The sequence below is a fragment of the Paenibacillus alginolyticus DSM 5050 = NBRC 15375 genome, from assembly GCF_000422905.1.
Lineage (GTDB): Bacteria > Bacillota > Bacilli > Paenibacillales > NBRC-103111 > Paenibacillus_E > Paenibacillus_E alginolyticus.
Genome location: NZ_AUGY01000001.1, coordinates 172,719 through 230,389, shown reverse-complemented (window position 1 = coordinate 230,389; position 57,671 = coordinate 172,719). Strand labels below are relative to the sequence as shown.

Annotated in this window: 53 protein-coding genes and 2 pseudogenes (2 of these 55 cut by a window edge); 12 read left to right on the top strand and 43 right to left on the bottom strand. The window is 43.3% G+C overall.

The window, feature by feature from the left end; translation table 11 throughout:
* From merT to G519_RS0101205, 6 genes are all read right to left on the bottom strand, one after another.
* Positions 1-195, bottom strand: the 5' portion of a protein-coding gene (gene merT, locus G519_RS49805) for a mercuric transport protein MerT (RefSeq protein ID WP_036631741.1). Its footprint begins 108 nt before the window's first position; the window shows 195 of its 303 coding nt (coding positions 1-195); the start codon lies at positions 193-195; its stop codon lies beyond the left edge, outside the window.
* A gap of 9 nt (positions 196-204) precedes the next feature.
* Positions 205-453, bottom strand: a complete 249-nt coding sequence (locus G519_RS41260) for a hypothetical protein (RefSeq protein ID WP_036631739.1) — start codon at positions 451-453, stop codon at positions 205-207.
* 34 nt (positions 454-487) lie between these two features.
* Positions 488-883, bottom strand: a complete 396-nt coding sequence (merR, locus tag G519_RS0101220; RefSeq protein WP_029193125.1) for an Hg(II)-responsive transcriptional regulator — start codon at positions 881-883, stop codon at positions 488-490.
* Positions 884-940: 57 nt separating this feature from the next.
* Complete coding sequence (locus G519_RS41255) at positions 941-1,225, bottom strand: VTT domain-containing protein (RefSeq protein ID WP_029193124.1); 285 nt, start codon at positions 1,223-1,225, stop codon at positions 941-943.
* A gap of 132 nt (positions 1,226-1,357) precedes the next feature.
* A complete protein-coding gene (locus G519_RS0101210) occupies positions 1,358-2,038 on the bottom strand; it encodes a Crp/Fnr family transcriptional regulator (RefSeq protein ID WP_029193123.1) in 681 nt (226 codons plus the stop codon).
* Positions 2,007-2,267, bottom strand: coding sequence for a glutaredoxin domain-containing protein (locus G519_RS0101205; RefSeq protein ID WP_029193122.1), 261 nt, complete (start codon positions 2,265-2,267; stop codon positions 2,007-2,009). The genes G519_RS0101210 and G519_RS0101205 overlap by 32 nt, the downstream gene beginning before the upstream one ends.
* Before the next feature lie 183 nt (positions 2,268-2,450).
* Between G519_RS0101205 and G519_RS0101200 the strand changes: the two genes are divergently transcribed.
* From G519_RS0101200 to G519_RS0101190, 3 genes are all read left to right on the top strand, one after another.
* Positions 2,451-3,668 (top strand): IS256 family transposase, encoded by a 1,218-nt coding sequence (locus G519_RS0101200; RefSeq protein WP_029193121.1) that lies wholly within the window; start codon positions 2,451-2,453, stop codon positions 3,666-3,668.
* A gap of 259 nt (positions 3,669-3,927) precedes the next feature.
* Entirely contained in the window at positions 3,928-4,263 is a 336-nt protein-coding gene (locus G519_RS41250; RefSeq protein WP_051252983.1) for a transposase, read from the top strand.
* Positions 4,209-5,078: an IS3 family transposase gene (locus G519_RS0101190; RefSeq protein ID WP_084159957.1), complete on the top strand. Its 870-nt coding sequence runs from the start codon at positions 4,209-4,211 to the stop codon at positions 5,076-5,078. Before G519_RS41250 ends, G519_RS0101190 begins: the two co-directional genes overlap by 55 nt.
* A gap of 388 nt (positions 5,079-5,466) precedes the next feature.
* Here the strand turns inward: G519_RS0101190 and G519_RS0101185 are convergent, their stop codons facing one another.
* The 10 genes and pseudogenes from G519_RS0101185 to G519_RS0101140 form a co-directional block, all read right to left on the bottom strand.
* A complete protein-coding gene (locus G519_RS0101185) occupies positions 5,467-8,622 on the bottom strand; it encodes an SIR2 family protein (protein ID WP_029193119.1) in 3,156 nt (1,051 codons plus the stop codon).
* Positions 8,623-9,027: 405 nt separating this feature from the next.
* Positions 9,028-9,651, bottom strand: coding sequence for a hypothetical protein (locus G519_RS0101175; RefSeq protein ID WP_029193118.1), 624 nt, complete (start codon positions 9,649-9,651; stop codon positions 9,028-9,030).
* Positions 9,652-9,750: 99 nt separating this feature from the next.
* A pseudogene (locus G519_RS48615) lies at positions 9,751-9,909 on the bottom strand (DUF255 domain-containing protein); the annotation flags it as partial.
* 185 nt (positions 9,910-10,094) lie between these two features.
* Complete coding sequence (locus tag G519_RS0101165) at positions 10,095-10,427, bottom strand: hypothetical protein (RefSeq protein WP_029193117.1); 333 nt, start codon at positions 10,425-10,427, stop codon at positions 10,095-10,097.
* Between the two features lie 133 nt (positions 10,428-10,560).
* Complete coding sequence (locus G519_RS0101160; RefSeq protein ID WP_029193116.1) at positions 10,561-11,538, bottom strand: alpha/beta hydrolase; 978 nt, start codon at positions 11,536-11,538, stop codon at positions 10,561-10,563.
* Complete coding sequence (locus G519_RS0101155; protein ID WP_036631735.1) at positions 11,535-12,164, bottom strand: TetR/AcrR family transcriptional regulator; 630 nt, start codon at positions 12,162-12,164, stop codon at positions 11,535-11,537. The genes G519_RS0101160 and G519_RS0101155 overlap by 4 nt, the downstream gene beginning before the upstream one ends.
* Before the next feature lie 325 nt (positions 12,165-12,489).
* Positions 12,490-12,714, bottom strand: coding sequence for a DUF255 domain-containing protein (locus G519_RS49800; RefSeq protein WP_127528002.1), 225 nt, complete (start codon positions 12,712-12,714; stop codon positions 12,490-12,492).
* Between the two features lie 3 nt (positions 12,715-12,717).
* On the bottom strand, positions 12,718-13,362 hold the full coding sequence (locus tag G519_RS0101150) for a formylglycine-generating enzyme family protein (protein WP_174806662.1): 645 nt from the start codon (positions 13,360-13,362) through the stop codon (positions 12,718-12,720).
* A 62-nt stretch (positions 13,363-13,424) separates the two neighbouring features.
* Positions 13,425-13,790, bottom strand: a complete 366-nt coding sequence (locus G519_RS0101145) for a DUF4180 domain-containing protein (RefSeq protein WP_029193113.1) — start codon at positions 13,788-13,790, stop codon at positions 13,425-13,427.
* Positions 13,791-13,809: 19 nt separating this feature from the next.
* On the bottom strand, positions 13,810-14,463 hold the full coding sequence (locus G519_RS0101140; protein ID WP_029193112.1) for a TetR/AcrR family transcriptional regulator: 654 nt from the start codon (positions 14,461-14,463) through the stop codon (positions 13,810-13,812).
* A gap of 185 nt (positions 14,464-14,648) precedes the next feature.
* On the opposite strand from G519_RS0101140, the gene G519_RS0101135 reads away from it, so the two are divergent.
* Entirely contained in the window at positions 14,649-15,536 is an 888-nt protein-coding gene (locus tag G519_RS0101135; RefSeq protein WP_029193111.1) for a fructose bisphosphate aldolase, read from the top strand.
* 134 nt (positions 15,537-15,670) lie between these two features.
* Here the strand turns inward: G519_RS0101135 and G519_RS0101130 are convergent, their stop codons facing one another.
* The 6 genes and pseudogenes from G519_RS0101130 to G519_RS0101105 all read right to left on the bottom strand — a co-directional run bounded on the left by G519_RS0101130 (position 15,671) and on the right by G519_RS0101105 (position 19,635).
* Complete coding sequence (locus G519_RS0101130) at positions 15,671-16,030, bottom strand: GIY-YIG nuclease family protein (protein ID WP_029193110.1); 360 nt, start codon at positions 16,028-16,030, stop codon at positions 15,671-15,673.
* A gap of 40 nt (positions 16,031-16,070) precedes the next feature.
* Entirely contained in the window at positions 16,071-17,030 is a 960-nt protein-coding gene (locus tag G519_RS0101125; protein ID WP_051252982.1) for a vWA domain-containing protein, read from the bottom strand.
* A 134-nt stretch (positions 17,031-17,164) separates the two neighbouring features.
* A complete protein-coding gene (locus G519_RS0101120) occupies positions 17,165-18,151 on the bottom strand; it encodes an AAA family ATPase (RefSeq protein WP_029193108.1) in 987 nt (328 codons plus the stop codon).
* A 23-nt stretch (positions 18,152-18,174) separates the two neighbouring features.
* On the bottom strand, positions 18,175-18,654 hold the full coding sequence (locus tag G519_RS0101115) for a DUF6530 family protein (RefSeq protein ID WP_029193107.1): 480 nt from the start codon (positions 18,652-18,654) through the stop codon (positions 18,175-18,177).
* A 289-nt stretch (positions 18,655-18,943) separates the two neighbouring features.
* Positions 18,944-19,114: pseudogene (locus tag G519_RS41245) on the bottom strand (rhodanese-like domain-containing protein); the annotation flags it as partial.
* 23 nt (positions 19,115-19,137) lie between these two features.
* Positions 19,138-19,635, bottom strand: coding sequence for a DinB family protein (locus G519_RS0101105; protein ID WP_029193106.1), 498 nt, complete (start codon positions 19,633-19,635; stop codon positions 19,138-19,140).
* Positions 19,636-19,899: 264 nt separating this feature from the next.
* On the opposite strand from G519_RS0101105, the gene G519_RS0101100 reads away from it, so the two are divergent.
* A complete protein-coding gene (locus tag G519_RS0101100) occupies positions 19,900-20,328 on the top strand; it encodes a VOC family protein (RefSeq protein WP_029193105.1) in 429 nt (142 codons plus the stop codon).
* Positions 20,329-20,421: 93 nt separating this feature from the next.
* Here the strand turns inward: G519_RS0101100 and cls are convergent, their stop codons facing one another.
* From cls to glgB, 5 genes are all read right to left on the bottom strand, one after another.
* The gene (gene cls / locus G519_RS0101095; RefSeq protein ID WP_029193104.1) at positions 20,422-21,879 is read right to left on the bottom strand and encodes a cardiolipin synthase; all 1,458 of its coding nucleotides are present in this window, start codon (positions 21,877-21,879) and stop codon (positions 20,422-20,424) included.
* A gap of 192 nt (positions 21,880-22,071) precedes the next feature.
* Complete coding sequence (gene glgA / locus G519_RS0101090) at positions 22,072-23,505, bottom strand: glycogen synthase GlgA (protein WP_029193103.1); 1,434 nt, start codon at positions 23,503-23,505, stop codon at positions 22,072-22,074.
* Between the two features lie 21 nt (positions 23,506-23,526).
* Positions 23,527-24,636 (bottom strand): glucose-1-phosphate adenylyltransferase subunit GlgD, encoded by a 1,110-nt coding sequence (gene glgD / locus G519_RS0101085; RefSeq protein ID WP_029193102.1) that lies wholly within the window; start codon positions 24,634-24,636, stop codon positions 23,527-23,529.
* Positions 24,637-24,642: 6 nt separating this feature from the next.
* A complete protein-coding gene (locus G519_RS0101080; RefSeq protein ID WP_029193101.1) occupies positions 24,643-25,791 on the bottom strand; it encodes a glucose-1-phosphate adenylyltransferase in 1,149 nt (382 codons plus the stop codon).
* On the bottom strand, positions 25,734-27,740 hold the full coding sequence (glgB, locus tag G519_RS41240; RefSeq protein ID WP_064743381.1) for a 1,4-alpha-glucan branching protein GlgB: 2,007 nt from the start codon (positions 27,738-27,740) through the stop codon (positions 25,734-25,736). Before glgB ends, G519_RS0101080 begins: the two co-directional genes overlap by 58 nt.
* Before the next feature lie 182 nt (positions 27,741-27,922).
* Here glgB and G519_RS0101070 point away from each other — a divergent pair, with 182 nt between their 5' ends.
* Genes G519_RS0101070 through G519_RS0101060 form a run of 3 tightly spaced genes read left to right on the top strand, consistent with a single transcriptional unit; the run spans position 27,923 to position 30,690 of the window.
* Positions 27,923-29,053 (top strand): peptidylprolyl isomerase, encoded by a 1,131-nt coding sequence (locus G519_RS0101070; protein WP_029193100.1) that lies wholly within the window; start codon positions 27,923-27,925, stop codon positions 29,051-29,053.
* A gap of 54 nt (positions 29,054-29,107) precedes the next feature.
* Positions 29,108-29,974 carry a class I SAM-dependent methyltransferase gene (locus G519_RS0101065; RefSeq protein WP_029193099.1) on the top strand — a complete coding sequence of 289 codons (867 nt, stop codon included), beginning with the start codon at positions 29,108-29,110 and terminating at the stop codon, positions 29,972-29,974.
* 2 nt (positions 29,975-29,976) lie between these two features.
* Positions 29,977-30,690 carry an RluA family pseudouridine synthase gene (locus G519_RS0101060; RefSeq protein ID WP_029193098.1) on the top strand — a complete coding sequence of 238 codons (714 nt, stop codon included), beginning with the start codon at positions 29,977-29,979 and terminating at the stop codon, positions 30,688-30,690.
* A 26-nt stretch (positions 30,691-30,716) separates the two neighbouring features.
* Here G519_RS0101060 and G519_RS0101055 read toward each other — a convergent pair whose 3' ends face one another.
* Positions 30,717-31,121, bottom strand: a complete 405-nt coding sequence (locus G519_RS0101055) for a MarR family winged helix-turn-helix transcriptional regulator (RefSeq protein WP_029193097.1) — start codon at positions 31,119-31,121, stop codon at positions 30,717-30,719.
* A 472-nt stretch (positions 31,122-31,593) separates the two neighbouring features.
* Between G519_RS0101055 and G519_RS51220 the strand changes: the two genes are divergently transcribed.
* Entirely contained in the window at positions 31,594-31,761 is a 168-nt protein-coding gene (locus G519_RS51220) for a hypothetical protein (RefSeq protein ID WP_154669521.1), read from the top strand.
* On the opposite strand, the gene gyrA is transcribed toward G519_RS51220, so the two are convergent.
* From gyrA to leuC, 15 genes are all read right to left on the bottom strand, one after another.
* The gene (gene gyrA, locus G519_RS0101045; RefSeq protein WP_029193096.1) at positions 31,752-34,193 is read right to left on the bottom strand and encodes a DNA gyrase subunit A; all 2,442 of its coding nucleotides are present in this window, start codon (positions 34,191-34,193) and stop codon (positions 31,752-31,754) included. The genes G519_RS51220 and gyrA overlap by 10 nt on opposite strands.
* A gap of 24 nt (positions 34,194-34,217) precedes the next feature.
* The gene (gene parE, locus G519_RS0101040) at positions 34,218-36,185 is read right to left on the bottom strand and encodes a DNA topoisomerase IV subunit B (RefSeq protein WP_029193095.1); all 1,968 of its coding nucleotides are present in this window, start codon (positions 36,183-36,185) and stop codon (positions 34,218-34,220) included.
* A gap of 28 nt (positions 36,186-36,213) precedes the next feature.
* Entirely contained in the window at positions 36,214-37,206 is a 993-nt protein-coding gene (locus G519_RS0101035) for an ABC transporter permease (protein ID WP_029193094.1), read from the bottom strand.
* Between the two features lie 15 nt (positions 37,207-37,221).
* Positions 37,222-38,184 (bottom strand): ABC transporter ATP-binding protein, encoded by a 963-nt coding sequence (locus tag G519_RS0101030; protein WP_029193093.1) that lies wholly within the window; start codon positions 38,182-38,184, stop codon positions 37,222-37,224.
* 14 nt (positions 38,185-38,198) lie between these two features.
* A complete protein-coding gene (locus tag G519_RS0101025) occupies positions 38,199-39,017 on the bottom strand; it encodes a GDSL-type esterase/lipase family protein (RefSeq protein WP_029193092.1) in 819 nt (272 codons plus the stop codon).
* A gap of 232 nt (positions 39,018-39,249) precedes the next feature.
* Positions 39,250-41,097 (bottom strand): ABC transporter ATP-binding protein, encoded by a 1,848-nt coding sequence (locus tag G519_RS0101020; protein WP_029193091.1) that lies wholly within the window; start codon positions 41,095-41,097, stop codon positions 39,250-39,252.
* Positions 41,094-42,935 (bottom strand): ABC transporter ATP-binding protein, encoded by a 1,842-nt coding sequence (locus G519_RS41235; RefSeq protein ID WP_084159955.1) that lies wholly within the window; start codon positions 42,933-42,935, stop codon positions 41,094-41,096. Before G519_RS41235 ends, G519_RS0101020 begins: the two co-directional genes overlap by 4 nt.
* Before the next feature lie 270 nt (positions 42,936-43,205).
* On the bottom strand, positions 43,206-46,910 hold the full coding sequence (locus G519_RS0101010) for a dynamin family protein (RefSeq protein ID WP_029193090.1): 3,705 nt from the start codon (positions 46,908-46,910) through the stop codon (positions 43,206-43,208).
* A gap of 170 nt (positions 46,911-47,080) precedes the next feature.
* Complete coding sequence (locus G519_RS0101005; protein ID WP_029193089.1) at positions 47,081-47,356, bottom strand: hypothetical protein; 276 nt, start codon at positions 47,354-47,356, stop codon at positions 47,081-47,083.
* Positions 47,357-47,382: 26 nt separating this feature from the next.
* Positions 47,383-48,054, bottom strand: coding sequence for an endonuclease III (gene nth / locus G519_RS0101000; RefSeq protein WP_029193088.1), 672 nt, complete (start codon positions 48,052-48,054; stop codon positions 47,383-47,385).
* 194 nt (positions 48,055-48,248) lie between these two features.
* On the bottom strand, positions 48,249-50,963 hold the full coding sequence (locus G519_RS0100995) for an S-layer homology domain-containing protein (RefSeq protein WP_029193087.1): 2,715 nt from the start codon (positions 50,961-50,963) through the stop codon (positions 48,249-48,251).
* Positions 50,964-50,992: 29 nt separating this feature from the next.
* The gene (locus tag G519_RS0100990; protein WP_036631728.1) at positions 50,993-51,571 is read right to left on the bottom strand and encodes a GerMN domain-containing protein; all 579 of its coding nucleotides are present in this window, start codon (positions 51,569-51,571) and stop codon (positions 50,993-50,995) included.
* 69 nt (positions 51,572-51,640) lie between these two features.
* Positions 51,641-53,080, bottom strand: a complete 1,440-nt coding sequence (locus G519_RS0100985) for an N-acetylmuramoyl-L-alanine amidase family protein (RefSeq protein WP_084159954.1) — start codon at positions 53,078-53,080, stop codon at positions 51,641-51,643.
* A 290-nt stretch (positions 53,081-53,370) separates the two neighbouring features.
* A complete protein-coding gene (gene leuD / locus G519_RS0100980) occupies positions 53,371-53,976 on the bottom strand; it encodes a 3-isopropylmalate dehydratase small subunit (protein ID WP_029193084.1) in 606 nt (201 codons plus the stop codon).
* A gap of 69 nt (positions 53,977-54,045) precedes the next feature.
* Entirely contained in the window at positions 54,046-55,467 is a 1,422-nt protein-coding gene (leuC, locus tag G519_RS0100975; RefSeq protein ID WP_029193083.1) for a 3-isopropylmalate dehydratase large subunit, read from the bottom strand.
* Positions 55,468-55,667: 200 nt separating this feature from the next.
* On the opposite strand from leuC, the gene G519_RS49790 reads away from it, so the two are divergent.
* The 3 genes from G519_RS49790 to G519_RS0100960 form a co-directional block, all read left to right on the top strand.
* Positions 55,668-55,814 (top strand): lmo0937 family membrane protein, encoded by a 147-nt coding sequence (locus tag G519_RS49790; RefSeq protein ID WP_127527785.1) that lies wholly within the window; start codon positions 55,668-55,670, stop codon positions 55,812-55,814.
* Between the two features lie 228 nt (positions 55,815-56,042).
* Entirely contained in the window at positions 56,043-56,936 is an 894-nt protein-coding gene (locus G519_RS0100965) for a LysR family transcriptional regulator (protein WP_029193082.1), read from the top strand.
* Between the two features lie 21 nt (positions 56,937-56,957).
* Positions 56,958-57,671, top strand: the 5' portion of a protein-coding gene (locus tag G519_RS0100960) for a helix-turn-helix transcriptional regulator (protein WP_029193081.1). Its footprint extends 255 nt past the window's final position; 714 of the gene's 969 nt are visible here — the first part of the coding sequence; its start codon is at positions 56,958-56,960; the stop codon falls past the right edge of the window.

The window sequence follows — 57,671 nt, the reverse complement described above, 5'->3', positions numbered from 1 at the left end:
CACATAATAAAAAGAGATCCCCAAAAGAGCGACAGTAATAATCATTAGCACTGTTTGGTACTTTGTAGCGAAAATCGCGAGTGTTCCAGCAAACCCTGTTAATCCAACGGGGATCAAAATTAAGGGACCCAAGCAACAACCTGACATCACAAAAGCGCTAAAAACAGTGGCCAAACTCGACATTTTTTCTCTCATGAATGTACCTCATTTTTGCTTGGGAATACTGCAACAATTGATAGCAGCACTAGCTGCATTGGTTTTTTCTTGTTTCCCTATTCGTTTAAACATCATGTACATAGAAAAGGCAAAGAAGATTCCAAAAATAATCCCAACGGTGGCTTGATGAACTGTCATATAAGCCCCAAATGTTGTGCCAGCAAGCAAAGGAATAATCAATACAAGATGACACGGACAAGTAAACAATGCTAAAATACCCCATCCTAACTTTTTCATGCTTCACAGCCCCTCTTTCTGCTTGAACATAGCCTTAATGAATTAATGTTTCGATAATTGGGCAGTCATGAATCGCTTTTTCGTCAGGACAACACCCTTTTAAATTAGATAACATCATTTCGATTCGTTGAAGATCTTTGATTTTTTGCTGAACGTCCTGCAGCTTTTCAACAACAAAGTCATACATATCTGCGCATCTAACATCGTCTTTATCCACAACGCCAAGCAATTTATCAATTTCGGAGAGTGTGAAACCAAGTTCCTGCATGCGCTTAATAAACATTAATCTGTCCTTCGTATCTTCGGGATAAAGTCGATAACCCGCATCACTTCTTAAAGGCTCTGGTATCAAACCTTTTCGCTCATAATATCGCAATGTTTCTTTATTAACGTTACATAGTTTGGAAATGTCTCCAGAACGATATTTCATTTCATCACCTCATTTACAAGTATAAACCCTGTACCTAGGTACAGGGTCAAGTATAATTTATTTGACTAAGTCGATGCCCTTCTGCTGCAGTTGCTTTTCAAGCTTGCCCCATTTCTCCTTCCACCTTATCCGAACAAATTTTTTGCCGAGAAGTCGGGCTAACCAAAAAGATAACACCGCGCCCATCGTCGCGCCAAAAATCGTATAGACCGTTCCCCAGACTGGACCAAATGCCAATCCGCCGCTAATGAAAGAATTGACGCGGGAAACAAAATCAAAGGCCGCACCGTGTAAATGAGGATGAACAGTACGGGTGCAGCCCAGCCGAATGATAACATCCAAGCCCTTATGCCTTCAGGACTCAGATTTAAAACCTTATGATTAGACCACAATAGACCTCCCATTACGATGATGAGCAATATTGATTTGATTAGCCATGATCGTTGTTTCATCCCGACCTCCCGTTATCGCCGACTATAACTCCAATAATTCATTTGCTTTGTTCAAGTCGATATAGATCGTCATTCGGCCGGTTTTAATCACCTCTTGATTCACAAGTTCATGCAAGGCTACGGTTACGGTTTCACGTGTTGAACCAATCATGTTCCCGATTTCCTGATGAGTTAGTGACATATCGATCTTGTGGTAATGACCTTCTGGGACACCAAACTTTTGGCCGAGTTTAACAAGCAGATGAAGTGCTTTTTTACGTACATCGCCGAGTGCCATTTGTTCCAATTGGGCATCGCGTTCTTTCAATAGAGCACTTAATTCCTTCATCATTTTGACTGCCAAATACGGACGGTCGATTAGAAACTGTTCAAAACTCTCTTTTCCAAGCGAGCAAAGTATCGTATCCTCAATCGTTTCAATATAAGTATCTCGTGTGCCTAGCGAGAAAGAATCCATTTCCCCGAACACATTCCCAGCCCCCAAAATACTGACGATAAACTGCTTGCCGTCCGAATTGATCTTGTATAATTTCAGTTTGCCTTCCTTTAAAAAATACAACCCTTCCCGGAACGTTTCCGGTGTTTGAATGAGATTCCCTTTTTTTAATTGGTTCATCGGCGCCATTCGTTCGATCTCCATCAGATCCTCCATCGGTAGCGCGTCTAACATACTAATTTGGCTTAGATACCACAACTTGTCCATATATGTCCTCCAGTGCTTTGTCGATTTTTAAACGGTTAAACGAATGAAACACCTGATGCCCGATTACGATCAACGGAGTGGCAATTCCCCCGAGGCGCAACATTTCCTCAAACCGTTCTTTATCATAGGTGACATCGATTTTATCGATATCTATCTGCTTTTGCTCGAAATATTTCATCACAATCTTACATTCACCGCAATTTTCTCTCCAGTAGACCTTAACGCCCATATTCATTCATCCTTTGGCTTGATCTTCATTCCGGCCACAATACCAAACCATTAATCTGCCATCGATACCGGATATCTGAACACTTTCTTTTGTTATATCACGACGACAACTTCTTCATCTGTGAGAGCGTAAATAATTCTGTGTAAATGGTAATACTTCCAAGTAAAAGTCAGATGACCATTTATGAACGAAGCCTATGAAAAGGTAGTGAAGGAATTAGCGAAGGATTGTCGGTCTGTGGAAGACATCCAGACGAAACTGCGAGACTTATTTAAGGATACGATCCAACAAGTCTTTGAAGCAGAAATCGATGATCATCTCGGGTATAAGAAGCACAGTAACACGGGAGATGGAATGGGAAACAGTCGCAATGGTTACTCGAAGAAAACGGTCAAAACAAAATTCGGGCCAACAGAACTCGATGTTCCTCGTGATCCCAAGGGTGAATTCGAGCCGCAGATTATTAAGAAATATGAGACGACCTCCAACAGTATTGAAGATCAGATTGTTGCCCTGTATGCCAAGGGCATGACAACACGGGATATTGAAAGTCACATGAACGATTTATACGGGATTGAAGTTTCCCCCACCCTGGTCAGTAAAGTCACGGATAAGATTATGCCGCTTGTCAGCGAATGGCAGAGCCGTACCCTGGATTCTGTCTACCCGATTGTGTTTTTGGACGCCATTCATTTTAAAGTGCGTCAGGACAGTCGGATCATCAGTAAAGCGGCATACAGTGTACTAGGCATTAACCTGAGTGGGCATAAGGATATATTAGGGATATGGATTGGTGAGAATGAGAGCGCAAGTTTCTGGCTGAACGTATGTACAGAGCTCAAAAACCGAGGCGTTTCGGATATCCTGATCGCCTGCAAGGATGGATTGTCCGGTTTCTCTGAGGCGGCGGCCAGCGTATTTCCGAAAACACAGATCCAATCTTGTGTGATCCACCAGATTCGAAATACGCTCAAGTATGTAGCGAAGAAGGATCAGGCAGCGATCATGGCCGACTTAAAGCCCGTGTATCAAGCGTTAACCTTAGAAGAAGCGGAGTTGGCTTTCCTGATCTTCAAAGAAAATTGGGAGAAAAAGTACCCGATTGTTATCCGCTCCTGGCAGAACAACTGGGACGAACTCACCTCCTATTTTCGTTATCCCGCGGAGATTCGCAAGATCGTGTACACAACCAACACCATTGAAGGGTATCATCGACAGCTGCGTAAAGTCACCAAGACCAAAACGGCTTATCCAACGGATGATGCACTCCGAAAAATCATCTATTTAGCAACCGTTGAGGTGATGAAAAAGTGGGGTCACTCCGTGCTAAATTGGAACCTGTGCCTTACCCAATTAGCCATTCTGTTCCCCGAACGTGTTCCGCTGGATTTGCCTCTCTAACCGTAAGGTTGAGCCGGCTTGACATGGAGCCTCTACGGGCATGATTCCTTGCGATAAGCGATGCCTCGTTAACTCGCATCGCCAGGCCATTTAGCTTATCATGCCCGCCCCTCCATATAAAGCCTTTGACGTTTGCTTTAGGAAAAACCATTTACACAAAAGTTTGTACACTCCCAACTTTTTATTAAATGGACCTCCCACAAATCTCTTTACACAAGGTTAAGACCAAGTCATACTCTTGTGCAAAGGGGTTGTTTCTTTGAAGCGAAGAAAGTACGACAAGGCTTTTAAAGTGGAAGCTGTCTTACAGGTGCTCGAGGAACGAAGAAAGGTCTCCCATGTGGCAAAATCGCTGGGCATCATTCCGACGATGTTGAGTCGGTGGGTGTACGAATACGAGCAGTATGGCGACAAAGCCTTTACAGGCAATGGCGTTCCTGTGCCTAACACCGAACTGGAGATCCAGCGACTGCAAAAACGTGTGGACGAGCTGCAACTCGAAAATGAAATCCTAAAAAAGTTTCAGGAATACTCGAAGCGGTGGGAGAAGTCAAATACACCTTCATCCGGAAAAACACCAAGAAGTACTCCGTAAAACGGTTATGCGATCTGCTTAAGGTCAGCCGGCAAGCTTACTACGACTGGTTAAAACGTGGCAAAAGCAACCGCGCAATCGACAGCGAAATTCTCATCGAGGATATCCACAAGATTTATGCCGAGTTTAAAGGGCGTTACGGCAGTCCCCGCATCGCGTTGGAACTGTGCCGCCGTGGTAAGTTCACGAGTAAAAACCGAGTGGCACGGCATATGCAGCAAGTTGGGCTGGCGGCCCTGCCCTGGCGAAAAAAGAAAGTGATGTCCCGCAAGCCCTCCGCTGAAGGTATCGCTGAAAACCTGGTCAAACGGGTTTTTGATACCAAGACCAAGCACATCTTATGGGTCGGTGACATTACCTACATTCCCTTGCAGACCGGTGGTTTTCTGTATTTGGCGGTATGGATCGATGTATTCTCAAGAAAAGTCGTGGGATGGGCCATGCAAACCCGAATGACCGATCAGTTGGTGATCGACGCATTTAAGCAGGCGATACACAAGGAACATCCTCCTGTCGGTCTCATGATTCATACCGACCGTGGTTCGCAATATACCAGCAGGCGGTTTCAGGCCATTGTTAAAAGCTATGGAGCGATGATCAGCATGTCCAGACGGGGCAATCCTTATGACAATGCAGTCATGGAGTCTTTTTATAAGACATTAAAACGCGAACTCATGCATGATACAAAGTTTGGCAACGCAGAGGAAGCGAAACGGGCTATTTTCGAATATATCGAAATGTTTTATAACACCAAACGCATGCACTCCGCTCTCGGTTATAAAACGCCTGTGGAGTACGAGCTACAGTCCAAATGAGCTTTTCGTCTTAACTATGTGTCAAGGAAATTGGGGGAAGTCCAAAACGGCAGCAGCGTTTAGGCTTTGCAAATGATTTTAGGACATACCTGGCTCGACATGACACGCAAGTATGTCCGGCTACTTCAAGATGATCTCAATGTATCACGGAGGTTCGGATGTCTCCCCATACGTTTAGGCATATGATCCAAGCTATGAAAATACTTCTGTGCTATACCACCTCCGAAAAGAATCGCATACAATATGAGCTTTACTACTGTATGAAGATAATCTCCCGGAGTGATTGTTAGGTCTATTTCGATATTGCCCAAGCATATTACGCTCTTCAATGAAAATAGTAAATCAAGTTTCCCTTATGCGGAAATTCAACTATTTGAAATATCCAATATTACATGAAGTTACGATAATCATATACAACACCATCAAATTGCGACAGTAGCCACCCGATTTTCGCGATATCATTAGAAGACTGCAAAGTACAGGGGAGCTTTGAATATAATTCAAAGCTGTTCCAATTCATTTTAGATAAACCTAATATTTCTGTAGCAATTTGTCCAATGTCCCCATTACCAAAATGCCGAGTGATCTTTAATGGAACGGGTATACTTTTTCCGCCTTGGAAATACCGGAATTTCGGATTTCTAACTGAAGGCGCTATACCATGTGTAAATAAATATGCAGTATCATTATTAATTGGGAAGCAGCACCCTCTTCTTACAGGGAAATCGTCAATATTAAAAGTAGAATTTACTTCAAAAAATCTCGCACTATCTTCATAGGAAATTTCCACCAGGTCTATATCGGTAATTCCTACATAATGTAAACTTTCTACAATACCCTTTATCTCTGGCTTTTTAAACGGAGTACGCTTGTGTATGACAACACGCTTCGGAAGTTCACTAAATGATTTATAGAATAACTCCTTTATATTAAGTCCGAGTTGATAAGCTTCATTTTCCGACAAATAAGGATTCTTCTTTTTATCAAAAGTTACATCATTTATCTTAGAGAGTTTATATTTAAGCCCCTGTCCATCTGATGAATAAATGTGACTACAACCAATAACCATTTGCTGCTTACTATTTGAATAATGATCAATACTATATCCTATTCCTGCAAAAGCTGTATCATTTCTTAAATTAGTTAATATCCAAGGAGTTCGAAGTGTCTTTACATATATTGCAAGTGATAGAGACCACGCTATCTGACAATCTAATGCACTATCAATCGTTTTTTGCCGTATGAACTGTGTGGATATGTTTTTCTGAACAGCAAATGCTTTTACAAAATCATGTAAATCGAAGTGAGTGTTACCATCATTAAACGATGTGAAATATTCAAAATCTTGGGGTACATAGATGACAATAACATCTATATTCTGTTGGCTATTTAATTGATCAATTTTTTGGGTTATTTTCTTCCCGAACGCTAAGGCCGCTTCTTTGAAATCATGATCTGAATCCACTTTGACATCTACCCACGAAGAACTCCCTACAGCCGGGATATTTAATGTTACTCCATAAATGGAAAAAAAATTAGGATAAGTGATCAAATAATCTAGATTGTGTTTCGTTTCATGACGTTGATTTAACGAGTTTAAAAATCTATAGAACTCTTCTGAATGTTTTCCAGGACAAACAACACCTATATTAATATAAGGTTTAAACACTTCATTGTTCATAAAATAATCATATGGTTGGTTCTGCACTAACCCCCTCATTGGATGAAAGTCCCTGACCATTCTTTTCTGAAATGGATTGTAAAAAAGAAGTTGTGGGTCCGGATACTCCATACCCTTATGTAATATTTGTTTTGGATTAACGTGTTCGGGTAATTGGATAGAGTCCGATTGACTTCCACCGCTCTTAATCCCAATATAAAGATTATTGGAACTGATTGAAAAATCAAAATTACTTCCCGAACCAATTGGGTACTCTGCCTTTATCGCCTTTCCCCCAAAAATTTGCCTTTTCCAAATATCAAGGTAATTCCAATAATTCGGATTTGGTTTCTTACCGTTAATAAATATATTAAATGTCCTGGTAAATTCTTTATAGTCTTCCTTAGCAAGTTTAATGTCATCTGGAAGTATACAAGAAGGAATCATTGAGATGTATGAATATTTTTGATCAAAAAACAATGATAACTCTATTCCTTTATATGCTTCTATCCTTCTATTATTAATGAAACTACTATACTTTTGATTTCTGTCCCAAATTTTATTCTTGTAATTACATTCGAAGCCACTTTTTGAAGCCAAAATAATTGTAAGCGTTCTTAATATTAGATCTTTAAATGCTGAGTTACTCATTAAGCTATCGCGAGTTAGTGGAGTATGCACGATTTCAGTTAATAACCTTGTTCCACAAACATAAGATATATTCTCTTTAGTTCCAAATGCATAAATCATATTATTGAAAGGGACTGCGACTATGTCATGGTTAATTAGTTCTTTGCACACGTTCCACGACGTTTCTTCTTTCTCATACTTAAGTTTAAACTGAAAGCACGACTTTGGCAGGGTGAACGGCAATAAATTGCTCTTAACAATTTTGTTATAGCTCGCTATATTGCAATCAAAAGCTTTTGTATTGTGATTCCCAACTGAGGCCTTTGATTTTAATTGCTTAATCACATTAAGGTAATTAGTATCATTTTCAAAACAAGCTACTGCAACATGCAACATAGTCTTGTCAAATCCATCTGTTGGAACATAATATGCTTCTCTACCAGTACTATTTATTGATTCTATAAACATCCGTACCGATTCATTTATTTCATGACCATAACCACACCAATAAATCCTACCCGCACCTTTTTCAATATATGCTTCTTTCAAAGCTTCCATCAGGGATTTGTCTCTTCCACTGTATCCAATTACTAACAAATTTCTAGTTGCGAGTTCATTCTTCAATGCTTTTTTGAAAATATTACTCTGTGTATCTAGTTCAGTTGATGTATTTTTTAAATCCCCGTATTTATAGTCCCCGTGGAGAGAAATACAGAGTAACTCTTTTGCGTTGGAACTTCTAAAAATTCTATCTTGTGATTCTAATGTAATTTCTATTGGAGTGAGGTTATTCAAATAAGCAGCTTTAACCATCAAACCATCAAAATTTGTCGTCCAGACACTTCTAACCATTCCGCTTTCAGCGAGTAGACCTATTAGATTATAACCTAAACTTGGATTTTTCCCTTCAGAAAGTTTCTGGAAATATCTGCGCCTATCACCGGGAATTCTATAAGCAGTTTCAGCGTAATAGGAATATTCCGAATCATCATTTATTCTTGGGAAAGTTCCTTGACTATCTAACCATTTCTGTATTGCATCTCGAACACTGTCGATTTTGATATTCTTATATTGCTCAATCAGATGCGGGTTTTGCGACAAGAAAATATCTTTTTTCCATTCCCAAATGCAATCTGAAGCTGACTGCACCCCTGACTCGATTGATGCCCCAGCTCCAAGAAGCATCGAATGCTCAATGTCTTTATTCTGTTTAATCGATCGTATAAATTCATCGTATTTAAGGATATAGTTCATACTTACTCTCCCAATCACTAAACGGAAGTAATAACCTGGTTCGCATTCTATTTAGGTTAATGTTTATAGCATTACTAGATTTCGACAATCACAGTCATATTCCTTTTTTTGTATCTATCAAGTAGCAAATTGACTCAACTACTTTGTCTCGTAGAGATGTTTCCCGGAACCGGTCAAAATAATAAAACCCTCCAGATATTCTGAAGAGTTTTGTTTGTAAGTATGGTGCGGTCGAGAGGACTCGACCCTCCACGTCATTGCTGACACAGGAACCTGAATTCAGCGAGTCTGCCAATTCTGTCACGATCACCGATGCATATGCCCGCTGCCCCGACTTAATTCTCTAAATATAATTGCTAAATAAAAAGATTTGAAAGTCTTTCTATATAGTAAAGGGTCTGCCTGTCATTCATTTGGACCTGCCCTCCGTAAATTTTGTTGCTCTGATTCTCGGTAAGTATGCCTGTTCGCTGACTTCAGATTTTTCCTCATCTCGTTCAGTTTGGCACGCCATTCTGGCTTCATTTGATCAGCGAACTCATTGGATGTCCTGTCTGTAACGACTAAATAATCTGCGCTCGCTTCACGCCGCGGCGACCTTTCCTTTCTCTTCGCCTTCACTTCGAGCTTTTTCATCCTGTCTTCCTTGGCTTTCATACGACTGCACAAACCGCATCGTCTGCCGTTCAAGAAATTGTTCAGATTAATCGCTGTCCCATGCCCATTGGGGCAAGCCACTTTTATCGGCGTTTTTTCGTTGATATATATGGTATTTTGAACCCGGTATGCTTCCCTGGCAAAAATGATTTTCACTTCTTCCAAGGCGTATTTCTTACTTCTGGAACAAATACTGCACCTGCGCCCTGAATCAAAGTTGCTTAAGTTCGTTATCCATTCATGGCTGCAGGGACACAACACGATCAAATTGCTTTTTGCATTTTTGTATTTTGTAGAAAGCAGCCTATACCCTTCCTTTTCAAATCTATGCCGCACCTCATCGTAAGTGAGCTTGTACCTGATTAAAATCATATGTACCCCTTCCGGGGCCTAGCGCAGCCTGACGTTTTCTACGTTTGTAATCGTGACACCAATGACATGTAAAACTATCACCTTTTTTAGCCGAAGCTAGGAATAACCTATAGACAGAAATACTGGCTTGCTTTCCCTTGCGGCTTTTGAGAAAGCTTCTTCTCCCCATGCATACCAGTCGACTGGGTTATATGCATGTTGGAGAAGATACGGGGATTTTTCATTTATCAAACGATTTTCTTTCATATTTTCTTTCATTTTCACAAGAAACACCCTTCCAATTGGTATTATTTGATAAATTAATTATACCCTGAATCCGTGAAAAAATGTTGAAAGCAGTCTTTTCAAGCGCCCTCGCAAAGATTTTATGGTAATGAAGGGAGCGACGGATTGCAGAACAAAAATAAATACAAATGCAATCGGACCTACCCCTATGGGAAGCCTCATCTTACCTTGAAGAAGGTTGCTCCCCTGAGAGTTAAGCCGACCTGATTTACATAGGCTTGCTCCATCAACCGGTTCAATCCTCCAATGTAAAACTGTATAAACAGCCCCCGATTAAACGTCCTCAGCAGTCCTTCAAGCTGAGCCTCTGCAACGATTTGATCTACTCCGTCCCATTGCTCTTCCATAAATGAGTTTAAATATTCCCATACCTTTGGATAATAACGCCATTGCTTGTAAAGACGCTTAATGTCAAAAAACTGAAAATCCTGAGGAATCATTACGAGCAAGGCCTTCAATTTGTCCATTCTGTTCAATGTTTGATCATTCAAATAGCCTGCTCCCGTGATTTGATTTCAACAAATGATGAAATTACGCTAAGCGAATTACTACATCATTTTGTCAAGTGACAGCAGAAAAGCCGGTTTTTCCCTACTATAAGGAACACCGGCTTTCATGTCGTTTCTACTCTTTTCCTATATACTTATCCATAAAATGATCTACTCTTTGGAAATATTCAGTGGGGTAATGATTGATGGCATCGATATGCTCGGTATTATGCGGGTACCATGCTTCTGCATATGGGTCATCTTTTAATGACTCAAAAATTGCTTCTGTATTTTTATAACTAATTTGCTGATCTCCAGTTCCATGAATCAGCATAACTGGCTTGTCTTTCATCTTCTTTACTGCATCCATAGGAGATACGGAATCAAAATCAACCTTTAAGACCCATTTACCCACCCATATCGATGTATAACTAAATGGAAACGCAGGTAAACCTGAAAAGAAAGGCAAGCCCTCTCTCAGAAATAGACCAGCATTACGAAAAGGACTATCCGCAATTACGGCTTTGATATCAGCACTTTCACTTGCGGCTAGCAAAGAAGTAGCAGCACCCATTGAAAAGCCGATAACTCCAATGTTATCACCCGTATGGTCTCTGGATTTTAGATAGCTTACAGCTCCTAGCAAATCGTATTTTTCATTGAGGCCCAGTGTAATCAAGTCACCATCGGATTTACCTTGCGAGCTGAGGTCAAATGCCAATACATTGTAGCCTTTCGGAACGAAATGCTCTACTAACTTTGGGGTCCGCCCTTTGACTAAACGATTGCTCGTATATCCATGTACGACAATAATCGTCTTATTACTTGCTTTACCAGAAAGACCACTTGCAGGAAAGAAGGAACCTCTAATCGTATTATCATTTTTCAAACTCTTGAACTCGACCTCTTCGTAGGGAGTTTTATCGATATTCAATTCGTAGCTGACATTAGTGTCTCTAGGATGGTGCAACAAGGTGTCTATTACTTTATAAGATATAAAAAATACAAGAGCCATCACAAGCAAAAGCACGATCCCTAGGCTCAATAAGATCTTCCGCCATTTTTTCAAACGAGTGTTAGATGTTAGATTTGGTTGTAATGATGTTTGACTCATTCAAATTCCTCCTGTTTTTCTTGATGTTGTATGGGTGCGAACAAATATAAGGCATGCCCCTTCAAGCTTTCCCACTCGGGGTGATGAATAATACTTTCTCCTAGAGTTAAACCTACTCCGTTTAAGAAAGAGATGTAGGCACGAGAGATCATTGCCGGAGAAAAGTTTTTGTTGAATTCTCCCATTAACTGTCCCTTGGCATAGACGCATTCGATAGTATCTGTCATTACTTTTGTACTTTCAAGGACCATCTGTGTAAGTTCAGGAAATCTTATCCGTTGTCCTAAGACATATTGAACAAGCCGCAATTCATTTGTATAGCAATAGATATGATTGAATTGTTCTTCTACCATGTTTTTAATTAATACGCCTGGCGTTCCCTCTTCTTTTAGACAAGCAAGCGATTTCACCTGAATATCAGCAAGCGGCTCAAGGACAGCGGCGTTGAATAAAGCTTCTTTGTTAGGGAAATATTGAAATATGGTTCCAGGAGACACTCCCACACTCTGCGCAATGAGAGCCGTTGTGGTATTAGAATATCCACTTTCCGCGAACAGGACAACAGCTTCTTTTAGGATACGACTTCGCCGCTTCAGTCTTTTTTCTTCATTGATTGGTCTTGCCAAATGTATTCCCACTCTCTGTAGATTTAATTATTATTAATTAAATAATCAATCATTTAATTAATAATATATCTCTAATTACTAATTATAGCAAGAGTAAATTCATCTTACTCATGAGTAGGATGAAACTTCATAAATAAAAAAAGTCAGAGCGCTGCCCAACATGCGCTCCGACTTTTTTTTATATTACTCTGTACGAGTACACGCTCTGACTTCTTTAAGTATTTCAGCAGATTTCCCAAAGGTATTAATGTATAAAGTACGCAGCAGTTTCAGCTTCATACTATAATCTGGAAATACTTAATAATTGATTCACACTAACATACCTTTAAGGGAACCAATCTACCGGATTGTACGTATGTTGCAGCAAATACGGCGACTTTTCCATGGCTAACAACAAAAAAGAAAAACCCAAGTCCGTTGAACATAAGCTTTGATTATGAGCTTGACACCCCATCTCAGCTGTTTTGATTGCCGATTTTGGCAGACCTTGGGTGGGGAACAATCTCCTGACCTCATCGCTGCCTTCGCTGCGCTCTCCTGCATTCGTCACCACTTATATAGACCTGGCAACTCGAAATCCAAGGTCATCAATGGCAAATATCGGGTGACTGCGCCGACGACAAGAAGCCCCGCAACCCCTGGCCTCTTCAGCCCAGCTGCCGCCGCGAAAAATTCGGTATGAGCCGTATACGTTCGGATCGTATAAATCCCAGCACCACTCCCAAACATTACCTAACATATCATACAGCCCCCACGCATTCGGCTCTTTTCTTCCTACTTCATGGGTCGTACCTGCTGAATTTTCATTATACCAGGCAATCTTGTCAAGCTCTCCGTATCTATATCCAGTAGTTCCTGCTTTACATGCGTACTGCCATTCCGCTTCGGAAGGGAGGCGATAGCCATCGGATTCCCAATCACAGAGGATAGTTTCACCATCATGACTTATCGAATAACATTCCTTTAAACCAGCCTTCTGAGAAAGTAGATTACAAAAAGAAATCGCATCATTCCATGACATATTCACAACCGGATTTTGATCTCCGTCATATGAAATAGATGATTTTTGTGAAATGGCATAATAAAGTTCCTTAGTGACAGGGTACCGGGCAAGAAGAAATGGTTGTATGTCAACCTTCCATTTCGATGTTGTTCGATCGTCCCTTAAATCGATTTCTCCACCAGGAATTTTTACCATCGGATAATCAACAAGACGCTGTAATTCATTTGTCACCCCATCTTCCTCCTAGTCTATCTGTGTTAAGCTCTGCTCAATTTATCAATAGCTTCTTCTTCATTTGACAAGAAAAAGATATCTTTCCCTTTGTTACACTCAAAGATGAAATCCTTCAAACTTTCACTTGAAAACTCAGAAAAATCACCAACTATGGCAACTTTCACATGATAATTTATAAATTTTTGTAATATTTCACCCGCAAGCCGTGTTTTTAAATCGAAAAAATCCTCAATTAATGCCGATCGATTTATAATTATACGATCACAGTCTGCTTCATATCGTACGGTTGCCATTAGATCTAATGCCGACTGAACATCGGTTATCAATATTTCGTTGCTTTCAACAACAGCAATTTCTATATCGTTCATTTTGATTGTAATTATTTTCATATTGTCCTCCATCCATCATTCAACCTTTAACTAATCTTCTGACATAATCCTCACAGATATATCGATTATCCTCATTATTCAGTGGAGAGATATTCGCTACTCTAAAGAAGCTCAGTCCAACCACCATCGCCAGCAGGCCGTAAGCGGCACTCTTGGGATCGTCCACCTTCATTTGTCCTGACATGTTGCCGTAATCAAAGATCCTCGCAATGCCGTGAAGATCTCCCATATAGCTCTTGGATACTACATCTTGTAAATTGCTATCCAATACAGCTTTGGAAAAAAACTGAAGAAAAAGCTTGGCTTGGTCTTCATGCGGGATAAACATCTTCTCAATCCCATCAAGTTCGGATACATTGAGCGTCTTTTGCCCATCATCGCTATATGGCGGGAGGATGTGCTTCAGCGTGACATCGATCATTTCCTTTGCTGCCATTGTTTTCTGAATTTCTGACTGGATTTTTAAACCGTAATAGGCTAAGAACGATTTGAAAGCTTCCACGATCAAGTTATCTTTATTCTTAAAATAATAAGTGACAACTCCCTTTGAACAGTCCGCATACTCAGCGACCTTATCCAGAGTCATGCCATCAATCCCGTGTCTGCTGATACAAATTAGTGTGGCATTAATTACGTCTGCTCGACGCTTTGGCTCCATTCCTACTTTAGGCATGTTTCTCCTCCTCATTCCTCTGAGTTTTTTTATACCGTACAGTCGGAATAAATAAAATATATATATTATCTCTTATTATGTCAACTCGAAAAGGACAACCTAGAATGTTTCTATGCAAATAAAAGTGCTATAATTATTATGATTCAAGATGTCATTCAGTCCACGAAAGGGAAGGAGAAATACTCATGAATACCACGCAATTCGATCGTATCCGTACGGGAAAGGGCTTTATAGCAGCCTTGGATCAAAGCGGCGGAAGTACGCCTAATGCTCTGCTGCAGTATGGCATTAAGCAAGATAGCTATTCAAATGAAGAAGAGATGTATGCATTGGTGCATGAGATGAGAACGCGTATTATTAAGAGTTTCGCGTTTGATTCCCAGTACATTTTGGGTGCGATTTTATTTGAGAACACAATGGATCGTTCCATTGACGGGCAATTTACAGCCGATTATCTTTGGGAGAAGAAAGGCATTGTGCCTTTTCTAAAAGTCGATAAAGGGCTTGCCGACCTTGAAAACGGTGTTCAGCTCATGAAGCCCTTTTCCGGTTTAAACGACCTTCTGAAGCGTGCGGCTGAGCGAAACATCTTCGGGACGAAAATGCGCTCGCTTATTAAGGAAGCCAATCTTGCCGGAATCAAACAAGTCGTTGAGCAACAGTTTGCCATCGGTAACCAAATCGCCCAGATGGGGCTGGTTCCGATTATCGAACCGGAAGTAGATATCCACAGCGCAGATAAGGAAACATCGGAGAAACTATTAAAAGATGAGATTTTCGATCAATTATCCAAACTTGGCAAAGACGTAAAAGTTATGTTAAAACTATCCATACCGACGGAAAACAATTTCTACAGCGATTTAATGAAGGATCCGCATGTTGTACGGGTTGTGGCTTTATCAGGCGGCTACACGCAAGCGGAAGCAAACGACAAGCTGGCACATAATCATGGATTGATCGCTAGTTTCTCGCGTGCCTTATCGCAGGGACTAACCGCCGAGCAAACAGACGATGATTTCAACACAATGCTGTCCAAAACCATTCGTGACATTTATGAAGCCTCCATCACATAAGGGAGTTCACTTGACCATTCAAGCGAATCCAACTAAAAAACGACTCCGAACTTTTTGAAAGCTCGGGGTCGTTGCTTATTTTTCCACACGTTCTTATTGTTCATCGAATGTCACACGACCACTTTACTGTTCATTTATGATGATGGCGCCCTATTATATCCTCTGTCTCCGTATGGCTGCAGTTTCTCCACCCACCGCTTTTCCAATTGCTTAAGTTCCCAGCGCACGTCGGTGACTCCGTCAGCTTCCTTTTCCTCTAGCACCTCATAGGTGAAAGTTTCTGCCCCTAATTCCTTCCAATCTTTTTGCAATTGGGCATTTGCGAATCTTCCCATGTCCAATTGCATTTGTATGGTCATCCATTTGTTTTTCAGATTGGGAAAGCTATCCACGTAAATTTTACCATTGGCCTTGTTTGTTATTTGTATGGCACCCATGTAGGTCTTAATCTGTTTAAATTCCTCCTGAAGCTCCCTACGCTTGTTCTTGTCCATGCTTTTTACTCCTTTCTAGTCTTATAAATAATGACAATAATCACAAATACCGAGCGATAATCTTAACCAACTTTGCAGGCAGCTCGGTTAGATTTGTAATATCCAAAAATTTCTCATTCCCATAGATTTGATTAATCACATCCTTGTCCTGGCCTATTGCCGCTGCAAGAAATGTAATTCCTTTCCGTTCATATTCGGCTATGGTCTGTTGCATATCTTTGATTGCATAATTGCCGGTATAATCGTCCATGGCTTTGGGTTGCCCATCACTGATGCTGATCAATAATTTTGTTTGCACAGGTGAACCCGCTAATCGGTCCGCCATAATTCTAAGAGCCATCCCATCACGATTATTACTTCTGGCACGAATCCCCATAAGTCTGAATCGATCATTGGCATCTGTTCGATCAAAATCGGTATAGGCATAAATCGACATTTGCTCCAGTTTGGAAGCGTCTGCTGTATCCCCATAGATGAATATGGGAATATGACAAATTTGACAAAATTCATAGACGGCAATCACTGCTCGCTTTGCAGCTTCTAATCTCCCAAAAGCTGCCATGGATGCTGACTCATCAATCCTCAGGCCGACCACAAGGGAAGGGGATTCTGTTGGAGGACGTTTCTTGGCAAAATACCTAAAATCCTGATAAGCAACACTATCCGCATGAAATTTGCTGCCATAAAATTGATTCCGCGCAAATTCAGAAGTTGTCTCATGTTCCAACAATGGTAGTGTCTTTCTGGCAATTTCGCGCACGACAGGCATGACTACCTTGCTGAGACTAAGATATTCCTGCTCAGATTCAACACTGTAATCAGGACGGTGAACAATGAGCTTAACCCTTTTATGAATAGAATCGGACACAACCTCCCTTGCGTCGCGATTCAGCTTTTTACGGAAATCTCGGTCTTTTTGTTTCGCTTCGTCTGACATTGTTTCAGGATTTGCCCTATGATATTTAGGAGTTCCCTCCTCACCCATGTCCGAGCTTTCCATATCGGTAGAATCATCCGAAACGTCAGAAGTACTTTCGTCACTATCCGCAGATTTTTTTAATGCGATCCCTTGTTCATCATCCTTCTTATCGTGGTCAAAATCAGTATCGTCGATATTTCCGGATGTTCTTATCTCTACTTCATCAAAAATTCTTTTTTTTTTAATTCAATCTCAATTTGATCTAAACTCGCTAACAAACCATTGTTTTTCAGTGATTCTTCCAATAGTTTAATCTCTTCGGAATCAGTTGTTATCTTGTAGATGACTTTATGATAAAGGGATTCTTTTGCTGAAGCACCTTCGGCAACCGCATCCGCCCAATAGAAATATGAACGCATACCCGCTACGCCTTTAATTGCATTAGCACGGGCAGTTTTGTCCAAGATAATAATGATATCTGCTAAAATATCCAATACCTTTTCATCCCTATACCCGGTTTTGGACATTGCCCGTTCTATCATGATTTCTTTGGTTGGCAGGTCCATCTTTTCCGTATGCTGAACTCTGTCACGCAATGCTTCATTTAGCGGTCTGGTCCCTGCATAACTCCGGTTTGTTGTAATGACCGCTATGAAATCCGGGTGTCGGCGTATGATTTCTGTGGGAAGGTTAATGCTCCCATCCAGCTCTAAGGCAGAGTTGAGTGCCATTAGCACCGCGGCATCCCGAATAACGGTTGGTTCTTGGATCTCTAGAAGATAACCATTTTGATAGGCTCTGACGATTTCGGAGGGGTAAAATCGATACTCAACCACCTCGTCCTTGGTATTTTGCTCCGCAGGCTCCATATTTTCTAATCGATCAGATGAAATTACCGGCAAAATAGCGCCAATAACGTCCGATTTATCCATATCGGCAAAGCAAGTCACTTTCACATAAGGCAGTCCGAATTCAGCGGACAATGCTTTGGCAAGTTGCGTTTTACCGGAACCGGCGTCACCCTCTAACAGAATATTGGCGATTTTCATTTCCCCGCGATGCCAGTTCCGCTTTATTTCTTTGCAAATACGCAGTTCTTCATCACTTACTTTATGAGATAACGGCTTTTTCCAAATAAGTCCTTTCTCTATATCCGTCAGTTGTCTTGTTGGTGACAATTTAAATTCTTCCTGATTTTTCATACCTTTCACCTTTCCAAAATTGGTTAATACCCCATTTCTTTCAGTAGACTGGATAAGACGCGAAGGCGTTCTCCAATCATTTCACCATCATCACTAAGAGCCTGAGCAAACAGCTTGATATCATTATCAATCATGGGATTTTCTGCACACACGGATACACTCATTGCATCCCCTTGCAGCCCAATGCGGTCAATCATCGTGTTTTCAGGGTCATACATTTTCGGGAAACGATAGGCATCCTGAAAATATAAGCTGCTTCTGCAAATCAATACGGCAAGGTCAAGGACACGGTGCATAGGCAGCTCCTCCGACTGTCTCGACCATTTTTCCCCGGTGTATCTCCAAACTTTTGCCGAGATTTCGACTTTTCCCCTGTCATTCCACTGTGCCAATCCCAGGGATAGACCTTTTGCATCCGTATTCCCGGCGTAACGGCCGTCAACCTGCTCATAATTTTCTGAAACGATAACAGGTTTATGTTTTAAAGTAGTTGGTATTTTCATTTTTTCCACACTCTCCATTTTCCATTTACTAAATTACTAATTTACTAAATTACTGAATCGATAAATTTATATTAACCTGCTCTTTATCATCTGTCAATCCAGTTATTCAACCAAAACTTGCTCATGCGAAAAAAGGTACAATTAACGCCAAATGAACGGGAGGAATCTCCTATTAGATTTCGCTCCGTATCGAAACAAAATAGAGGCTGCTCGCTAGGTTATTAACCTTTTGAGTCAGCCTCTTTCAATGTCTATATATTGTATTTCACAAAACCGTATCCATTATCAGCTATTCAACATCAAAACCCGCATCTTTCCAAGCCGCTGTTCCACCATCGATATAAGCCACGTCTTGAAAGCCCATTTGCTTCAGCAAATAGGTACCCAGAGAAGCTTGTCCACCAGCGCCGCATGTAACTAAAATCGGGCGGTTCCTATCGGAAAGCCGCTCATCACGCAGACGCTCAAATCCGCTTCTACATGTTAGGCGGGGTAGCCTCCGCCAGGCGGCGGCCAAACTCCATTCATTCGGCGGAGCAAAACGATTTCTCCCAAGTGATAGGAATTGTGAGAGGCAATGTTGCGTAAAATTCCCGCTTTCGTCTCAGTCGGAAACTTTTCAAGAGTTTCATCTAGCTGTGATGTTCGAGCAAACTCACAAGCTCTTTCAACTCCTTGCAGAAAAGATTTAACAATCGTCTCCCATTCCTTTTCACTCTCCGGACGTTCCGCAGTAGGCCAACTATCCATGACGCTAGAAGGCAATTCAGGCTTGCCTCCCTCAAGGTAGGTCAACAAAAATTCCTGCCAGAAGCTCATATGCTTCAATAACTGATATATGGTGTATGGCGCACCCGTGGCGCGAGTGCCTGAAAGCTCAGCCGTAATATCTCGCAGTGCTCTAGTTATCGGAATATGTCCTCGTTCTCCGACCAATGATTTTACAAGTGCTTCACCAAACGCTCGATTGGATTCATTCATAGGTATAGCTGTCATCTTCACCCCCCTCCATTATTTTATATGCCCTTGAATTGATGGCTTAAAATTAAATAGTGTGAAATATAATTTATTTTTATCCCAAATTTACGTAATATGTCAAGTTGATTCGATTCTGTCGGAAAGTGCACGTAACATCGCAAATTCATATAACTTTTATATTTGTTCCTATGATGGTATATTGGTTTTGGAACAGTTAAATGATACAATTTGGAAATGATAGACATTTAAACCTGAGGAGTGAAATTAATGGCTATTGATGTATACCTTAATTTTAATGGAAACACTCGTGAAGTCATTGAGTTTTACGCAGAAGTATTTGGACTGGACAAGCCACAAATCATGACCTTTGGAGATACACCACCAGACCCATCCTATCCACTTCCTGAGGAAGCCAAAAATTTAGTCATGCATGCACGCCTTAGCATTTCTGGAAGTACGGTTATGTTCTCCGATGTTTTCCCAGGAATGCCTTACGTTGCTGGTAACAACATTAGCCTTTCCTTAGTTAGCAAAGATATCGATGAAGTGAAATCAGCTTTTCATAAGTTGAAAGAAGGCGGCAAAGTAGGCATGGAGCTTCAAGAAACTTTCTGGAGCAAATGCTACGGCAACCTAGAAGATAAATTCGGCATTCAATGGCAGTTTAACTACGACAATGGTGAAACCGTTTATTAATTAATCTTTTCACCATACAAAAAGGATATTCAATCTTTCTTTCTCAAGAAGGGATTGAATATCCTTTTTTTTTTGCATAAACTATATCTTCAATTACAATATGGGAGAAACCAATTTTGATATGGACTCCAGAAACCGAATCCTTAAGGATCGCTTATCATATTCCTCCAACGTCAACTCCATACAGCCCTCCATATCCTTCCAGAACGTGTTTTCCAGCTTCTTCGCCGTCTCTGCATGATACATCAAAGCGTTTGTCTCGAAATTTAAGCGTAGGCTGCGAATATCGAAGTTAGCCGTCCCAACAGAAGCAACCTGCCCATCGACGATGATCGTTTTCGCATGAAGAAAACCTTGATCATATAAATAGCATTTCACTCCAGCTCGCAGCAATTCACCTACATAATACAAGGAAGCCCAATGAACAAACATATGATCTGCTTTCTCAGGGATCATGATTCTAACGTCAATGCCCGATAGAGCGGCAATGCGCAGCGCATTCAACATACTCTCTTCAGGGATAAAATAAGGAGTCTGCAGGAGGATTCTGCTCTTGGCCATGTGAATCATTTTTAGGAATGTAAACACGAAATGCGGCCATGCTTCATTAGGTCCACTTGCCACAATCTGCATGGGCACGTGTTCCAGGCTATTGGCTTCCACTATAGTATCGGGAAAATACTCAGCCGCGACTTCCATTTGCTGCACGGATGCTAAGTTCCAGTCCAGAATAAATCTCGACTGCAAAGCGCGAACGACGCTTCCAGTCAAACGAAGGTGCGTATCCCGCCAGTACCCAAATCGCGGATCTAAACCCAGATATTCATTACCGACATTGAATCCACCCATGTACCCGATCTGACCATCAATGATAACTAATTTACGATGATTGCGATAATTTACCCGATAGTTCAGGAACGGAATACGCGATGGAAAAAATGCAGCTTTTTGCCCGCCAGCCTTTAGGAAATCTCGAAAAAAGGACTCCTTCAAGGACCTTGAGCCAATATCGTCATATAAGAATTTAACGTGGACCCCCTGCTCCGCTTTCCTCGTCAGAGCTTCCATGATCTTGTGACCCAGCGAATCATTCTTAACGATGTAATACTGCAGATGTATATGGTTTTCCGCAGCTTCAATTTTCATCAGTAAATCACTGAATTTAGCCACACCGTCTGTGAAAATATGTACACCATTATCTTGCGTGAGGAATGCATCATTCGTTGCGACATTCAGATAAATCAAATCTCGATACTGACTTACCATCGGATCAATATAGGGCAGCGTCCCGTCAATCAGCTGTTCCCTCTGCTCTGAAATGACGGTTTGCACTCTTTCCAGCATACGGCGATTCCATTTATACAGCTTTCTGCGGCTCAAATTTTGTCCAAGCATCACATAGAGCAGGAAGCCGAGAATCGGAATGAATAAGAGCACCATGAGCCATGACCATGTTGCCGCCACGTTTCGACGTTCTAAGAACACAACCGTTATGGCAAGTAAAATATTGATCACAAAAACGACAGTTAGTACATGTGATAACCAGTCCATAACACCACTCCAAACCATTTATATCCACTCTTCACTATTATACCTGAATTTCGACAAATTAGGAAAAGACCCCCTATTCACATCGTGAATAAGAGGTCATTTACAAGCTGCCATTTATGCTATTTTCTTAATTAGGCACAGTTTTCAAACAAGACAGAAGAAAACTGGAAGCAAAGTGCTTCCAGTCTCCTTTTAATCGTTAACCATCACTTTATAAAGTGCGATATACTGCTGTGCTGACTTTTTCCAGCTGAAATCGCCTTTTTTCATATTTTGCTGAATTTTCAGCCATGCCTCTCTATCATTCTTGTAGAAAAATACAGCACGTCGAATGATATGCAGCATGTCATGCGCGTTATAATTGCTGAATGAGAATCCGGTTCCCTCACCCGTGAACTCATTGTAAGGCTGAACGGTATCTTTCAGACCGCCAGTTTCTCTGACAATGGGTACAGAGCGATAACGAAGTGCTATCAACTGTCCAATCCCGCATGGCTCAAACTGTGACGGCATCAAAAATAAGTCAGATGCAGCATAGATTTGATGTGCTAAAGATTCATCGAAGTAGATTTGAGCAGACACCTTATCTGGATGCGTTTGAGCCGCATGCCGGAGCATTTGCTCATAGCTGTATTCACCTGTTCCGAGAACGACGAGTTGGATGTCTAATGCTAGGATTTCCGAAATGACATGTTGGATGAGATCAAGCCCTTTTTGCTGTACCAAGCGCGTGACCAGTGCAATCATCGGTACATCACCGTTCACAGGCAATCCCAAGCGCTCCTGAAGTGCCAGCTTATTCTGCTGCTTCTTCGGTAAAGAATCTCGATAATTCACAACGAGATGTGGATCGGTCATTGGATCGAACACATCATAATCAATGCCATTCACGATGCCTGTTAACTGATCTTTGCGATGACGCAGCAGGCTGTCCAAAAATTCACCATAAAAAGGAGTTTGAATTTCCTCGGCATAGGTTTGACTCACGGTTGTGATCTGATCCGAATAAAGGAGTCCGCCTTTGAGGAAGCTTGCGCCACCATGCAACTCAAGCGCAGTTCCTGTGAAATGATCGTCAGATAAACCGAACAAATCTTTTAATAGAGATTGATCAAATACACCTTGGTATTTCAAATTATGAACGGTAGCCATCGTCTTCATCTCGCTGTAGAAAGGGAGATGTTGATAATGTGCCTTCAGCAGCACAGGAATCATACCGGTTTGCCAATCATGGCAATGAATCACATCCGGCTGGAAATCAAGCAACGGGAGCGCCTCAATAACCCCTCTGCAGAAGAACCCAAAGCGCTCCGCCTCGTCACCATACCCATAAATGCCTGGACGCTTGAAATAAAATTCATTATCCACGAAATAGAAGGTGACTCCTTCATGCTGAAGCATCTCTATCCCGATGTATTGCTTTCTCCAACCGATGTACACATCAAATGTAATTACCTTTGTCATGGCTTTCCGATAAGCAGCTGGGATATCGCCATACTTAGGTAAAATAACTCGCACATCCAGTCCTTGACGAGTAAGCTCCTTAGGTAACGAGCCAATTACGTCAGCTAGACCGCCTGTTTTAATAAAAGGTACAGCCTCAGATGCTGCAAATAGTACTTTCATCTTCCTACTCCTTTTATTGATCTAGATCACTTTCGTTTTCGCAGCAATGAATGGTGCTTTATTATCTCCCGTTAAGACACGTCCACGACTAATGAAGACATCCTTATCGAGGATTGCGTTCTCAATGATAACATTCTCTTCAATCTCACAGTTTTGGAGAATGATGCTGTTCTTCACGTATGCGCCTTTCCGGATTTTCACACCGCGGAACAGGATACTATTTTCCACTTTACCTTCGATGATGCAGCCGTTTGCGATGAGTGCATTTTTGGCTGCTGCCGTATCCAAGTACTTCGCAGGCGGTTCATCCTTAACCTTCGTGTAAATCAGGTTTTTCTGAAAGAAAAGCTCTCTCCAGATCGCCGGATTAAGCAGCTGCATACTGTGCTTGTAGTAGCCTTGAATCGAGTTCACAATCCCTACATGGCCTTCGAATTTGTAGCCATACACACTGAGCTTATCGATATTTTTCATAATGCCATCACGAACCAAATGATCGTAACCTTGCGCTAAGCAAGATTCAACCATATCCAGCAGCAGCGCTTTGCTCATGATGTACATTTCCATTGAAATGTTGTTTGTACGCAATCTTCCTGTGTGATCCTCCATGAGTGTCACTTGCCCGCTGTCCTTGACCGCTAGCCGACGGAATTTCCCTTGAATATCCTCATCAGTTTGCTTATAGATAACCGTAATATCGGCTTGCGTATCTTCATGATAGCGCACAGCGTCACGCAGATCGAGGTTGCATACCATGTGGCTTCGCGAAATAATGACAAGCTCTTCTTTACCACGGTAGAAATAATCTCTATGGCTGTAGAATTGGTATAGATCACCACGTGAAATACCTGTTGGTTCATTGAGCACAGACGGGAGAACGAACAAGCCGCCCCGCTTCCGGTCCAAATCCCATTCTTTCCCCGAACCCAGATGATCCATGAGAGAACGATATTTATGTTGAGTGAATACAGCAACGTTATCAATGCCTGAATTCACCATATTGGACAATGTAAAATCAATTAATCGATAACGGCCGCCGAAGGGCACGGATGCTGGGCAACGAAAGTAGGTCAGTTCTTCCAAATCATCCGGTTCATTCACTAAATTAATGACACCCATTACATGTTTCACTCGACATCATCCCTTCTGATTGGCATTCGCTGATATCCGTTCATTGCCACCAATAAGTACAATTTCCCCTTTGCCATCTACCACAGCACCGTCTTCAACAACCGTATTTTCGCCGATAATCGCTTTGTTAATCGTTACGTTATTACCAATTTTGGCATTAGGCATAATGACGGAGTCACGAATTTGGCTTCCTTCGCCAACCTGTACACCGAAGAACAAAACGGAATGGTCGACATCCCCGAATATCGCGCAGCCTTCATTAACGAGTGAACGTTTAATATTCGCAGTTGGCGCCACATACTGAGCAGGCTGGTAAGGATTCTGGGAGTATACCCGCCAGTCCTTATCATTTAAATTAAGCTCATTATTGTCATCCAGCAGGTCCATGTTCGCTTCCCAAAGACTATCGATCGTACCTACATCTTTCCAGTAGCCTTCAAATGGATAAGCGAACATTCTCGCCTCATCTTTCAGCATCATTGGAATAATATCTTTCCCAAAATCTTTGCTGGAGTTAGGATTTTCCTCATCTTCGATCAGATAAGATTTCAGTACGCTCCAATTAAAAATATAAATACCCATCGAAGCCAAGTTGCTGTTCGCTTCTTTCGGTTTTTCTGCAAATTCAGTGATTTCTTGTTTGTCATTAACGCTCATGATGCCGAATCGGTTCGTTTCCTCCCATTTTACTTCAATGACAGCAATCGTTGCGTCGGCTTTCTTTTCTTTGTGGTAAGACAGCATTAGATCATAGTCCATTTTATAAATGTGATCACCCGAGATGACCAAAACATATTCGGGATCATATTGCTCAATAAAGCCAATATTGCGATAAATGGCATTCGCTGTTCCTTTATACCAATCCCCGCCTTTTTGCTCCATGAACGGCGGCAAGACCGTCACACCGCCATATTTGCGGTCAAGGTCCCACGAGCTTCCAATCCCAATGTACGTGTTGAGTACGAGAGGTTGATACTGGGTTAGAACACCAACGGTGTCAATCCCTGAATTCGTACAATTGCTGAGGGTAAAATCAATGATACGATACTTCCCGCCAAAATGAACGGCTGGCTTGGCTAAATTGTTCGTCAGAACGCCTAATCTTCGTCCTTCTCCTCCAGCAAGGAGCATGGCAACACATTCTTTACTGCGCATATCTGATTTCCCCCTTCAACTTCGTCAATCACAGTTTGGAATTCACTCACACATTTTATATAAACAGCCGCAAGCGGCGGAATACACAACGCTAAACTATTAGGGAGCCCGTGCCATGAACGCTTTTCACTAGATATTGGCTCTGAGTTGCCTTGACCAGAACCGCCGAACTCGGGTGCATCGCTGTTAAAAACGACTTCGTACACACCATGCCGTGGAACGCCTATCCGGTAATCCGGGTGAACCACTGGGGTGAAATTACATACGAGAATCAAATCATCCTCAGGCAATTTCCCTTTGCGCATAAAAGTCACAACGCTCTGGCTCTCATCATGAGGGTTGATCCACTGGAACCCATCCTGATGATGATCCAGCTGCCACAACGCCGGTTGGTCCAAATAAAATTGATTAAGCGCCTTGACATAATGATGCATTTGACTATGTTTTTTGTATCCTTCAAGCAAAAACCAATCGAGTTCTTCGAGATCCTTCCATTCGTCGAATTGACCGAATTCACTGCCCATAAACAGCAGCTTTTTACCAGGGTGCCCCGTCATATATCCATAAAGAACACGTAGATTAGCAAATTTCTGCCAATAATCACCTGGCATCTTATGAAGAAGCGAACGTTTGCCATGTACCACTTCATCGTGTGAAAGCGGCAGAACGTAATTTTCACTAAAGGCATACATGAATGAAAATGTGATCAGCTTGTGATGATACTTGCGATTGATAGGATCTAATTTCATATATCGCAGCATATCGTTCATCCAACCCATGTTCCACTTATAATTAAATCCGAGTCCTCCATCGTGGACTGGCGCAGTAACAAGCGGCCAATCGGAAGAATCCTCAGCCATCATCAAAGCATCAGGATAGAAGGAGAAGACGACTTGATTCAGCTTGCGCAGGAAGGCTATCGCTTCGGAATTATCATCCCCACCCCATTGATTCTTGATGGGATCCTCATTCCATCTGCCAAAATTTAAATGTAACATGGAAGCTACAGCATCCACTCTTATTCCATCAATATGATACATGTCCATCCAAAATACAGCATTTGAGATTAAAAAGGTTTGAACCTCGGGACGGCCAAAATCGAAAGTCAGTGTACCCCATTCCAGCTTCTCGGCTTTGCGGGGGTCCTCATATTCATACAGCGGCTTTCCATCAAACTGCCGGAGTCCATGACTGTCCTTGCAGAAATGGCCAGGAACCCAATCCATAATGACCCCAATACCCTTCTGATGACACCGGTCAACGAAATGCATGAATTCCTTCGGGGTACCATGGCGGCTAGTTACGGAGAAATAGCCTGTTGCCTGATAGCCCCAAGAACGATCAAACGGATGTTCTGCGAGCGGCATTAATTCAATGTGCGTATACCCCATCTCAACGGCGTAATCGACTAACTCTTCAGCAAGCTGATCATAGGTATACAAGTCTTCACTAAGTCGGTCCTTTTTGCGCCACGTACCCAGATGAACCTCATAAATGGATAGCGGCTTATTGTAAGCGGGGCTTTCCTTTTTCTGCTGCTGCCATGCCTGATCCTTCCATTCGTAACCTTCTAGATCAACGACACGCGATGCGGTACCCGGACGTAATTCCGAGTAAAAGGCATACGGGTCTGCCTTCAACAAAATCTGGCCCGTCACGCTATGAACTTCAAACTTGTAATAATCGCCTTCACTTGCTTCTGGAACGAACAATAGCCATAAGCCAAGCGTACTAAACTTCTCCATACGATGAGTACCAGATTGCCAACTGTTGAAATCACCAAGCAAGTTAACCTGTTTGGCATGAGGTGCCCATAAGGCAAAACGAACTCCCTCTTGCCCTTTTGTTTTACTTACATGCGCCCCTAAGATGCGATAACTGTGGTAAAGGGATCCTTCATGAAGCAGAAACAAATCTTCTGGGCTAGGTTTACTAACATTTGCCCCCACGTTATCCCTCCTTAAATCAACCTGATTTCGTCAAAACTGGATTTTACTTATAATCGGCCTTACGTTACAAATACAACAAACAGGTAAAGAATCCTTCATTTTTACATTAAAAAAAAAAGGAAATTACTTAACCCTCGGTGAATTGTTTGAGAGACATTATATCGAGAGGTGGAACACTAATTATGAAAGATAAAGTAAAGGGTCTTATCGTTGGTTTAACGATCGGTTCCGTATTAAGCGGGACCGCAGCATTTGCAGCAAACAGTCAAATTGAAGTAGCATTCCGAAGTCTTAAGTATATGTTTGATGGTGTTGAGAAAGCACCTTCCGATGCGAAAGGATTTATTTATGAAGGCTCTACCTATGTACCCCTTAGATTTGTAAGTGAAGCACTTGGGAAGAAGGTTGAGTGGGACGAAGAGAATGGAACCATTTGGATCGGCAACAATCCTAATCATGTGGTTGCAACTTACAAAGGCGGAACTGTGACCAAGGGTGAATTTGATACCTTCTTTGCGTTACAAGCGCTCTTCAATGGAGGTCATGCTGCCTCTAAAGATGACCCTGCCTACCAAAAAAGCATGATCACACAGCTCATTCAAAACCGAATTCTTTTCGGTAAAGCATCAGAGGCCGACCAGAACGCTGCCAAAGACGGTGCTGCTAAACAAATCGCTGCTTGGAAAAGCCAATTTGGCGAAGCAAAGTTCCTAGACGATTTGAAAAAGGTAAATACGACAGTTACTGACCTTCAGTACTTTCTAGTGGGCAGCATCGGAGCACAAAATTATATCAAGTCCAGCATTACTGATGCCCAATTAAAAGCAAAATATGATGAAACACTTAAAGCAGATAAAAATGCTTATACGATTGCTTCCGTGCGTCACATTTTAATTGGATTAAATGACCCATCGAGCTCTGATAACAAAGTTCTTCGTACCAAAGAGGAAGCGCTCAACCGGGCAAAAGAAGTTCAGCAAAAGCTTAAGAATGGTGAAGATTTCGCCAAACTGGCCAAAGAATTCTCAGATGACCCAGGCTCCAAAGACGCTGGCGGTCTTTATGCGGATGCCGATGTAAGTCAGTGGGTACCTGAATTTAAGAAAGCAGCTATCGAGCAAACGATCGGAACGATCGGTGATCCCATTGCGACAGATTTCGGCTATCACGTTATTAAAGTAGAAGCCAGATCCGTTAAATCTTTTGATTCTGTAAAAGAGCAGCTGAAAGCTTCGCTTGAGCAACAGCAATTTCAACAATTTGCAGAAAAAGAACTGCCTAGTTTGATTGAAAAGATCGATTTAGGTCAATAAATGGTGTACAATGAATGTTTGTTAAAGTATACAAGTTGAAGGATGGAATGCAGCATGTTTTATGCAAAAGACTGGGTTGATTATGAGCTCCTCGATACTGGCGGCGGCGAAAAGCTCGAGCGTTGGGGCACGATCGTCCTAAGAAGACCAGACCCGCAAATCATTTGGCCGCTACAAAAAGAAACGCCGGCTTGGCGTCAAGCTGATGCCCATTATCACCGCAGCTCCAGTGGCGGCGGACAATGGGAGCAGCGCGCAGAGCTTCCTGAACGCTGGACGATTAACTATGACCAGAAGTTGTCCTTCTATATTAAGCCAACCAGCTTCAAGCATACGGGCTTATTCCCTGAGCAAGCAGTCAACTGGAAATGGATGATGGACAAAATCCAAGGGGCCGGACGTCCAATCAAGGTACTAAATCTGTTTGCTTATACGGGTGGTGCCACACTGGCTTGCGCTTACGCAGGTGCCGAAGTTTGCCATGTAGATGCCTCCAAAGGCGTTGTTCAATGGGCTAAGGAAAATCTGCATCTGAGCGGACTAGGCAGCCGTCCTGTTCGATTTATCACGGATGACGTATTCAAATTCGTACAAAGAGAACAGCGCCGCGGAAGCAAATACGATGCGATTATCATGGATCCTCCTTCTTACGGACGCGGACCGAATGGTGAGACTTGGAAATTGGAAGATGACCTCTTCCCTTTCATTGAGACCTGCCAATCGATTCTGACAGACAATCCGTTGTTCCTGTTGATCAACTCTTATACAACGGGTATCTCGGCAACTGTGCTTCAGAACATTTTAAGCATGGCGATGAAAGCTAAACATGGCGGCACGATCTCCAGTGGCGAAATCGGCCTGCCGATCACACACTCCGGCTTGATGCTTCCTTGCGGCATTCTGGGACGCTGGGAGGCGTAACAGTGGCAGCATCTAGAGATGGCTCGGGAGCATCACAAATTCCGATACTGTTCGAAGACAACCACATTCTTGTGGTTGAGAAGCCCGTCAACATGCCTACGCAGGAAGACGATTCCCGTGATCCTGATCTGCTGAACGTGTTGAAGGCAGATTTGAAGCACCGTCATAACAAACCCGGCAATGTTTACCTCGGGCTTGTACACCGGCTTGATCGTCCTGTTGGCGGCGTGATGGTTTTCGCCAAAACGTCAAAAGCCGCGTCCCGATTATCTGACGCGGTAAGAACGAGGCAGCTCGACAAGACGTATGTCGCTGTCGTGCATGGCAAGCCGCCACAGCCGTCCGCTACGCTGCGCCACTTTCTTTGGAAGGACACACGGACGAATACCGTCAGCGTGGTCAGAGAAGGCCAGCAGGACGCCAAGGAGGCTGTGCTGGACTATAAGCTGCTCGGCAGCCAAGACGGGCTCAGCTTGATCCAGATCAAGCTGCACACCGGGCGGCCGCATCAAATCCGCGTGCAGCTGGCAGCCATCGGCTGCACGCTCTACGGCGACCAGCGCTATGGCAGCGCGGTCAACAAGCCCGGCCAGCAGCTGGCGCTGTGGGCCACGGCTCTTGCCTTTGAGCATCCAACGCTCAAAGAGACGCTGCGCTTTCGGTCGCTGCCGCCTGTGCAGCGGCCCTGGAGCGAATTTACACTCCCAGAGTTGTAAATTCTCCTTAAGCCCTGTGGTCGCTATTAATTGGCGACCTTCCCAAGTAAATAAATAAGCAATTTCTGATTATGGGCGGAAACGCGGCTCAGGTACGAATCCAAAAGTTGTTCCCGGATTCTCATACCTCGCTCGCATTCCGCCTTTCCTTTTTCCGTGACGTTGACCCAAACGATGCGGCGGTCCTTCTCATCACGCTCCCTGACGATCAATTCACTTTTCTCCATCCGATCTAACAGTGTTGTCACAGCTGCAGGCGTTGTGGATAAATATTCGATTAAATCAGAAGGCTTCATCCGTTCATTCGTCATAAGCAGCTCCAACACGTTAAGCTGTCCTTCAGTAATTGTAGGGGCTAATCCTACCTCCATCTGGTTCTTCAATTCCTTAGACAATTTCAACCACAGCTTCCCAAATTCATCAGAATACAATCTCATCAACTCGCTTCCAACATCTCCTAAGGCAAGTATAGCACGCCTTTTCTTCGGTTTAAAGGTTAATGCCATTAATATTTTCAGACAAAAGCTGCACGGTTTGAGACATGCTGTGGCTTGCTGTCGATCCCTCCATTACTTTGTCCGATTAACAAGAAATCGTCCATGCTTCTCGACTTCTTTTAACACCTAGCCCACTTCTTACATATACTGTGTTAGAGGTATGTACAGTTTTTACGAATGAAAACAGTTTCTATGGCTTCTTAATTTTCGTAAAAAGAAGACTTTCGATTCCTTCTCACAACTGGTAGGCATAACTCAAAATTGATTTTTGAGTCGTGCAGCAGTTTCAGATAGATCGGCTATCGTAGTTACCGATGTTGTAAAAATTGGATGAATGAATCGACGGTCTCAAAAGTCTTATGCTCACGAGGATTGTTTATAAGAAAACTCAAAGGAGTGGTTTAAGGTGGAAGCTTGGAAAATTGAGCTTGGTAAGAAAGCACTCGAGGCTGGCATAATGAAAGACCCACAGTGGCTGGATCGATTAGATGAACCGATGCCCCTGTGGGTCCTATTGGAGTTAGCTTTTATGCTCATTGAGAAGCTGGATCCACCTACAATCAGCTATGATTGAGGGAATCTCAGGATCTCTACGATCGCATCTGTTTTGGAAACAGGAATAAGTTGTTTACCTTGCGCTTTTCGATCCTCTAGAGGTGCTGTCTCTGTTGAGAAACGCAGCTTCTCTCCATTACTCATGATAGCCGTAATGAGATAATCCATTTTCACGATAAATGTGCGAATTAACGCTGAACCGTTAGGTCTCACACGCTTGCCTTCTTTAAATTCGAAGGTAAGTATGCCTTTCCCGCCGCGTCCTTGGATCGGATAGTCAACGACTAGAGAACGCTTCGCATATCCGAGATCCGAGATGACCAACACTTCCCCTTCATCCCCATAAATCCACTCGGCCGAGACGACTTCATCGTCTTCTTTGAGCTGGATACCGCGCACACCCGCGGCCGCACGGCCCATCGGGTTCACTTCCTCCTCACGGAAACGGATGCTCATGCCCTGCTTCGTGACAAGCAAAATTTCTTTCGTATTGTCACTTAGGTGTACTTGCAGGACTTCATCATTATCACCGAGTTTACAGGCCACAATTCCGTTTGAGCGGTTTGTCATATATTCTTTCAGCTCTGTACGCTTCACTTGTCCTTTGCGTGTAACGAAAACAAGAGACTTGGTCGGATCCTCAAAGCCTTTCACCGGAATAACGTTAACGATGCGATCTTCCTTGGCAATAGGAATGACATTCACAATCGCGGTGCCGTTCTCTTTCCACTTGTACTCAGGTACTTGGTGAACAGGCAGCAAGTAATATTGACCTTTTTTCGTGAAGATCAACAAGCTTTCAATCGTATTCACATCGAGCAGGAAGCGTAAGTAATCGCCTTCCTTCAGTCCTGTATTCTCAAGCTCTCCGCCTGATCGTGTGAAGGAAAGTTTGCTCGTCCGTTTCAAGTAACCTTCATTGGACAACGTAACCAGGACGTCCTCCGCGTTCACGAGTACTTCAAGATTAACTTTCAGTTCTTCTACTTCACCTTGGATGTCCGAGCGGCGGTCAATACCATACTTCTTGCGGATTTCGCCCATCTCATCTTTAATTACGCCTAACAGCTTCTTCAAGCTGCCAAGGATACCACGTAAGTAGGCAATCGTTTTCTCAACATCTTTCAACTCTTTTTCAAGCGTTGTGATCTCTAGATTCGTTAATCGGTATAATTGCAAAACAAGAATTGCATCTGCTTGCCGCTCTGAAAATCCAAACTTCTCAACAAGGTTATTTTGCGCATCCTGCCGATTCTTGGAAGCTTTTATCGTTGCGATAACCTCGTCTAGAATGTTAAGGGCTTTGACAAGTCCCTCTAACACATGTGCACGGTCTTCTGCTTTCTCGAGCTCATATTGAGAGCGAAACGTAACAACTTCCTTCTGATGCCCAATGTAAGCTTCAAGAATTTCACGAATACCCAATTGACGAGGTGCTTTATTCACAATCGCAACCATATTGAAATTGTAGGTTACTTGCAAGTCTGTTTTCTTTAGTAAGTAAGCCAAAATACCCTGGGCATCAGCTTCCTTCTTAAGCTCCACGACAATTCGTAACCCATTACGACCGCTTTCATCACGTACCTCGGCAATCCCTTCGATTTTCTTCTCAAGCCGAATGTTCTCCATGGCCGTAACCAGACGAGATTTGACAACTTGATATGGAATTTCCGTGATTACAATTTGCTGTCTACCGCCGCGCATATCTTCTATCGCCGTTTTTGAACGTATGTAAATACGGCCTTTTCCCGTGCGATAAGCTTCACGAATGCCTTCTTCACCCATGATAATGCCGGAAGTCGGAAAATCAGGTCCTTTGACGATTGTCATTAATTCTTCGACTGTGATCTCAGGCTTGTCGATCATGGCTGTGCAGGCATCAATGATTTCACGCAAATTATGCGGTGGAATTTCCGTTGCGAACCCGGCTGAAATCCCGCTGACACCATTCACGAGCAAATTCGGATACCGCGCTGGGAGCACGACGGGTTCCTTCGTGGAATTATCGAAATTATCCTTGAACATGACCGTACGTTTCTCGATATCACGCAGAAGTTCCATCGCGATCTCAGAAAGTCTAGCCTCTGTGTAACGCATAGCTGCCGGCGGATCATCATCTAGTGATCCCCAGTTGCCATGGCCATCCACAAGTGTATGGCCCATCTTCCATGGCTGCGCCATACGAACCATACCATCATAAATGGAGGCATCTCCGTGCGGATGGTAATTCCCCATGACATCACCGACGGTTTTAGCCGATTTACGATAAGGTTTATCAGGGGTATTGCCAGAGTCGTACATCGCGTACAAAACACGTCGTTGTACAGGTTTCAAACCATCCCTTACATCTGGAATCGCGCGATCCTGAATAATATATTTAGAATAACGCCCGAAACGATCGCCAACGATCTCCTCCAGAAAGGCAGGTAAAAACTCTTCTAATATGCTCATCTTTCATTCACCACTCTTTTTGGTCTACTCTACATATTCGGTAAAATCGACGTTCTCGATAATCCAGCGCTTGCGTGGATCTACCTTATCGCCCATTAATGTTGTTACACGTCGTTCTGCTTTAGCGGGATCTTCAATCTGTACTTGCAGCAAGGTACGGCTTTCCGGATTCATTGTCGTTTCCCACAGTTGCTCCGGATTCATCTCACCAAGACCTTTATAACGCTGCAGCTCGGTATTTTTACCAAGTTCCTTGACAACAACCTGCAGCTGATCGTCCGTCCAAGCGTACTTGTGTCCAGCATTCTTGCCTTTTCTTGTCACTTTATAAAGCGGAGGCTGTGCGATGTACACCTTGCCCTGATCGATCAATGGCTTCATATAGCGGTAAAAGAAGGTCAAAAGCAGGACCTGAATGTGCGCACCGTCCGTGTCTGCATCTGTCATAATAATAATTTTGCCGTAATTCATTTCTTCTGCTTCGAATTCAGAGCCAACTCCAGCCCCAATGGCGGCGATGATCGCTTTGTATTCATCATTTTTCATAATATCGAGAAGCTTGGACTTCTCGGGATTCATCGGCTTTCCTTTGAGCGGTAAAATCGCTTGGTGCTTGGAGTCACGTCCTTGCTTAGCGGAACCGCCGGCGGAATCTCCTTCGACAATGAACAACTCATTACGCTGCAAATCCTTTGATTGTGCAGGGGTTAGCTTACCATTCAGGTTCGAGCTCTCACTCTTTCCTTTTTTACCGCTGCGAATTTCTTCCCGCGCTTTGCGAGCTGCTTCTCGTGCTTTGGAAGCTTGTACAGCCTTCTTCAGCATCATTTGTGCGATTTGCGGATTTTCCTCCAAGAAAACAGTCATTTTATCGGAAACTACCGCATCCACTGCACTTCTTGCATTAGCACTTCCAAGCTGATCTTTCGTTTGACCGACGAATTCGACGTCGCCCATCTTGATATTGATGACAACCATCATACCTTCTCGAAGGTCGGTACCATCTAGATTTTTTTCTTTTTCTTTGATAATGCCCCCTTTACGGGCATATTCATTCATGACGCGTGTATAAGCTGTCTTAAAGCCAGTCTCATGCGTACCGCCGCCGCGGGTTGGGATTGAGTTAACGAAAGAAGCGATCGTTTCCGTGTAGCCATCATTGTATTGCAGGGCCACCTCGACTTCGATTTCATCTTTTTCTGCGGCAAAGTGAATCACAGGATGAAGAACCGTTTTCTCCTCATTCAGGAATTCAACAAATTGACTTGCGCCACCCTCATATTGAAAAGTGTCCAACTTATCCGAACGTTCGTCTTTCAAGTTAACGAGCAGTCCTGAGTTCAGGAAAGCAATTTCTTGCAGACGTTCAGCTAAAGTATCGTAGTTTATGGTTGTGCCGCCTTGGAATACGCGTTTGTCTGGCTTGAAGGTTACTTTTGTCCCTGTACGGTTCGTATTTCCTACGACTTCAAGTCCAGTAACCGGTTCACCAACATGCTCGATTCCCGCATCGTCGACCCAATATTCAAAGCGCATTTTATGCACTTTGCCATCTCGGTAAATTTCTACTTCCAGCCATTCGGATAAAGCATTCGTTACCGATGCGCCAACACCATGGAGTCCGCCAGACTTTTTATAGCCTGAACCACCAAATTTGCCGCCGGCATGTAAGATCGTAAATACAACTTGCGGAGTTGGAACGCCGGTTTTATGCATACCGGTAGGAATCCCCCTCCCATTATCCTGAACCGTAATGGACTGATCTTTATGTATCGTCACATTAATTTTGGAACAATGTTTGGCAAGATGCTCGTCAACTGCATTGTCCACAATCTCCCAGATCAGATGGTGAAGACCTGATGCACTTGTACTACCGATATACATCCCTGGTCTTTTACGAACCGCTACAAGACCTTCCAGGACTTGTATATCATCAGCCTCATAATTCGATGTTGGGGCTATTGCTTTCGCAAATTCTAGCTGCTCGGACATTGAAGCCCTCCTTTATCTAAGTTAACCGTTAATTCAAAACATCTTTTCGTGAAAATACCGTAAATGACACAATGAGTGAAGCGATCGCCCAAACACTTAAAACGCTTAGTGAGAAGGTCAAGTCCATCCCTTTAATAGGCGGAAGGCCTCCAGTTAAATACTTGGTTAAGTCCAAATTGACCATAAACAAATATTTCGCCGTTTCCCAAGACGACACCATGTTGGAAAGAATGGTCCCTGATATTAATACGGCAAGCATGACCCCCATACCTGCTGCTGTGGAACGAATGAGAACCGATAGCATTAGTGACATAAGTGCAACAACTAATGCTGAGAACCAAACCAATCCAAACTCCATGATAAGAAAGAACCATTGATCAACCGCACGTACAAGACTGAAATCCACTTCCGTACCTGTTAGCTGAATACCTGTAAATACAGGCATCGTCCATCCGTTATAGCCGAAAACAACACCGGAAATCAAATAACATAAGACGCCAGTGGACAATACAGTTAGCGAAGTAAAGAAGACAACCGTAATTAATTTACTCAATAGGATTTTCCATCGCCGGACCGGTCTTGTCAACAATAATTTAATAGTCCCCGTAGAATGCTCAGATGATACGATGTCAGCGGAAATGACCATGATAATGAGCGGAATGAATAAACCAACCGCATTTTTCACAAACTCGCGTGTAAAAGTAACCGCATTCGGTGTACTCGGATCTACATCCTTTTCAAGATAATAGTTAGCGATTTGAATTTGAACTCTAAGCTGTTGTTTCCACTCATCCGGCGTTCGAGCCGAGCTTAGACGCTTTTCCCAGTCGGCAATTTTCTGCCGTTGGTCCGCCTTCCAGTCCGTTGTACCAAACTGCTTTTGTGTATTTTGGGCAACTCGCATTTGAGCATAAGTGAACATAGGGATTAATGCAAGAAGTATTAGTAGGATAACATAAAAGCGCTTTTTCTTAATCATCTTAATGCATTCATTTTTAACAAGAGCATATAAGCTAAGCAATTCTTTCACCTTCCCCTACTCAATTCTTTCACCTTCGGTTAGGCTCAAGAACAAATCTTCCAGTGTTGGATTTTTGATTTCTACAGCATACAGGCTAATTCCTTCTTCCATCAAATGTTGACTTACCTGCGGGACGTTTTCTTTGTCCATTTGAGTAACGATTTGTTTCACCGTGGAAGGTAAGCCGATTGGACTTTCTTGAGAAATTTCCTCAATGGCCTGCACAAGTGGGGACGCCTCTAAAAGCCCCTCGGCCTTGTCGGCCGGAGACACGGACCACACCACTTTGCCGCCTTGAGCGACCAAATCATCGACGGCACCCACTTGAATGACTTCACCATGACTAATGATGGCTACACGATGGCACATCTGCTGAATCTCGCTAAGTAAGTGACTGGATACGAACAAGCTAAGTCCACCCGCAGCCAAACGCTGAATGAACTCCCTCATTTCCTTAATCCCTTGCGGGTCAAGACCATTCGTGGGCTCGTCCAATATCAACAAACTAGGCCGTCCAAGTAGTGCCTGTGCAATACCGAGTCGTTGACGCATACCAAGGGAATAGGTACGTACCTTATCATGAATGCGTTGATCCATGGAGACAATCTCAACGACCTCTTGGATTCGTTTATCATCGACATTCGGCAGCATTCTTGCAAAATGTTCAAGATTTTCCCAGCCCGTCAAATAAGAATATAGCTCAGGATTCTCGACAATACAACCTACATGGCGCATTGCTTGATTATGCTCCTTGTGAACATCGTGTCCACATATCTGAATAGACCCTTCAGTCGGACGTATTAAATCAACGAGCATCCGAATCGTCGTTGTTTTACCTGATCCATTGGGCCCTAAGAAACCAAAGATCTCACCCGCAAATACATCAAATGAAATCCCTTTAATAATCTCTTTATTTTTAATTCGTTTTTTTAAATTTTTCACAGATAAAACCGTGGTTTGAACTACTGCTACAGCCATCTGCTTGGCCTCCCCTACTTCAGAATTTGTACAATCCGATCGGCAATGCGCTCATAGCCGTCCCCGTTAGGATGAAAATGATCGGCTGATGACAAATATTTGATCAAATTTTGTTCAAATAGATCATAGGTTGGGACAATAGCCATATGAGGATAACGATTCATCATCTCAAAAACACTGCTATTCCATCGCTGTACAATAAGCGAACCTTCTTTTTTGGGATCTAAATCAAGAAAAGGATGATATAAGCCAACGTACAACACAGTTGCATTCGGATTAGCCTTATTAATTGCTTGAATGACCTTATCCATTTTGGCCAGCGCAGGATCTACGCGTTTAAGTGCACCCTCTGGGTTGAACTCCGTCTGATTTTCTCCTGTAAAAAGCCCTTCCCCGCCAGCAAAAATATCATTGCCACCAATCGTGAGTAAAATGATATCTGCCTGAGCGAGTGCATCCTGCGTTTTTTTCAGCGCAAGATCAGAGAGAAGTTGGTCACTCTTATAGCCTGGAATCGCCAGATTATTAAGCACGAATACTGGCTTACCGCTTTCCTTCTCCAGCTTTTCGCGGACACGTCCTACGTATCCTTTGCCAGTGTTATCACCTGTTCCAGCAGTTAATGAATCACCAAGCGCAACAATCTGAAGCTTGCTTTTACTCTCAATCATCGTTTCTTTCTTAGGTACTAATGACGATACAAGATTGAGGTCTCCAGATGCTTTGGGAAACCATATTTGATTCGCCGCGTAAGCAAAACCTACTGCGAAAACAATCGTAGATATCGAAGCTGTAAGGCCAATTGCGCCCCACATAAAGCGAGATGATCTCAAGGAAGTCCCCTCCTGCGAATAAATGGCATAATTCACTCTAAGAGTATAGCTTCTTGAATAAATTTGCAAACATTACAATAAGGAACGGGGCCACAGGCGATCGTGGGTTGCCACATTTATGCTGGCTGTATTTCAGCAAAATGGGAGGGCAAGTGCTGTTTGAGACATCCACGTATTCACCGAAAAAAGCCGTTTAACCGCCGCAGCAGCTAAACAGCTTTTTCTCAGAATTTTAAACCGCGTCTTGCAAAAATTTGTATTGGGCTTGAATAAGTCCATGGTAAATCTTTTGTTCTTTCATGAGCTCTTCATGATTACCGATCTCCATCATACGGCCATGATCGAGTACTACGATTTTATCAGCATTCCGAATGGTAGAAAGTCGGTGCGCGACGATAAAGGAGGTTCGGCCAGCAAGCAGCGTTTTGAGAGCTTCTTGGATTTTGAGCTCAGTATCCGTATCAATACTAGCCGTTGCTTCATCCAAGATAAGAACACGCGGGTTCGCAAGCAGTGCCCTGGCAAAGGAAATCAACTGACGCTGACCCATCGAGAGTACGTTTCCGCGCTCTTGAACTTCTGTTTCATAGCCGCTTGGCAAACTCATGATAAAATCATGTGCATGAACAGCCTTGGCTACAAGTTCAATCTCTTCATTGGTAGCATCCAAGCGACCGAAGCGAATATTTTCTCTAATCGTTCCCGAGAAGATAAACGTATCTTGCAGGACAACTCCAATTTGGGAGCGCAAGCTTTGAATGGTGACATTTCGAATATCGTGCCCATCAATAAGAATTTTGCCTTCAACTGGATCGTAGAAACGGCACAATAAATTCATAATCGTACTTTTACCCGAACCTGTATGACCAACAAGCGCGATGGATTGTCCAGCTTGAACATCTAAACTAATGCCGTTGAGAGCTGGCCTACCAGGCTCATACTCAAATACGAGATTCTCAAACATCACTTTGCCTTGGATGCTCGGCAGATCTTTAGCGCCTTCGATTTCAGCTACAGTGGGTTCCTCATCGATAAACTCGAAGATCCGCTCCGCTGAAGCCATTGCAATTAGCAATTGCGAATACATTTGACCTAACCGCGTAATAGGTTCCCAGAAATAGCCTATGTATGTAGCGAAGGCAACCAACAAACCGACCGATATTTCTTCCGTTTGAATTAAATGGGCGCCTAGCCAGAACAGAATGCAGTAGCCAACAGCTCCTGTAATTTCAATGAGTGGACCAAATGATTGGTTGAGCATTGAAGCACGGTTCCAAGATAACCGATTGACCATATTCATTTTGGTGAAGAATTGAATATTTTCTTTTTCTTGTGTATAGGCTTGTGTAACTTTAATACCTTGTATGCATTCATTTAAATGCGCATTCAGACGAGATTGCTTCATCGTCACGTCCTGCCAAGCACGACGAATCTTTTTCCGAAGCTGAGTCGAAATGAGGAACATAATCGGAACGGTAACGATGATTGCTGCACCTAATTTGAAATTGAACGTCAATAAAATAATAATAATGCCGCAGAGCTGCACCACATCAATTAATAAGTTAACAACACCATTCGTAAACAAATCTTGCAATGAATTCACATAGTTTGTTACTCGAACGAGTACAGAGCCTGCCGGACGTGTATCAAAGAAACGAAATGACAGCTTTTGAATATGACTGAATAAATCATGACGCAGATCGTAGATAACCCGCTGACCAATCATATTCGTATATTTAATACGGAATGTGTTGGCTAACCATTGAATGACATATACGGCAAGCATGATCCCAACGATTAGAAAAAGTAGATTCTTGTCCTTGGGAATGATGGATTTATCAATGGCTTCACGAATGAGCAGCGGAATCGTCAGCTTGGTGATTGCCCCTACCAACATCATAATAATGATAATAGGCAGCATCTGCTTCTTATAAGGCTTCATATAACTAAATAAACGTTTTAACTGACCCCAATCAAAAGGCTTTTCAATCAGTTCATCATCTTGATATACGAATCGTTGCCCCACTTGGGAATCTTCTCTTTTGGCAGATGCCTCGGCTTGCGTCGAATTAGTACTCAATGTGCTAACCTTCTTTCTTGCGATGGAGAATGGTTTACTGCATTCAAATTCAAATCAGCATCCGTATCCTTAGTTGCCGCAGCCTGGATGCTTGCAGCCGTTTTCTGAGGCCCATCCGCATACTGAATGTCATAGGTTTGACGATATAGCCCTTCCTGCTCCAACAGATCCTGATGTGTGCCTCTTTGTACAATTCGTCCTTTATCCAAAACAATAATTTCGTCGGCATGCTTCAAGGAAGAAATCCGGTGAGCAATGATGAAGGTTGTACGTCCTTTCATAACCTCGCCGAAACCTGCTTGAATCTCATGCTCTGTTTCCATATCAACCGCGCTTGTCGCGTCATCCAGAACGAGAATTTTAGGATCCTTGATAAGTGCCCTAGCGATGGCAATCCGCTGCTTTTGACCGCCAGACAAGCCTAGACCACGCTCACCAACCACTGTGTCATACCCTTCCGGAAGTTCCATAATGAAATCATGCGCTTTGGACAGCTTAGCTGCTCGAATAATGTCATCCATCGTTACATCTTTACGTCCATAAGAGATATTGTTGCGTATTGAAGAGGAAAACAAAAATGTTTCTTGGAAAACAGTAGCAATCTGATTGCGATAGCTTTCAACTTGTAAAGAGCGAATATCTTGACCATCTAACATAACCTTGCCTTCTTTAACGTTATAAGCTCTCATTAGCAAGGATATCACTGTCGTTTTACCCGAACCTGTACTGCCCAATAGCCCTATAACAGAGCCTGGAGGAGCATCAACCGAGAAATCATAAAGGGCAGGCTGTTTTTCCGGATATGAAAATGTGACATGATCAAAGCGCACATGACCTTTAATATCTTCACTCTTCAAAGCCGTTGCATCTTGTTGATCTTTCACATGCATGTAATGATTCAAAACTTCCAAAATTTTCTCACCAGAAGCTTTGGTTTGAGTAAAGTTATTGATATGAAAGCCAAGTCCCCACATCGGTCCAATAATGTACCAGATAAGACTGAAACAGGCAACGAGTTCGCCTAACGTAATGGTAGTATCGATGACCATGTACCCGCCAACGCCAAGCAAAGTGACGACACTTAAATTCGCCAAAATTTCCATGATCGGAAAATACTTCGCCCAGATCCCTGAGGTTTCGATATTCATGGCTTTGTAGTCCTCATTGCGTGCTGAAAACTTCGTTACTTCATGCGGTTCGCGCGCAAACGATTTCACCGTTCGAACCCCAGTAATATTTTCTTGCACCGCAGTTGTCATCGTACTGAGAGATTGACGCACCATCCGAAAAGCAGGATGAATTTTACCTTCAAAACGAATTGCGGTAAACGCCAGAAATGGCATCGTTATCATCGTAAGTAAAGCCAGTTTCCAGTTAATCGAAAACATCATCCCCATACCGAAAACTAGCATCAACATCACGTTTAAGAGCTGAGCAAAGCCGAATCCGATAAACTGTCGAATGGCCTCCAAATCAGCAGTCAATCTAGACATTAAGTCCCCAGTTCTTGCCTGATCATAGTATTGAAAAGATAAGTACTGAAGCTTGTTGTACAGCGCATTACGCAAATGATACGCGACGCGGTTACCTAGTCGACCTCCGCATAAGCCGTGAAGAAATTGAAACATCCCCTTCATTGATACGACTAGTACGACTACAAGCGCTAATCGGGGAACGAGCTCAAATTGTTTCTTCGTGATCACGTCGTCGATTAAATACCGCAGTAAATTCGGATAAACGAGACCGAGCGCGGTTGCCACAGCTAGACATAGAATTGCTCCAAAAAATAATTTTTTCTCTGGCCAAAAATACGGCTTCAGTTGCCTGAACACTTCCACTTTGGGGCCCCCTCCTCAAGAAGGATAATTTGGAAAAGCTTAGAAAGCGTTTTATTACCTAATGAATCTTAACACCATCCCTATTAGCGAGCAATCAGAGGATACGAGGATTTAAACGCTTAAATGCCCATAACTTCACAAAAACTTGCAGGAATCCCCCTTATTCTTTAAAATCATCCCGATACCCATCAATGTAAGCCTTTACATGACAATACGCAGTAAAGGGTTGGCCAAGTTCTTTTGAACCTGACCAACCCTTTTGTTTAATCATTAAACAAAAGCTTTTAATTGATGCTGTTTGGATATAAGTTCGTTCAAATCAATCTTCATTTCGAGCGCATCGCGAAGCCCTTCAGCATGTTCATTCAGCTGTTGCAGCATCAGATTTTTCTGTGTGGCTAGCCAATTTTCCAACTGATTCGCATACGCTTGTTCAAGCTCCACGGTTTGCTGCTCGATAAATTCTGCAATCGGTGTGTTCATCCGATTTTCCAAATCTGATCGAAGCTTGCTTTTGCCATCGCCTTCGAAAAATTGCTTCGCATTTTTGAAATGACTTTGGAGAAGCTTCAAGGTTACATCTGGAACTTCTAGTTTAGACGTAATTTCAGGTGTTGCGAACTTACTCGATTCATACGTTCCACTTTCGAATCCTTCCAGCAGCTCACCAAGCTGCTCTTCCCAGCGCTTTACACGGCCCTTGCTAATCAGATTCATGCGATTTTCAACCCGAAGCGTTGTGGCCAATACCTCTTGTGATAAATCATAACCAATCATACGCAGCAGCTCGCCCCAAGCAGATTGTAATGCTTGCTTCGGATCTCTGGCATCATCCCTGAAAGTCGATGGATTAAATGCATAATTGTATAATTCACCGAAACGGTACATCGTGCGCTGCTTGACGTAGTACAATAGCTCCTGAATTTCTTTCTTTAACTCTTTGAGCTCCGCGTCATACAGGGTATTTTCCAAAAGCTCAACTCCCGCATGCTCCGCTTGTCCGAGCTTGGTTAACTGAAGCTTTCGTTCTTCCTCCCCGGACTGCGCACGCTCCAGCCACTGCTGCATAGTTGCAATCGCGCGATTCAGCTCCAAATTAGCAGCATGGATAGCGACATCGCTAAGCTCATTAAACGTGAACTTCACGAATTCTTGCTCAAATGGCTGAATGCCAGATTGAGTAACCAACGCTTCGTTCCCGTTTATTTTGCCTTCTGCGGCCAAATAACTGGATATTGGATAAATACGCGGATTTCGGATGCCGTGCTGCAGCAAATTCGTTTCCACATGCTTAATGACGCCATTTAATTCTTCCGAGCTAGCGGCAAGATCAGCCGCATTGACGATGAAAAACATTTTATCCATCTCAAAGCTATCCTTTACCCGACCGAGCTGCAAAAGAAATTCGCGGTCTGCCTGCGAGAAGGCGTGATTGTAATAAGTAACGAAAAGAATAGCATCCGCATTTTTAATATAGTTAAAAGCTACCCCGGTATGACGGGCATTAATGGAATCGGCCCCTGGCGTATCAACGAATATAATGCCTTGTTCCGTCAATGGATTGGAATAATATAATTCAATAAATTCAACAAAACAGGACTTAGACTCGTCTGCAACATAGCTTGGGAACTCGTCTTTGGTGATTTTCAGTTCTGTGCCTAAATGATCTTGGGCGAGGGCCCAGCCTTTCTCCACTGCCTTCAGGAAGGAATAGTGCGGCTTTCCTTTGGCTGTAACGTCATCTGGAGAAAGTGCGCTTATGCGTTTGAGCGCTGATGCCATGTCTGTCGCCTGCACGCCGAGTATGTCCAAAGAATAAAGCACGTCCTGCAGAATCGCGTCCGTCTTCTTCATCTTGACCTTGGCTGTGCCATGCGGCCAACCTTCCTGCGGCGGCATGATCTTGTTGATTGCCGCCGTCGTTGGGTTCGGCGAGACCGGCAGCACTCTTTCGCCAATCAATGCATTGGCGAAAGAGGATTTGCCGGCACTGAAGGCGCCGAACAGGGCGATCGTGAACGTCCGCTGCCGCAGACGTTCCGATTTCTCGCGCATGGAGCGCGCGATCGACCTCATCGACGGCAGGCCTTCGATGAGGCTGGAGGCCGCCTGCAAGTCGGCGGCCTTGCGCTCCATGCGCCTACCATGTTCACCTGAGGTGAACGTGGTAGGCGCTGAGGCAGCTGCCTCCACTGATGACGCAGCTGCAGTGCCTGCGGCCGCGTCATCAGTCGTAGCAGCGGCCTGCAGGATCGTGCCCATGGAGGTCACGTGCAGCCCCCCGCTCAGCGGGGCGGCTGCCGGCTCCTCCATGGCCGTGTACTGCTGCGCAGCCGGCAGCGCCGGCGCAGACGGTCTAGGCCAGCTGGCCATGCGCAGCAGCTGGGCCTCTGCCTCCGCCTCGGCTTCCTCGAGGCGCTGCAGTTCCCGGCAAGCGCTGAGGCGGACGCCTAGCGCTTCGAGCTCTGCCGCAAGCGCGTCAGCCGCTTGCGCCCCTCCTTCGCGGACGGCAGCCGCGATCAGATCAATCACCGCAAACGCCTGTTTGCGGTACATCTGTTTGATATCAGCTGACACCTGCTTCATGAAGTTGAGCGTATATTCGCCTCCGAAGGTTGCGCCAGCGTTCACTTGTGCGGCCAGCCACTGTGTGGTCACATCAACCTTCAACGCTTCGATTTGCGCTGTAAGGGCAGGATCATGCTGCCCTTGCTCCTGAGCAGCTCTTTTCAAAGCATCCCTAAGATGCCAATCCAGCTGCGCTTCTACTTGTTCAGCCAAGTCCGCCTGAAACGCACTTAAGCGTTTCTCTGTCTCCAGAGCTGTTTGCGCAGCTCTGGAGAAAAAGCCGACCTTGAACCCGGGTTTACGGCTCTCCAAATACGCATGAGCCTGATCCCTGGTCAAGGCTGGTGTTATATTGGCATTCTCGATAATCATGCCAACTTCCTTACGGAGGGCCGCCGTCAACGCTTCCGGCCGTCCCTTCACCTCCGCAAGCGCTTCCTGCTTCGCAGCAGCTTGCGCCTGAACTTCCTGCACGTCACCCTCCTGGCTGATTTGCTCCATAAGCGCCGCTTTCTGCGGCTCATGCTGATCAGCCAACCATTTGCCGTGCTCCGCTGCAAGATAACGCGCGGATGCGTCGATACTGAAGCTTCGCAGATCATCCCCGCGCTCAATCAAACGGCTTAGGAGCCATTGCAGTTTAGCATACTCATTATGCGGATGGCTGGGCTCCTTCATGGTCACGAACAGTAAATCATCCGGCTCGATACCCCAGCTTAAGAAAGCTTGTTTCGTCCCCTCCTGATACTGTGCAAAAGGAAGCTCCCATTCTTTGTGCTTATCAATCATATTTACAACTAGATAGAGCGGCTTTCCCCACTCCTTCATCTTCTTCGTGAACGCGAGATTGACTTCAGATTGAACATGGTTGTAATCCATCACATAGAAAACGACATCGGCCAGATGTAAAGCAGACTCCGTAGATTGATGATGGGCATCATCCGTAGAATCAATCCCTGGCGTATCAAGCAGCGCCGTGTGACTGCCCAGAAATGGAATCGGATACGTAATCTCTACGGTTTCAATATCCGTACCATTTACGCAATACGCTTCTAATTCTTCAAGTGCAATCGTCTTCTGTTTTCCTTTATTGTTTACGTTGCCATCCTTCACGCGATGCGTAACATGAGCACCGGGTGATCCATTGCGAATACTCACGATGTTTGCACTTGTAGGTATTGGGCTGGAAGGCAATAAGGCGTGCCCACAGAGCTGATTAATCAGCGTTGATTTCCCTGCTGAGAAATGACCGCAGAACGCTATATTCATCCGTCCAGTGTCTATTTTGTCAAGCAGCTGACCTAGCTTGCTTGCGTTATCGTAATCCCCTTTGGCTTGCAGATTAACCTGCATGTTTCTGATCGCATCCGGCATGACCGAGATGCTTATATCCACCATTTGCGTCATTCGTCCATTCCGCTCCTTATGATCCGTTCTTCTATCCAAACATAACCAAGGATAAACGACTCCGTCGTCCTTCAGGACGAGAGCGTTTGTCAAGGTAGATGCGAAGCAAAAGTATAAAACTTATACTTTCTTATCTACAGAAAAAAATCTCCCAAAGGGAGATTTAGGTTTTAGGACATTACTGCTTTTTCTTTTTCCGGCAAGAAAATCTCAAAGACATCGCGATGCTGCAAAATCGTAATGTCGGAGTCTTTTACTTTCATAACAACGACTTCGGATTTTGTTTTCATCTTGTCTATGTAATTCTGAGGAACTTCACCGGATTCACTGACTGTTACACCTTCAATGACTTTTTCCTCATTATCGGCTAAGGGTGTGTTAATGACTTGCTCATAAATATCAGAGAACAGTTCAAAGCTATTGGTGTATACGGCGATGCATTTCATTTCAAATCCCATCCTTTGTCTGCATATCATTTGTTTGTAATAGTTTTCCTAATTGCACTTGGTTTCATACGTTTCTTGCCCTCACGGCAATTGTTGAGCAATGGACATATCGTGCACTGCGGGTTCTGAGCTTTGCAGTGATACCGACCGAAGAATATGAGACGATGATGTGTTTGAGTCCACTCTTCGCGCGGAACCTTCTTCATCAGCTTCTTTTCAACTTCAAGTACCGAATCGTCCCAGCCAACTAATCCTAGTCTTTTGGACACTCGCTCGACATGGGTGTCTACGGCAATTGCAGGTACCCCGAAAGCGTTCGATACGACGACATTTGCTGTTTTACGGCCAACGCCGGGCAGTTCGACCAAGTGTTCGTGCTTCTCTGGAATTTCGCCTTCAAACTTGTCCAGCAGCAATTGACACAATTTTTGAATATTGCTTGCCTTATTTCGAAATAATCCAATCCGTCGAATGTCTTGCTCCAGTTCCGAAAGTGGAACCGCTAAGTAATCTTCAGGACCTTTATATTTCTGAAATAAATCCAATGTCACCTTATTCACGGTTTCATCGGTGCATTGAGCTGATAGTAATACAGCAATCGTTAATTCAAACGGATTACTGTGGCGCAGCTCGCAATGTGCATCCGGAAAGAGCTCACCGATTGTATCCAAAATATGCCTTACTAGCTTCTGTGTCATGTCTTTACTTCCTTAAGGTCGTAATAATCTCCAGTGTAGCGAATTGTGGCGTTAGAATCAATGCTTGAAAGCGTCAAAATGCGAACATTTTCTAAATAATTGCCATATTTATTTTATAAATTAGAAAAAAAAACGCCTGTAATAGAAGTCAAGCTCCTAATATACAGACGGATGAACTTTATTTTCGTTCAATTTTATTTCTCAATCTCAACAATTTTATCGTCTAACACATAAAGAGTTACTTGATCCCCAGCTGCAAAGGATGCTGCAGACACTACGTCTGCTCCTTTATGGAAATAGGCTCTTGGGAAAATGCTATACGCCGTTTTTTCTCCTGAGCTTGTAGCTTTGAAGTAAAATTGGTTCACGACGTTATTATAGCTATCCACTTCTCGCTTAGAACCTACAGCTACTTGAATAATCATTTTGTCAGTCGCATCTTTCATCACTTGAACACGATCGCCCACTTTGATGGAAGTGAAACTCCATGCTACGCCGCCATTAAGTTTAACGCTATAGTTGCTGCCTGCGTTAATCACTTGACTTTTACCTGAAAAATCTTGAACGGTCAAGCTTGCGCTAGCTGCATTCACAGCTGTAACCTTACCGCGTACAGGACTGATCAGTTCTGCTTTTACAACAGCTAGACCTTTAAACGTCAGCTTCACGTAATCATCAAGAGCAACGTCTGACATAGATCCTACACTTTGATCTGCTTTGACGATGGGTACACCATCCAGAGAAACGACATACGAAGTGTTAGCTTCATCCGTCACAGTAATTTGCTTGCTGTTCACATTAGTTAAAACTGTTTTATAAAGTGCCGTTTTACTAGTCACAATTTTCGTGACAATCCCCTGATCGAAGCTTAGTAATAGACTAACGTTGTCCCCAACTTTTAGATCGGACAGTGTGCTGTTAGGCTTATTCGCAAGCTCAACCTGTGGAGCGTATGTAAGCTTGAACGTCAAATTTTGACCACTGTCCGTTTTCAATGTTATATCATTCGTTTGTAAATTTAATTGCGTTAATGCGCCATCCAGTTGGGAGGACATTTTTATTTGCGTTACTGTGTTTTTTGAAACTAATAAATCAACATATTTACCTGCTGTGAAAGTACTGTTGAAACTCGAGAAAGGAAGTGTAGTTCCTGCATATGAAATAGAAACAGTATCAGTCATTTTATAAACATGCGGATTACCAGTATTATCGGTCACGGTTAAGTATTTCGATGTTGGATTGTAGCTATCAATTTTCGCAAAATATAAATTATCAATGGATCGATTCGTTACTGTAATTAATGTAACGTTGTTATTCAGTACATCCAGCTTAAGCTGATCTCCAGGAGCGATATCATAAATACTTGCTGTTGCTAAGCCATTGATACGTACTTGCACATTGTCAGCTAAAAAATAAGATGCTATTGGAACACCTACTGACTTTGTGATGGTTAAATATGTTTTGTCATCACTCAAATCTTTAAGTGTCCCCTCAACACTTACGCCGACATCCGCTTGCTTTTTAATGACGATCTTCACAATTTCACTGTTCTTAACCGTATACTCAACCAAATCTCCAACGTGAATAGAATTAATATCAACGAGGCTGTTATCTGGTAAAGTCGCAATCAAACTACTTGAAAAACCATACGTTTCAGGCTGCCCTGATACGGTATCGAGAAGCGTAATTTGCATGGCATCTTTGTTAAGCGTTTGAATCGCGCCATCTGCTGTTTTATTAACGGGTACTTGTTTAACTATGATTGATGTATATTTATCGGTTTTGACGATCTTGCTTTTGCGCAATTGAATTGTACTTCCATTTACGATAGAACCTAGGCTAAGCCCGCGTCCATCTGCATCTGTTACAGCGACATCCGGTGCTAAATCATAGCTCTCATAATCATCCAATGTGGCCTTGAGGCTGCTCATATTCAATTTCAATAATTTACCCTCATGGATATCAAGCTGAAGCTCATCACTTATGATTTCAACATAATAAGCTGTTCCATTCACCTGAACGAGAGAGACTTCAAACGTTTCTTGCAGCGTATTCGCAGCAATGGCGGTATCATTTTTATTTCCAAAGAAAACTGTATTCGGTGAAAGCTTATATGTACTCGTATTCCCGTCTTTGTCCATAAGCCCAATAGTGCCGCTCGTTAAGCTTGTCATGTACCCTTTCACAGCACGCGAAGGCAATGTAGCTAGCTCTTTTTGGGAGCGACTTAAAAAAGCGGCCATTTGAGCGCGTGTGACTGCCCCTTTAGGTTGGAACGTACCATCTTCAAAGCCATCCACAACCTTCAAAGCAACAGCTGCATTAACAAAACCTAATGTTGTGCTGCTAATGTCATTATTATCTTTGAATGCCGTTGGTGTCGTCGATAAGCTTTGTGCGGTGGACGCCTTACCGATAGCGCGAATGACCACTTCTGCTACCCATTCTCTTGTTGCCTTGCGCTGGCCCCATTTATCTTTGGACTTATCGCTTTGGCTTCTCACTTTCTCTTCCTCATTGGAGATTAAACCTTTTTGGAGAGCAATTGCTACATAATTTCGCGCATAGTTATCAACCAGCATGAAATCGGGAAAAACCGTTGTTGATGTCATGGCATCTACATCGCCTTGCAAGCCCATCATACGAGTAGCCATAATAAGAACGTCTTGCTGTGAAACCGAGTTCTCTGCCCGGTAAGCGCCATCCTCGTAGCCTTCGATAATGCCTTCTAAAGCAAGTTTGGATATATGTCGAATACCCCAATAGTCCGATTTTACGTCAGGGAAAGAAAGTTTTACATTGCTTGTTGATGTCGTATTTACTGACTCTGCTGCCGTAACGGTTGTCCCCGCCAGGCTTGTAACAATTAATGAACTAACAATTGCACTTGCTAATTTCTTGTTTTTCATCGTTGAATTAGACTCCTCTGCTACTACATTTAATTAGGTCGTTTAATTGGATACGGAAGCTCAATATGCCCCATTAAGCTATCCACTTGCTTGCCGTTTTTCAGCACATATAATGACTTCACTTCTGGAAATTGAAACACGGTTTTCTTCAAAGCTTGTAAAAATAACTCCTCACCCGGAGCGCCTAATTGCGTCTTGGGACCAAATTTGAGATCAATCTTCAATTCACCCTTAGCTTTATCAAATGAACTGCTTGTGAAAGTAAGATCATCAAATAAAGGAATCGCTTTAGGATCATCACTCTTTTTGAGTGCGTTCATTGCGGCTTCATACACGTCAGCATCCTGTTTGTAGCTGATTGTGACTTCTTTTTCTATAAGTTTCATTTCGTCCTGATCACTGTAAAAGGCTTTGACCTTTTTTTGTTTTAAAGGTTCTGGGGTTGGGGTTGGGGCAGGACTTTGAACCACAGTAGTAGGTGTCGGCACAATCGTTGCTTGCGGTGTTGCTCCTCCGACAAGCTGACCTTTCTGACCGCAGGCGGTAACAGACAACGTGATGGCACTTACAAGAACCACCCCATAGAATAGGCGACTTGTTTTGGTCATCTCACTCACTCCTTAGCGTTTTGCATAGCAAAACCAACTTCGAAAGCATTCGATTAAAGCTTTCGTTTCTTATTTGAGGTTTAGGTATTCTTTGATGGCAGCAACGATAGAAACCGCTACTTTGTCTTGAAAAGCTTCCTTGTACATGGCAGATTCATCGTTTTTATTGGACAAATACCCTACTTCGACCAGAACAGCTGGCATAGTGGTTTTCGTGATAACCCTGAAATCAGCTTGACGAACTTTGCGATCTGGAAATCCTGCAGCGGCAACCACATTTTTGTGGATGACATTAGCAAAAGCTATGCTTTCCGGTCTGTTATAATACGTTTCCGTTCCCGATACCGTAGCTTTGGCGCTATTCCCGTGAATCGATAGGAATAGATCCGATTGAATGTCGTTAGCAAAAGAAACCCGGCCATCCAGCGGGATGAACGTATCATCAGAGCGAGTCATAAGGACGTTAACACGTTTGTCCTGAACAAGAAGCTGCTCTACCTTCTTCGCTGTTGCGAGTGTAAAATCCTTCTCATGCTTGCCAGTTATGGATAATGCACCAGGATCGTTATCCCCGTGCCCTGCATCAATCACCACGGTTAACTGATGTTCCACTATCGTGGCTGTCCATTGATTCGTAAGCTTAGAAGGCTGAACGCGATAGTCAGCTGAGCCTTTCAAATCTAAAATAATACGTACTGTAGCCGGGTTATCAGAAAAATTAGAAAAGCGTACTTTCTCAACCAGAGGATGCTTAGATGGCAGCTCCCCCGTATTATTTACTAGCAATTTCTGGAGAGAAGGATCTAAAGATGTGTTAGGGAAATCAAACACGATGCGATTCGGGTTCGCTAATTTCATCATAGTCGGAACTAAAGAACCGTCTTTCGCGGCAACAGCTAACTCCTTCTCAGATAACACGATCGAAGTCAACAAGTGCGCATTCGGATCGACTGGTTTCGTCCCTGGATCTGTGCCTGTACCCGGTACTGGCGGTTTAGGAGGTTTTACTTCACCCGGATTGGAGTCACCTCCAACATCGATGGGGCCTGTAACTGGTTTGGAATCGGAATCATCTTTTTTGAACATATGAACGGAAGAGGTTAAAGAGTCCCATTTAAATTCAATACCCATAAGTTGACCAATGAAACGAAGCGGAAGCATCGTGTTGCCTTTTTCAATGATTGGCGCTACTTCTAAGCTTTCCTTCTTACCTTTAATCAGGGCTGTTTTACTGTCGATAACCAATTGAATGTTCATATCGTCTTTGACAATAGTTACCTTGCGGGTGGGTTCATCCCAACTCACCTTGGCACCAATTTCTTCAACGATAATTCTTACAGGTACAATCGTATTGCCGCTTACTATACGGGGTTGGACTTCGTTAGACACCAGCTTTTTTTCATTCATATAAAGCATAATTCCACTGGGAGATTCAGCTCCCATCGCATAAGTAGGAAGAAACAGCATGCAAACTAGCAGCATTAAACAAAACGCAGGAAATTTCATCATTCACCTCTATGTAATGTCGGAATTGGGGTTGTAAATTCTTACTCTTCAAATCTATCTTTTAAAAACTAGCAGCAACATGTCTAATGTATCAAAATATGTACATGCCCGACAGCAAAACCTCCGTTCAATCGACAATCTAGTAATCTATTAGACGCGCAAAACTGCCAAAAGTTGCAAAAATGAAGAAGAAAAAAACCTAGCCAATAGCTAGGCCTGAGTTCATGCTGCTAGCACAAAAAAGACGCAACCAATGCAAATGCACATTGGACTGCGTCTTCCATTCTCACATTTTATTTATAAGCCAAACGTTTTTGGTGAGCTTGCTCATAAGCTGTGATTTTCTCTTCATGTTGAAGTGTTAGGCCGATGTCGTCCAAGCCTTGCAGCAGGAACTGACGACGGTGCTCATCCAAATCAAACTGAATGTTTAAGCCGTATTCATCCGTGAGCGTTTTGTTCTCAAGATCGACATTCAGCTTGTAGCCTTCATGCTTCGCTGTACGAGCGAACAAGTCATCAACTTGCTCTTCCGATAGCTTGATTGGCAGAATGCTGTTTTTGAAACAGTTGTTGTAGAAGATATCCGCATAAGACGGTGCAATAATGACGCGGAAGCCGAAATCTTGAATAGCCCAAGGTGCATGCTCACGGGAAGAACCGCAGCCGAAGTTCGCTCTGGAGAGCAGAACAGAAGCTCCTTGATAACGATCTTGGTTTAGCGGGAAGTTCTCGATAACGTTGCCCGCTTCATCCCATCTCCACTCGAAGAAAAGGAATTGTCCGAAACCGGAACGTTCAATTCTTTTAAGAAATTGCTTAGGAATAATGGCATCTGTATCTACATTCACGCGATCCACAGGACCGACTAGCCCTGTATGTTGTTTAAAAGCTTCCATGTTTTCATTCTCCTTAAAGTTTTGCTTTAGCAAAACTAGCATCGTAAGTATTGCCTTAATCAGCCAGAATTAAGCTTGTTGGTATTCTTTGATTTCCCAATCACGAACGTCGTAGAAATGGCCTTTGATTGCTGCCGCTACAGCCATTGCTGGAGACACGAGATGCGTACGTCCACCGCGGCCTTGACGACCTTCGAAGTTACGGTTGGATGTCGATGCACAACGTTGACCAGGTTGCAGAACGTCTGGATTCATGGCCAAACACATGCTGCAGCCCGCATCGCGCCATTCGAAGCCTGCTTCGGTGAAAATTTTGTCCAAGCCTTCTTTCTCAGCTTGAATTTTAACGCGTCCGGAACCTGGAACAACGATAGCTGTAACGCTTGGATCTACCGTGTAACCTTGTGCGATTGCAGCAGCTGCACGGAGATCCTCGATACGACCATTTGTACAAGATCCGATAAAAACATAGTCAACTTTCAGTTCGGTCATTGGCGTTCCTGGTGTTAAATCCATATATTCAAGCGCTTTTTCAGCAGCTTTACGTTCATTTTCTGTTTCGAAGCTTTGCGGATCCGGAACTAACGATGTAATACTTGTCCCCATCCCCGGGCTAGTTCCCCAGGTCACTTGCGGAATCAAGGAATCAGCATCAAACTCCAGTACCCAGTCATACGTAGCGCCTTCATCTGTAACAAGCTTAGACCACTCTGCTACTGCAGCGTCAAAGTCTGCACCTTGTGGAACGTATTCACGGCCACGCAAGTAGTTAAATGTTGTTTCGTCAGGAGCGATAAGACCTGCTCTAGCGCCACCTTCAATGGACATGTTACAAACCGTCATACGCTCTTCCATGGAAAGACCACGAATCGCTTTGCCGGTATATTCAATAACATAGCCCGTAGCAAAATCTGTACCGTATTTAGCAATAACGCCAAGAATCAAATCTTTGGCCGTTACGCCTGGTTTCAGCTTGCCGTTAATGCGTACTTCCAATGATTTTGCTCTGGATTGCTGCAGCGTTTGTGTAGCAAGAACGTGCTCCACTTCACTTGTGCCAATACCGAAAGCAAGTGCGCCGAATGCGCCGTGTGTCGATGTATGGCTATCGCCGCAAACGATTGTTTTACCTGGATGTGTAAGTCCTAGCTCAGGTCCCATAACGTGTACAACACCTTGGTCAAGGCTGTCTAGGTCGAACAATGTAACGCCGAAATCACGGCAGTTTTGAGAAAGTGTATCAATTTGTTGTTTGGAAATAGGATCTGTGATGTTGAACCGATCCTTAGTTGGTACGTTATGATCCATCGTTGCAAAGGTTAGGTCCGGTCTGCGAACTTTGCGTCCCGATAAGCGAAGGCCTTCGAAAGCTTGCGGTGAAGTTACTTCGTGCACCAGATGCAAATCAATATAGATGACGCTGGGCTTGCCTTCTTCCTGGTTAATTACGTGATTATCCCAAATCTTCTGAAACATTGTCTTTTTACTCATATCCAGTCACCTCTTGTCATTATCCGCTCTAATTGTTAATGTCTTACCCTCATAACGTAGTTTAGCACGGATATCGTCATAGCTCCAAGATATAATAACTATAAGCTTCATAGATTATTCCTATAGGATGATTCGAATTTGCAAAAGGCGGTTAGTAACTTGCATAAGCAACTATGACATTTTGAAAAGGATGTGTTACTATGCTTTGGACCATTTTTGTAGTGATTCTTGTCTTGTGGGCTTTAGGAATCGGGTTTGATATCGGAGGGAATTTAATCCATCTTCTGCTCGTTTTGGCGGTCATATCTCTAGTCTTTAATTTGGTTACAGGCAGAAGAAGCAGTTAACATTCTTTTACTGATGATACAAATCTATACTTCAAAAAGCAGTTTGTGGGATTTGTCCGCAGACTGCTTTTGTTTGTACCTCTAAACACAGTCGCTCAACGATTGATAGTGCTCTATCGAGTTTTTTTTCATATCAAAGATTAAAATCTGGTATATTATTTATATGCTTTATAGGCTGCTTCAATAAAACAAGCTATGATTATTACATATCAGGAGATGAACCCTACGATGGAATTACGTCAACTTCAATACGCGATTCAAATCGCAATCGAACGCAATTTCTCGCGCGCCGCGGAGAAACTTCATATTGCACAGCCTTCCCTAAGCCAGCAGCTATCCAAGCTAGAGAAAGAGATCGGCGTCCTCCTTTTCCAGCGCAGCACCAATTCGGTTGAGCTTACCCATGCCGGCTCCCTTTTTGTTGAAAAATCACAAAAAATTCTCGACATGGTCGAGCAGCTGAAGAAAGAAATGGAAGACATTTCGCAAATGAAAAAAGGGCGCCTTGTCGTAGGCAGTATGCCAATAACGGGCTCAACAATCTTGCCTTTCGTAGTTCCTGTCTTCCAAACAGCTTATCCAGATATTGAAATTACTCTTGTTGAAGAGACCTCCTCTAACTTAGAAACACTTACGATGAATGGACAAACCGATATCTCACTGCTTTCCTTGCCGTTGCGAGAAGATTCTCTCGTTTATGAGACTTTACTGGAGGAAGAAATCGTCCTCGCGGTACCTCCAACGCATCCATTAGCAGCGAGTAAAGAACCTATTCGAATCGAACAATTAGAGAAAGAAGCTTTTATTGCTCTGAAAAAAGGGCAAGGTTTTCGCAAGCTAACACTAGATCTCTGCCAAAAAGCTGGCATTACCCCCAATATCGTCTTCGAATCCAGCAACATGGAAACGGTTCAGTCCCTCGTCGCCGCTGGCATGGGAATTGGTTTCGTCCCTTTTTTAATTTCAAAGAGAAGCTTCAGTGAGTTATCACCGATTCACCTCACCCTTGAAGGCAGACCTACTCGCACACTCGTTATTGCCTATCGGAAAGGCAGATACATCTCTAAAGCGGCCGAGGCTTTCGTTTCCACAATGAAAGAGGTTATGCGAACAATCGGTTAGCATAAGGAGGTTTAGCCTGCAATGAACAAAACACAACGGTTAATCCAGTTGATGATGGCAGTAAATGAGCGCATGCAGTTCACGACGAAAGAAATGGCCGATGAATTCGGCGTCTCGGAACGCACGATGCACCGCGATTTACAAGAGTTGAGTGAGCTTGGAATGCCGCTCTATACCGAATTTGGCCCAAATGGGGGATTTCGCTTATTAAAGAAGCGGATGCTCCCTCCTATACTCTTCTCCGAACAAGAGGCTGTTGCGATGTTCTTCGCCTTTCAGTCGCTCCAGTACTATGGGGCGCTCCCTTTTGCAGCGGAATCGACTTCGGCTCTGAATAAGTTCTATTACTATCTCCCTACGGATACGAAGGTGAGAATCGACGCACTTAAAGATCGAGTATCCTTCTGGACGCCAACGCGAACACAAGGTTCCCCCTTCTTAGAGCAGTTATTGGAAGCTTCTATTGATGAAATGCCTTTACGCATTACTTACGCCTCCAAAGAAGGAACTACAGAGAGAGTCGTGCAGCCAATTGGCATTTACGCGTCCAATGGTTTCTGGTATTTCCCCTCCTACTGCTTTCAGAAAGAGGGATTTCTCTTATTTCGCGCAGATCGCTTACGAAGCTTGGCACGAGCAGAATCCGCACATCCTAGCAAAAACTTCAAACAGTACACAATTGGAGATTGGCTATTAGCTGGGCAGGAGCGTGAGGCAGGCCCCATGACAATGAAA

Excerpts from the sequence above, each read along its gene's own strand:
- G519_RS41260 (WP_036631739.1), bottom strand. The coding sequence starts at position 453 with ATGAAAAAGTTAGGATGGGGTATTTTAGCATTGTTTACTTGTCCGTGT.
- merR (WP_029193125.1), bottom strand. The coding sequence starts at position 883 with ATGAAATATCGTTCTGGAGACATTTCCAAACTATGTAACGTTAATAAA.
- G519_RS0101210 (WP_029193123.1), bottom strand. The coding sequence starts at position 2,038 with ATGGACAAGTTGTGGTATCTAAGCCAAATTAGTATGTTAGACGCGCTA.
- G519_RS0101205 (WP_029193122.1), bottom strand. The coding sequence starts at position 2,267 with ATGGGCGTTAAGGTCTACTGGAGAGAAAATTGCGGTGAATGTAAGATT.
- G519_RS0101200 (WP_029193121.1), top strand. The coding sequence starts at position 2,451 with ATGAACGAAGCCTATGAAAAGGTAGTGAAGGAATTAGCGAAGGATTGT.
- G519_RS0101185 (WP_029193119.1), bottom strand. The coding sequence starts at position 8,622 with ATGAACTATATCCTTAAATACGATGAATTTATACGATCGATTAAACAG.
- G519_RS0101175 (WP_029193118.1), bottom strand. The coding sequence starts at position 9,651 with ATGATTTTAATCAGGTACAAGCTCACTTACGATGAGGTGCGGCATAGA.
- G519_RS0101160 (WP_029193116.1), bottom strand. The coding sequence starts at position 11,538 with ATGAGTCAAACATCATTACAACCAAATCTAACATCTAACACTCGTTTG.
- G519_RS0101150 (WP_174806662.1), bottom strand. The coding sequence starts at position 13,362 with ATGGTAAAAATTCCTGGTGGAGAAATCGATTTAAGGGACGATCGAACA.
- G519_RS0101145 (WP_029193113.1), bottom strand. The coding sequence starts at position 13,790 with ATGAAAATAATTACAATCAAAATGAACGATATAGAAATTGCTGTTGTT.
- G519_RS0101140 (WP_029193112.1), bottom strand. The coding sequence starts at position 14,463 with ATGCCTAAAGTAGGAATGGAGCCAAAGCGTCGAGCAGACGTAATTAAT.
- G519_RS0101135 (WP_029193111.1), top strand. The coding sequence starts at position 14,649 with ATGAATACCACGCAATTCGATCGTATCCGTACGGGAAAGGGCTTTATA.
- G519_RS0101130 (WP_029193110.1), bottom strand. The coding sequence starts at position 16,030 with ATGGACAAGAACAAGCGTAGGGAGCTTCAGGAGGAATTTAAACAGATT.
- G519_RS0101125 (WP_051252982.1), bottom strand. The coding sequence starts at position 17,030 with ATGGAAAGCTCGGACATGGGTGAGGAGGGAACTCCTAAATATCATAGG.
- G519_RS0101120 (WP_029193108.1), bottom strand. The coding sequence starts at position 18,151 with ATGAAAAATCAGGAAGAATTTAAATTGTCACCAACAAGACAACTGACG.
- G519_RS0101115 (WP_029193107.1), bottom strand. The coding sequence starts at position 18,654 with ATGAAAATACCAACTACTTTAAAACATAAACCTGTTATCGTTTCAGAA.
- G519_RS0101105 (WP_029193106.1), bottom strand. The coding sequence starts at position 19,635 with ATGAATGAATCCAATCGAGCGTTTGGTGAAGCACTTGTAAAATCATTG.
- G519_RS0101100 (WP_029193105.1), top strand. The coding sequence starts at position 19,900 with ATGGCTATTGATGTATACCTTAATTTTAATGGAAACACTCGTGAAGTC.
- cls (WP_029193104.1), bottom strand. The coding sequence starts at position 21,879 with ATGGACTGGTTATCACATGTACTAACTGTCGTTTTTGTGATCAATATT.
- glgA (WP_029193103.1), bottom strand. The coding sequence starts at position 23,505 with ATGAAAGTACTATTTGCAGCATCTGAGGCTGTACCTTTTATTAAAACA.
- G519_RS0101080 (WP_029193101.1), bottom strand. The coding sequence starts at position 25,791 with ATGCGCAGTAAAGAATGTGTTGCCATGCTCCTTGCTGGAGGAGAAGGA.
- G519_RS0101070 (WP_029193100.1), top strand. The coding sequence starts at position 27,923 with ATGAAAGATAAAGTAAAGGGTCTTATCGTTGGTTTAACGATCGGTTCC.
- G519_RS0101065 (WP_029193099.1), top strand. The coding sequence starts at position 29,108 with ATGTTTTATGCAAAAGACTGGGTTGATTATGAGCTCCTCGATACTGGC.
- gyrA (WP_029193096.1), bottom strand. The coding sequence starts at position 34,193 with ATGAGCATATTAGAAGAGTTTTTACCTGCCTTTCTGGAGGAGATCGTT.
- parE (WP_029193095.1), bottom strand. The coding sequence starts at position 36,185 with ATGTCCGAGCAGCTAGAATTTGCGAAAGCAATAGCCCCAACATCGAAT.
- G519_RS0101030 (WP_029193093.1), bottom strand. The coding sequence starts at position 38,184 with ATGGCTGTAGCAGTAGTTCAAACCACGGTTTTATCTGTGAAAAATTTA.
- G519_RS0101010 (WP_029193090.1), bottom strand. The coding sequence starts at position 46,910 with ATGACGCAAATGGTGGATATAAGCATCTCGGTCATGCCGGATGCGATC.
- G519_RS0101005 (WP_029193089.1), bottom strand. The coding sequence starts at position 47,356 with ATGAAATGCATCGCCGTATACACCAATAGCTTTGAACTGTTCTCTGAT.
- nth (WP_029193088.1), bottom strand. The coding sequence starts at position 48,054 with ATGACACAGAAGCTAGTAAGGCATATTTTGGATACAATCGGTGAGCTC.
- G519_RS0100995 (WP_029193087.1), bottom strand. The coding sequence starts at position 50,963 with ATGAAAAACAAGAAATTAGCAAGTGCAATTGTTAGTTCATTAATTGTT.
- G519_RS0100990 (WP_036631728.1), bottom strand. The coding sequence starts at position 51,571 with ATGACCAAAACAAGTCGCCTATTCTATGGGGTGGTTCTTGTAAGTGCC.
- G519_RS0100985 (WP_084159954.1), bottom strand. The coding sequence starts at position 53,080 with ATGATGAAATTTCCTGCGTTTTGTTTAATGCTGCTAGTTTGCATGCTG.
- leuD (WP_029193084.1), bottom strand. The coding sequence starts at position 53,976 with ATGGAAGCTTTTAAACAACATACAGGGCTAGTCGGTCCTGTGGATCGC.
- leuC (WP_029193083.1), bottom strand. The coding sequence starts at position 55,467 with ATGAGTAAAAAGACAATGTTTCAGAAGATTTGGGATAATCACGTAATT.
- G519_RS49790 (WP_127527785.1), top strand. The coding sequence starts at position 55,668 with ATGCTTTGGACCATTTTTGTAGTGATTCTTGTCTTGTGGGCTTTAGGA.
- G519_RS0100965 (WP_029193082.1), top strand. The coding sequence starts at position 56,043 with ATGGAATTACGTCAACTTCAATACGCGATTCAAATCGCAATCGAACGC.